We start from the raw sequence: 54931 nt of genomic DNA, 5'->3' as shown, positions 1-54931 counted from the left end.
CGAAGTTCGCCATTAGCAGGAGGACCCTCGCCAAACGTTTCTCGCTGGAATTGAACAGCTGGTCGACCAAGTCTTCCTCGACTCGGGCGTTCCTAGACAACAGGTGAGCCATGAACATCTCAGAAAACTTCGGCTCGTCGCGAAGCGCACGCATGATAGCCGTCTTTTCGAGCCGCATGATGACGCACTCTGTCACCGTCACGACCGTCGCCACCCGCAGCGGATGCCCATTCAGGCAACTCTCACCAAAGAAGTCTCCATTTCCGTGGAGGGCGACTACCGCCTCCTTGCCTTGCGCGGAGACGACGCAAACCTTGACCTTGCCTTCCTGTATGTAGAAGACCGCATCACCGGGGTCTCCCTGAGAGAAGACCTTCCGATTCTTCTGATACTTCGAAACGGTCCTCCCCCCGGCCACGGTGTGGAGGAACACCTGGACGTCGAAGGGCCGCTTCTTCATTGCCTTGGCCATACTTTCCGCCTTTAATTATTCACTAGCATACATTCTAGGACAAATTGAACATCAAGAAAGTTCTTGCCGCGTGTGGGCGCGGTTGAGTTGCACGTGTTCCCCGCCAAGTGAGCACTAAAGCTCAGACTCTCGCTCCAGATGTACGCAGACTCTTCGTTGTAGAAGATGCCGAACCAAGAGGCGTCCAATTAAAGAGGAGTTGAATTATGAGTGTCATCCTTCCGTTCGTATCAGCAGGCGCATTCGAGCCCAACGATATTGAGGCGATGTCCCTAGCTTGTGAGGAAGTCTGCAACTATCTTCATATCAATGGCGACGCGCGGGCTCGTGAGACCATCGCCGTGAGGGTCATCGAGCTAGCCCAGCGCGGCGAGCTTTGGCCCTCGGTGTTGCGCGACCAGGTGCTTGCGGAAGCGAACGCCGGCCCCGGACGATGGCTGATGAGACTCGGCGTCGCCTCACGGACACCCGCTAACGATGACCTCAGGCTGTCCCGTTCTGGTCCTAGGCCGAAGAATGCTTGAGCGCGAGATAATGTCTGCCCTCGCCGGCAGACCGGACGTCGAACCGTATTTGCCTCGACCGCCGCTTATGACCCGAAGGCGACGAACTGTCCTAATCTCGTTCTCACTAACTTTTCGAGGGTGATCAGAATTGACCATATGTCTGGCATCGCACATGACAGATTGCACTGATCACCGCACGGCAATTCTTCGGTGATGAGAACGCCATCACGCGCTCCCGCCTCCATTCCCTCTAGAAAGGAGCTAACCCATGCAGTTGCGCATCAAACAAGCCACATCCCTTGAAGAGCGCCTTACTGCAGAGGCTCTGCGCCTCCGTGAGAAAGCTAAACTGCTTCCACCCGGCATCGAGCGGGAACATGCAATCCGCAAAGCCCGGCAGGCCGAAACAGGCTTGCATATCAACGCGTGGCTGCGATCACCTGGCCTGCGAGCGCCGACATGATGCGTCGAGCGCGCATTGGCGTGAAGAGGATGGTCGACTTCCGAAGGAAATGGTCAAATAAGAGCGACAGGGCCATCAACGCCGTCCTAAGCCACTTCTGGAACAAGCTTCACGCGCCCCCGGCTCAAAGGGACAAGAACAGGCCGTCCAGTTAACTCGGGCGCGTGGCCGACTCACTGGCGGCTTATTATCCTCGTCTTCCAAGACTGTCCCGCCCCTCACAGGAGAGGCAAATGCTCCAACTACAAGAGCGTCAGCAGCTCCCTTAAGGCGAAAGCGGAGGCCGTCGCCTCAATGCTTCACATCGCCTTGGCGAGCGCGAGCAGACGGAAATCCTCGAGCGCCGCGTGGCGATGCGGGGCGACTTCGCGAATGTACTCCTCAGTTTCCACGATCGCGCGGAAGGTGGCGAAATCGCCGTATTCGTTGATCGCGGCTTCGTCCCAATGTTCGCCTGGCGAGCCGACGATGGGCGCCAGGACCGGGACGGAGAATACCCGCACGAGCGGCTTACCGGCCGCCAGACGCCGGAATGCCGGCCTGTAGCGTTCATTGAAGGCTTCGCGGCCTGAGCAGGGCGCGGCGTCGAATCCGTCCTCGTAACGCGCCTGCGCGCGGTAGCGCAGCAGATTGAGCATGTAGATCGGCTGGCCGGACGGGATCGCCCGCTCGGCGGCGTCGAGGGCTTGCAGAGTGATTTCGATGGGGTTCATCGGACTTCCGTGTTTTTGGCGCTGCAGAATGCGCGCTGACACTCCCTAGCTAGCCGTTCGGACTTCGCCCTTGTAGTGACCGTCCAGCCATGACTATGTGGACTCCATGTCCACAACGGCCTTACCTCCCGATCTCTCACGCCTGCTCGCCTTCGTCCGCGTCGTCGAGGCGGGCTCCTTCGCCGAAGCCGCGCGGCGGGCGGGGACGACCACCTCGGCGATGTCCAAGGCGGTCGCCCGCTTCGAACAGGCTCACGGCTTGCGGCTGTTGCACCGCTCGACCCATTCGCTGGCGCTGACCGCGGAGGGCGACAGGCTGATGACGGCGGGGCGCGCGCTTGTTGAAAGTCTCGCCCGTGTCCAATCCGCGCTCGGCGAAGTCGCGCGCGACGATGGCGGACGGGTGCGCGTGACCGCCCCCGCCTCGTTCGCGCGTGCCTGCATCCTGCCGCGGCTGCCAGCGTTCCTGCGGGAACGGCCGGAAATCGAGATCGAGGTCAAATTCCGCAACGAGATTCTCGATCTCGCGGCGGAAGGCGTCGACGTCGCGATCCGCTCAGGCCCCCTCGACCGCGCGCCCGGCCATCAGGCGCGGCGGCTTTGCACGTTCTCCTGGATCGCCTGCGCCTCGCCCGCCTATCTCAAGGCGCGCGGCGCGCCGGCCACGCCCGTTGAGCTTTCCGCGCACGACCATGTCGGCTTCCGCAATCCCGCGACCGGTCAGATCCTGACCTGGCGCTTCGCCGACCCGCGCGGCAAAGCACCCGTTCGCATCACGCCCAAGCCCAAGCACATTTGCGACGACGCGCATGCTTCGCTGGCTTTGGTCGCGAACGGATTCGGGATCGGCTGGGGGCCAGCCTGGCTCCTTGGCGAAGACCTTCGCGCCGGCCGGCTGGTCGAAGTGCTGGCGCCCTGGCGCGCGCCTGCGGAACCCCTATGGATGCTGCGCAACTCGGGCCGCCGCCCGCCCCTGCGCACACAGCGCGTCATGGCGTTTCTCAGCACGCTTCCCGCCGCGTTCAGCGACTAGGCGGCGTGAAGCGTCGGCCGGCACCGAAATTCAGCAGGGTGAATTGCGGGTATCGATTGGATTGCTTCAGTTCACGAACCGGACATGACCGGTATCGGTGGTGTCGTAGCCGCCCAATTCCTTTGCCCGCTCCTGGAAAGAAGTTGAACGAACAAAGCCGAAGAGCTTCTGCGGCTGCGGCAGGAAGTAATCGCGTTGCCTCAGGACGAGATCAAAGCGCTCCCAGGTCAGCGGCACGAAGTCCAGTCCGGTCGCGCGCGCAACGGATCGGGTTGCAATTCCACAATCGGCTTTTCCCGAACGCACGGCGTGGCCGATTTCGTCTCCGGTCGCGCAAACGGGCTGTTGCAGATCGAACTCACCGATTGCGATGCGCTCGCGGGCCGCCAACGTCATCATGAGGAGCTGGGCGCCGGCGCCGCGCGGACGTTGCGCCATGCGCGCTCCCGACTTCGCGACGGAGGCCAGATCCCCGAGCTTCAGTGGATTGCCCGGCGGGACGATCAGGCCTTGCTCTCGCCGGGCAAAGGCTATGACGACGGCGTCGTAGAAGTCATGGGCATCGGCGATCCGGGCGATATTCGTTTGCTCCCCATCCTCATCGAGGGCGTGAAGATGGATTGCGGCCATCATGATCTCGCCACCAGTCAGCCGCCGCAGACCTGCTTCGCTCCCCTCCGGCAGGCTCGCCAGTCCGCAGCCGCTTTCACGAAGCGCCCACTCCAGGAGCGGGTCGTGGCTGCCCCCGACAATGGGTGGAGCAGGCTCGCGCGACATGGCGGTGGGAGAAAGGCCCGACGCCACCCATCGGTTGAGAGCCGTGCGCGGGAATATCCATTTGCCGGTCACCTTGCTGCAGGGGACGGCATTTTTCGCGACCAGTTCGTAGAGCTTGCGCTCGGAGAGCCGGAGGTACTCAGCCGCTTCATCCGTCGTGAGGAGCTGGCGCACGAGAAAATTCCTGCAGATTCATGAAAATATTCCGGATTTGACCATAACGGGATGATCGGCGCAATATTGCATATGCCCGAGAACGTATCCGCGCTCGATCTCGTCCTTGCTGGAGATCCGGCGCTGTTTGCCATTGTGCGGCTCTCGCTCGTCGTCAGCCTGTCTGCCGTGACTCTTGCCGCCATCATTGGTGTGCCGTTCGGGGCGCTTCTTGCGCTCACCGGGTTCCCCGGGCGTCAGGCCGTCATCGTCATCCTCAACGCGCTAATGGGGCTTCCGCCCGTGGTGGTCGGGCTGGGCGTTTTTCTCGTCCTGTCGCGGTCGGGGCCCCTCGGGTCATGGGGGCTGTTGTTCACGCCCGCAGCGATGGTCGTCGCTCAAACCATCTTGGTCGCCCCGATCATCGCCGCGCTGACGCGGCAAACGATCGAGGACCTCTGGACCGAATACCGGGACGAACTGACCGCCATGAATGTCGGCCCGCTGGGCCGGGTGGCAACGCTGGTTTGGGACGCCCGCTTCAGCCTCATCACCGCGCTGCTTGCCGGGTTCGGCCGGGCCGCGGCCGAGGTCGGCGCCATCATGATCGTCGGCGGCAACATCGAGGGCTTCACACGCACCATGACCACGGCGATCGCGCTGGAGACCTCGAAAGGCGATCTGCCTCTGGCCGTCGGCCTCGGCATCGTGCTGATCACGCTCGTGATCGCCGTCAACATTCTCGCGTGGACCGCACGGCGCGCGAGCGAACGATTGGCGGGATGAGCATGCGCGCGCCGTCCAGCGAACTTCCCATCCGCTTCGAGAACGTGAGCTTCTCCGTTGGCCCGGTGACCATCCTGGACGGGATCGACCTGACGCTGACTCCGGGGGCGCCGACCGTGGTCGTCGGCCCGAACGGGTCCGGAAAGACGACGCTGCTGCGCGCCGCAATGGGTTTGGTGTCGCCGTCGCGCGGCCGCGTCACCTGGGGTGGCCGGACCGACGTTGCCCCGCAACGGCGTGCCATCGTGTTCCAGCGTCCGGTCATGCTGAGGCGGAGCGCGAGCGGCAATATCCGTTACGCCTTGCGCGTTGCGGGCACGAAGCGCGCAGAATGGAAGCGTCGCGTCGACGAGGTTCTGGGACTCGTCGGGCTCGAACAGCTTGCCCAACGCCCTGCCCGCCGCCTCTCCGGGGGCGAACAGCAGCGGCTCGCCCTTGCACGCGCGCTCGCTCGTGAGCCTGCCGTCCTCTTCCTCGACGAGCCCACGGCCAGCCTCGATCCGGCTGCAACCAAGGCCGTCGAGGATGTGATCCACGCCGTCAGCGAACGCGGGATCAAGGTGGTCATGTCGACCCATGACATCGGCGGGGCCCGGCGGCTTGCGGGGGACATCGTCATGCTTCACCGGGGCCGCGTGATCGAAACGGCCGCTGCGTCGTCGTTCTTCCATGCGCCCGCAACCGCCGAGGCGAGGAAGTTCGTCGCCGGCGAACTCATCATCTAATCAAGACGGAGAGATCGACATGTTGAGCCGCCGCTATCTGATTGCGATCGCCGCCTGTGCCCTGCTTTGCGCCCCCGCGGTTGCGCAGGACAAGTCGATCGTGGTCGCTTCGACGACATCGACCCAGGACTCCGGCCTGTTCGGCCACCTCCTGCCGCTGTTCAAGGACAAGACCGGAATTGCCGTGAAGGTGGTCGCTCAGGGCACGGGCCAGGCGCTCGATACCGGCCGCCGCGGTGATGCCGATGTGGTCTTCGTCCATGCGAGGCCCGCCGAGGAAAAGTTCGTGGCCGAAGGGGCGGGCGTGAAGCGGCACCCCGTGATGTACAACGATTTCATCCTGATCGGTCCCGCAAGCGATCCCGCCGGTGTCAAAGGCACCAAGGATATCGTCGCCGCCCTCAAGGCGATCAAGGACAAGGGCGCCGCCTTCATCTCGCGGGGCGACAAGTCAGGCACACATCAAGCGGAGCTCAATCTCTGGAATGTCGCCGGCATCGACCTCGCAAAGGACAAGGGCGCCTGGTACAAGGAGATCGGGCAGGGAATGGGCGCTGCGCTCAACACCGCCTCGGCGTCCGACGCCTATGTGCTCGCCGACCGCGGCACGTGGCTTTCGTTCAAGAACCGTGGCCCGCTTGCGATCGTCGTCGAAGGGGACAAGCGCCTGTTCAACCAGTACGGCGTCATCCTGGTCAGCCCGCAGAAACACCCCAGCGTGAAGCAGGACCTCGGCCAGCAATTCATCGACTGGCTGGCTTCGTCCGAAGGACAGAAAGCCATCGCCGGCTACAAGATCAACGGCGAGCAACTCTTCTATCCGAACGCAAGCGATCCGGGCGCGTGATGCGCGGGACGAAAAATCCGACGCGGAGCAGATCGAAACGCCGGCCTGACGAGGCCTGGGTCGATGTCGTGCAGAACGGCGGCTACGCGCGATCGATCGGGAGCACAGGCCGGAGCGACTGCACCGGCTTGAGGAAGTCCGTCCGCTTCGACGTTGCGTCAAATCCGATCGTGCTCCAGATCAGCGGCGCCTCGGTCGATGTCATTTCGATCGTGGTCAGCCCGATTCATTAGAGCCTGATGAGATTAGGTTTCATTTGCCGCGACACGGAAGGGGCGCTCCCTCCCCCGCTTGCGGGGGAGGGCTGGGGAGAGGGTTTCTCCACAACGGGACACTCCCCTAGAGGAGAGAACCCTCACCCGGCGCGTTGCGCCGACCTCTCCCGCAAGCGGGAGAGGTGCACCGAGCCCGCGGCGGCTTGATTCAACCCAATCTCATCCTGCTCCTAGCCGGCCAACGATCTCGTCACCTCATCCCCGGCGTGACAGAAAATCCAGCACGCCGGTCTTGTAGACCTTGTCGCCGACTGCGCGCATGTGGTCGCGATTTGGAATGTCGAGCACTTCCGAGCCGGGGATGATGGCGCCCAGCGCGCTGGCACTCCCTGCGACGTCGTCGGTGGTGCCGACCGCAATCAGCACCGGCACCTCGATGCGCGCAGCTTCCTCCCGAGTCATGAGATCGCGCGTGCCGCGCAGGCATGCGGCGAGCGCTTTGCGGTCGGAGCGGGTCTGATCGGCAAACGCGCGGAAGGTGCGGCCGACCGGATCGGTGACGTCGTCGAGCGAGGGCGCTTCCAGCGCCTTCGCGACGTTCTCGCCGGGACCAGAGCCCTCGATCAGGCCGCCGATGCCGATGCCGCCGAGGATCGCCGAGCGCAGGCGCTGCGGCTCGTTGAGGGAGAGCCAGGCCGTCATCCGCCCGCCCATCGAATAGCCCATGATGTCGGCCTGCGGGATGGCGAGATGATCCATCAGCGCGAGCACGTCGCCGGCCATAGTCGGAATCGAATATTGCGCGGGCTCGTAAAGCTTCGCACTTTCGCCGTGGCCACGATTGTCGAGCGCGATCACGCGGCGGCCGTTCTTGCGCAGCTCCGAGACCCAGGTTGGATAGACCCAGTTCACGTTCTTGCTGGAGGCAAAGCCGTGCACCAGGATGATCGGATCGCCCTCGCCTTCGTCGAGATAGGCAATTTCAACGGCGCCGTTGTGAAAGCTCGGCATCATCAGTTCCGTGAGGTCTTGTTGGGGGACAGCGCGATCTTAGAGCATGATCCGGCACAGAGTGCAGCGGTTTTCCGGCAACATCGTGCTCAAACAATAGCCTGACGCGCGCAGGCGCTCAGGCCGTCGCGGCCGCATTGGCCAAAGCGGCGTCGGCTGCGATCTGCGCGCGGCGGAGCCGGCGCGCCCGCTTGCGATCGCACCAGGCTTGGGTCAAGCGCTCGGTGGTCGCCTTGATGGAGGAGAGAAGACCGAACAAGGTCAGCACCGCGCCGAACAGCCACATCGCCAGATCGAACGCGCCGCCGACCAGCAGCAGCGCACCGCGGCCGAGTAGCTTGATGATCGCGCGCGTCTTGCTGCCTTGCGCTTCGGCGAGCCGCACCGCGCGTGCGACGTCCTTGGGTCCTTCGGCGATGCGTAGCGTATCCATCGCCCCGCGCGTGCCGGTCTTTCCGGCAACGCGCGTGACGTCCTTGCCGAGCCGGACCAGCGCACCGGCCTTCTCGGCCCGGAACGCCGCCTTGATCGCGCTCACGGTCTGGCCGGGCCGCAGCACCGAGCCCGACGCCACCGCGTTCCGCAGCATCGGCGTGTCGACGACCTCGCGCGCGGACCGGCCGGCCCATGCGGCGAGCCCTTCGCCGAGCCGTCCGAGTTTGCGCGCATCCTTCACCAGCGTCAGCCCGGCGCGCACCGGCGCGGCACCGCCGACCGTCACGTAGGTCGCCGCCGTTACCGCGAGGCCGGCGGCCGCAAGGCCGAGCACCAAGCGGTCGGCGTCCTCGCCCATCGCAAGATTCTTGCCTTCGCGCACCACGTCCCTGATGTCGCCGAACACGAAGAGATCGCCTGCGACCGTACCGGAGAGGCTCGCGACGTCGTCGGCATTGCCGGTGACGAGGCCGGTGGCGAACCGCTTGGCAAAATGCGAGGTGGAATTCTCGCCCCTGACCGCATCGCTGACGCGGGCGAGGAGATCGTCCGGCAGCGCGATGTTGCGATCACGCGCGAGCGCGACGAAGCTGTCGGCGAGATCGGCGTCTCCGGCCGCGAGCGCGGCCTCGATGTTGTCCTGAACCAGACGCTCGTTCTGCCGCAGCAAGCCATCGAGCCTGAGTTCGGACAGCGCGGCCGGATCGTCCTGAGCGGCGAGGATCGCGCCGGCCTCACGGGCGTGCGGCGCCACCTGCGCGAGCAAATAGCTGCACGCGGCAATGCCCGCCAACGCCGTACTGATTCGCAGCCACTTCATGTGGAACAGCCCGGATGCCCCTGGGATCGCTCGCGCCGACAATTCGTCTTTCGTCTCGAATGCACGCGCCCACAGAGATAGTATGCCAAAATTGCGACACAACGTCCCCGACGAAAGAAGGGCTTCTCTCAGGCCGCAAGATTGTGTCGAATTTGCATGAGCAAATGAGCATGGGGCGATTGCGGGGCTTTCGGTTCCGCTGGACTAGCAATCATCTGCACCCGCCAGTATGGTCCGCGGCGCCATCATGATGCCGCGTCAGTTAATGATTGTATCTGCCGCCATTGCCACTCCAGGATGAGTTACGATGTCCGACCATGTCGTCCCGCACTTCCATAACGATGCCGGTGTTCCCGTCATCGAAATCGGCTCGCAAGAGTTCATGTGCGTGGGCGCCAATCCTCCGTTCGATCATCCGCACGTCTTCCTCGACCTCGGCAACGACAACGAGATCATCTGCCCCTATTGCTCGACGCTGTACCGCTTCGCGGCCGACCTGAAGCCGGGCGAAGCCCGCCCGCCGGAATGCGTGGTGAAGGACAAGGTGGCCTGACCGCGTCCGTCGGTCAGGGGTGGCGCTCTCCCGCACGATTGTCATCGCCGGTGCCGGCATCGGTGGACTGACGGCCGCGCTTGCGCTCGCGGCCCGCGGCTTCCGCATCGTCGTGCTGGAAAAGGCCGAGCGCCTTGAGGAAGTCGGCGCCGGCCTGCAACTCTCCCCGAATGCCAGCCGCGTGCTGGTCAAGCTCGGCCTCTCCGAGCGTCTCGAGGCGCGCGCGGTCACCCCGGAAGCGCTCTCGATCATGAGCGCGCGGGCCGGCGGCGAAGTGCTGCGGATGCCGCTCGGTGAAGCCGCTTCCGCGCGCGCCGGCGCCCCCTACTGGGTGATCCACCGTGCCGATCTGCAATCCGCCCTCGCCGGTGCCGTCGCCGATCATCCCGACATCGACCTCAAGCTCGGCGCAAGCTTCGAGGACGTCGCGCCCCATGCCAAGGGGCTGACGGTGGCCCATCGCAGCGGCACGATCCGCCGCAGCGATCTCGCCAGCACCCTGATCGGCGCCGACGGGATCTGGTCGGCGGTCCGCCAGCATCTTTTCCCCGACGTGCAGCCGCGCTTTTCCGGGCTGATCGCCTGGCGCGGCACGCTGGACGCCACGCAGCTGCCGAAGGATCACACCGCGCGCCGGGTGCAGCTCTGGATGGGGCCGAACGCCCATCTGGTCGCCTATCCGATCGCGGCCGGACGCCAGATCAACGTCGTCGCAGTGCTGCCCGGCACCTGGAACCGGCCGGGCTGGAGCACGCCGGGCGATCCGCTCGAGGTCATGGAGGTCTTCGCCGCTCGGCGCTGGCCGCCGGCGGCGCGGACGATGCTCGCCGCGGTCGACAGCTGGCGGAAATGGGCGCTGTTCGGCGTGCCCGACGGCTGCCCCTGGAGCAAGGGTCCGGTGGCGCTGCTCGGCGACGCCGTGCACGCGATGCTGCCGTTCGCCGCGCAAGGCGCCGGCATGGCGATCGAGGATGCCTCCGTGCTCGCCCGGCATTTGAGCCCTGAGGCTGCCGAGAGCGCCGCGGACATCTCGGCGGCGCTGACGCAATACGGCCGGGCACGCCAGGCGCGGGTCCGGCGGGTGCAGCGGACCGCGCGGCAGCAGGGCCGCATCTATCATCTCGGCGGGCCGCTCGCGGTCGCGCGCGACCTTGCGATCCGCGCGCTCGGGCCGGAGCGCATGCTGGCGCGGCAGGACTGGATCTACGGCTGGCGGCCGTGATGCGAAGCGCGGCCGGCGCAAGACCTCAATGGGCCGCCCTGCCGGATTTCGCTGCGGGCTTGGCGGGCGCCACGGGCGATGCCGCCGCTTGTGCCGGCTCAGGCGGCGTCTCGCGGCACCTGTTGCGGCGCCAGGCCTCGTCGACCAATTGGGCCTGCCCGCGCACCGCGATATAGTCGTTGCGATAAGCGAGCTCGGCCACGACGGCCCCGCCGGCTCCGGTTTCGGCCTTCTCCATCAACTTCTGCAACTCGTCGGTGCGCTTGGCGAGCAGCCTGCGCTCACCCTCCAGCTGCTTGCAGTCGTACAAATCGTACTTGGCAGGATCGGCAAAGGCCGGCGCGATCGTCTCGCTCATGCCGGCACAGCCGGACAGCGCGAGCCCGGCCGCCAGCAGCGCGAAGAGCGCGCCGAAGCCGCGCAGCGAACAGGACCTCGAAACAGTCATGCCGGATGAATAGCCCCCGTGGATTGAGAATGCCTAAAGCAGGACCAGATGTCGGGATTGAGGCTTTGCCTTGTGCGCCCGGCTCGCTTAAGGAAGAACCGTCCCTCCGGCGCCATAACGCGCCAATTCCAGACGGCCGGAGACGGACTTAAGTGTTTGATCTCGTGGGATCAAGCGGGCATGGCGGAATTGGTAGACGCAAGGGACTTAAAATCCCTCGGTGCGCAAGCGCTGTGCCGGTTCGACCCCGGCTGCCCGCACCACGAACGAGCCCACGGCGCGGGCCAGCTTCACTTGTGGTACAGTGAGTCCATGGCACCCAAAAAATCATCCCCCAAGAAGGGCAAGGCATCCGGCTTTGTGGTCGGCAGTGCGCGCTTCAGAAAGATCAGTTCTGTCGAGGGCATCGTCTATTCGTCCGAGATGAAGGGCAGCAGCGCGGTCGCCAAGAGCAAGGCGCGCACCCCCGAAGAACGGCTGAAGGTGATCATCAAGGCCTACCACAAGGCGTAATCCGGCATGTATGATGCTGTCGCTGACGGCTACTGCTATCCCGGCACGACGGTCCTGAAGAACAAGCTCGATCTCACAGACGGCGACGAGCTCGATGCGTTCGAGGCCGAAGCCAGCGATGTCAGAGCCGACCAGGAACTGCCCGCCGGTGATCTGGATTTCACGCACTTCAAGGCGATTCACGGGCACCTGTTCCAGGACGTCTACGAGCGGGCCGGAAAAATCCGTACGGTCCGCATCTCGAAGGGCGGAAATCCCTTCTGCTTTCCCGAGAACATCGAAGGCCAAGCGAACAAGCCGTTCGCGCAGCTAAAGAAGGACAAGTTTCTGAGCGGCCTCGAGCCTGAGTTGTTCGCACAAAGGGCGGCGCACTTTCTTTCCGAACTCAACGTCATACACGCCTTCCGGGAGGGCAACGGACGCACGCAGCTGTCGTTCTTCCTCCTGCTGGCGGATCACGCCGGGCATCCGCTCGACCTGCAGGACCTGGACCCAAACGCCGTTCTCAATGCGATGATCGCCGCGTTCGACGGCGACGAAGGGCCTCTTGCCGCAGTGATCCATGGCCTCCTCAAGGACGAGGCCGACTAGCGTCGGGCGGCCTCGTCAGGGATATTGGAGCGTGCCAGATATCGGGACTCCGGCTCGTCGTTCGGAGATCATGAGCCGGCCCTCACCAAATCTTGTCCACCGCCGCCCCGCCTGCCAGCCATCCCGAAACATGGGTTGTGCAGCGCAACATTGGCGATAAACAGGTCGCTCGACTGCAGAGGTGAGCTTCCTTGTCCGACGTCAATGCCGACGATTGGGTGTCCGCCGGACACCGCCCGATGGGTTTTCCGGAATTCGTTATCGTGATCGCGTCCATCATGGCGCTCAATCCGCTCGCGATGGACATCATGCTGCCGGCGCTGCCGGATATCGGGGCGGCCTTCAAGATCCCCGTCGCCAACCATCTTCAACTGGTGCTGTCGACCTTCCTGATCGGCTTCGGCGTCGGCCAGTTCGTGATGGGGCCGCTGTCGGACCGCTTCGGACGCCGGCCGGTGCTGCTCGGCGGCATGGCGGTGTATGCCGTGGCGAGCGTCCTGGCGGTCGCAGCGCCATCGTTCGAGACGCTGCTGCTGGCGCGCGCATTGCAAGGGCTCGGCACCGCGGCGACGCGTGTGATCGCGACCTCGATCGTGCGCGACTGCTATGCCGGACGCCGCATGGCGAGCGTGATGTCGCTCGCCATGATGATCTTCATCGCGGTGCCCGTGGTCGCGCCCTCGTTCGGGCAGACGGTGCTGCTGGTCACGGCGTGGCGCGGCATCTTCGTGGTGCTGACGCTCTACGGCCTGCTCGCGCTCGCATGGTGCGTGCTGCGGCTGCCGGAGACGCTTCCCGAGTCGAAGCGCAGGTCGCTGGCGCCCGCCGACGTGCTCTCGGCGTTCCGGCAGACCGTGACCCATCGCCAGACCATCGGCTATGCCACGGCCGCCGGCAGCGTGATGGGCGCACTGTTCGCCTACGTCTTCTGCGCCCAGCAGATCTTCACCGGCATCTACCATCTCGGCCGATACTTCCCGCTCGCTTTCGCGGCGATCGCGGCCGGCGTCGCCATTGCCGGCTTCCTCAATGCAAGGCTGGTCGGGCGGCTCGGCATGCGCGTGATCTCGCACGGGGCGCTGGCGCTCTATGCCGCGGTCGCCGGCGTCATGCTGCTGACGGAAAGCCTCGGCGTGCTGCCGCTCGCGCTGTTCATGCTGCTCTCCGCGCTGATGATGTTCTCGTTCGGCATGATGGTCGCCAATTTCACCGCGCTCGCGATGGAGCCGCAAGGCCACATCGCCGGGACCGCCTCCTCGCTCTACGGGTCTATCACGACGCTGATCGGGATCGCGGTCGGCATGGCGATCGGGCAGAGCTTCGACGGCACGCTGATGCCCTTCTCGGTCGGCTTCTTTCTGTCGACGCTCGCCGCGCTCGCGATCGTGCTGGTCGTGGAGAAAGGGCGGCTGTTCAGGCCGCATCATCGCCCGATCAACTAGCCCGATTCAAGCTCGTGCATGGGCCGCTGATAGGGCGCATGCGTGTCTGCAGTTGAGAACTCAGACCACAAGCTTGGAAACGGCCCACGTCGCGACAAACAGGATGCAGAAAACCCGCGCAGGTCGGGAAACGATGCCGGCATGCCATCGCGCGACGAGGTAGACAATCATCCCCAGCGCCAGGGCATCGGTCAAATTGCCGGATAACAGGGCGGCAACGGCCATGGTGACGCTCACGATGGTCGAAACGATGTCCTTTGCCGCGAGCTCGCCGATGCTGCGCCATGCCATCAGTCCGCCCAGGGTCATCAAAGCAGGCGTGGTCGCAACCGGGGGGATGGACGAAAACAGCGGTGAGAAGAACAGGGTCGCGATGAATCCAACGCTGGCCACGATCGCGGTCAGGCCGGTGCGGCCTCCCGCTTCGACGCCAGCGACGGATTCGATGTATGGACTGACGCTCGCGGTGCCGAGAAGGCCACTAAGCACTGTCGCAGATGCGTCGCTCATATAGGCGGCACGCACGCTGCCGGCGATCTCCAACCCCGCTGTTCGCGTCACGGTGACGGTGGTGGCGATCAGCCCGACGCATTCGTTGAAGGTCACGAAGGCCAGCGCGATCAGTCCCTCCAGCGGCTTTGCTGCAAGAGGACCGAGGTCCAGCGCGAATGCCGTATGCAGAGGCCAATGCGGCCAAACCGGAAGCAAGGCCGCGAACATATTCGCCATGCCACGCCCGCTCACCAATTCACAGATCGTCGCCGTGACCAGGACGGATCCGATCAGGGCTCCCGGAGTCCGGCGTGCGGCCAGTACGAACGTTGCGGGTATTGCGGCAACGAGCAAGAGTATCAATCCCGCGTCGGGGCGGGAATCCGGGCCGGCTGAAAGACCCATCTGGCTGACCGCAATCCGGCATAGGAACACTCCGAAGGCAGCGTTCAGGCCGATCTTCATGTCGTCCGGAATACCTTGCGTAAGGCGCTCGCGTATGCCTGCGATGCCCAGCAGGAGCACGATGACGCCGGACATGAGCATGATCGCCAGGCCCGCCTGCCATGACAGGCCCATCTGACCAACGATGACGAACGCGAAAAACGCGTTGGATCCCATGGACGGCGCGAGACCTAGCGGCAGGTTTGCCAACAAGCCGGTTGCCATGCTGCCGGCAATCGAGACGATGATCGTCGCGATCGCGACGTCGTTGCGGTCCATGCCGGCCTGGGCCATCACCGCGGGATTGACGGCGACGATGTAGACCATGGCCACGAAGGTCGTCAGGCCGGCAAGTATTTCCCTGCCGACGGTGCTCCCACGTTCCGAGATGAGGAAGTGACGCTCCATAAGGCCGCGCTTGGCGCGTCGTCCGCTCCGATCATCGTCGATCGTATCGTCGGAATCGGGCGACGCGTCCATGACCTTCCAAGCCTGCGGCCAATCGTGCTCGGGCCGGAGCTTCGCACGCGGGAGGTCAGGCCGCCAGCGGCGACAAGCTCCTGCGCGACCGCAGTGCGATTCCGATCCCAATGAAGGCAATGATCAGGCCGGGCAATCCTGCCCCGACGATCGGCCCGGGGACCGCCGCGATCGAAAGCTCAAAGTTGTCGGCTCGCAAAATGCCCGACGAGGGCAAATCGATCGGAGCGCCGTTCGAATCGACTGCACCGGCCGCTCGCATGGCGAAGCCGAAAGTGATGGCGTCTCCCGAGAAGTCCAGCCCGGTCGCCGATCCCGCTGCACTGAAGTTGGCGGGATCGAACAGCTTGAAATCGCTTGCCTGAATATTCGTCGCGGCCAGCGTGTACCAGTTGCCGCCGGGCTGATTGAACGGGCCGAACGTAAAGATGCTCTGGTAGATCTTACCGTCCTGCTGCGCCAGGATGCGAAGGGAGTAGCTCCCGACTGCGATCTGCGCCCCATTGACCGTCGGCTCGAAGAACCGGTCGAGAGAGGCTGATAGCGAGCCGATGGCACCACTTACGCCCGGATTGTATACGAAGTTCGTGTTGATGGCCGTGAACAGCACCCCGGGAGCATTTCCGCCCTGTGCGCCGTAGCTGCCTTCCAGTGCAGTGCCGGGATTGCCTGAAGGCGTCTGTCCATAGGACGTCGTTACTGCCGGACCCGAATAAGAGGTAACAATATAGTTGCTCGTACTGAACGTGCCGTCGGTGAAGACCGTGCCGGCGAGCGCGGGAGCTGCCATGAGCACGCTGGAAACGGTCGCCCCCAAAACCAACACTTCCAATCTCTTGGTCAAAATCATTGCTATTCACCTTTTAGATGGGCCGCCCTCGCCGCAACGCGAGCGGCCGCTGGCGCCGGACTTCTCCATAGGGCACAATGGCGGAACTCCGCTTGCAGATTTCGACGCATTTTTTACATCGGCCATCAAAAGCCTCACGCCAATCATTTACGAGCCCGCACAGCCCCGCTGATGAGCGAGGAAGGGAAAAATGAATTTGGGTAGTTTCCGTTTTTCCGACGCCGGCCCCGATCAGGTAAGAGCGACGCTGACAAGCCTTTACGGCAAGAACCGATTTTCATTTTTGGGCGATGACCGCCGGGCCCGGATCACGCTGCATGGACGTTCGGCCGGCGGCGTCGGCGTCATTCGAGCTCGTTTCTCGATGCCCTTCCGGCTGAGCCTCGAGGGGTTGGCTTCAGATGACGGGGGTCTCGCCATCTTCTTGCGCACGAAGGGAAACGCAAGAGTGCAGACACCCGATCGGGTCGTCGATTGCGAGCAAGGCCGCTGGATACCTTTCGCATCCGGAGCGGCTCGTGAGGTCGAGACGTCGCACGACCTCGCCGATACTGCGATCATCATTGCACCGTCCCTGGTGAATGCCGCTTGCCGTTTGTATCTGGGGGCTGCCCCAGCGGAGCCACTCAAACTCGACTCTTCGCCCCTGGCACCGTCCCTTGCCGCCAGATGGGCCGAAATCGTTGGCGCGCTGGACGCACTCACCGCCATTCATGACTGTCCGGCCGACCCAGTTGAGAGCGTTGCGGAGCACGGACTATCGTTGCTGCTCGACCAGCACTCCCACAATTTCTCAAGATATAGGCGTTCTGCACCCGCGCATGGCGCGGCCAATCCCGTTGTTTTGCCGACACCGGGCCATGCCGCCCAACCGACGCTGACAGGGGCCCAGATTGAGGTTCTGCGGAGCTATATCGGCGCGTCGTTGGACGGCCGCATCGACGTCCCCGCGTTGGCCAGTCTGGTGGGCATGGGAACGACTCGCTTCGCCCTCGCATTCCGGCATGCGTTCGGAACGACCCCCGGACACTACGTCCGGGACGAGCGCCTTCGTCGTGCGATGTGGCTGCTTGAACATGAAACGATGTCGATAGCCGCCGTGGCCGCGGAAGCGGGCTTCTCCAGCCAGAGTCATCTCGTTGCCCGGATGCTGGCCTTTGCCGGGCTCACGCCGCGCGAGTATCGTCGTTCCAGGCGCGACAGGCGAAATACCGACGGTCACTCGAAGGAGTGACGGGTAGCAGGCTTTGCGGCAAACCACGAGAATGCAGATCGATTTGTCTCACGGTCTGCAGCGGGCCGGGGCAATCAATTCAAGCGGTTGTTGATCGGCCAAGTCGATAACTCCCCCCGGCCTCGGGCCTCGGCGATGTCGATGGCATTTCGACAGCTGTCGGCCGCAGGCAAGGCGATCGGTTCAGGCGGGAAGCTGAATGCTGCCATCGCCCGAGGTCGCAGGAAAACGTCCAGTGAAGGACGCAATTGTCGGCGCACCTTTCGTGACCATCCGTCAGGAACTTCCCGCCCCTGCCGATGTTGTACCGCAGCAATTCAGAGGATGGTCGAGATGGAACAAGACAACAGATCGGACCAGCTCGCGTCCGAGATCGAACAGCCGATTTCGCGGCCTCGGTCCGATGAACGGATGGGTCCGAGCCTAGCGTTCGCGAGCGAAGGGCTGGAGCAGCTGCGCGACAGTCACTGTTAGACCATAGCGATCCAAAAATCGTTGAAAGAAAACGGCGCCGCAGGAGACTGCGGCGCCGTTCTTTTTCCACACGCGAGGCGTGCTGCGTCTACTCTTTCTTGTCGACGTTCCAGAACACCGGGGTCGCGGGACCGTCGAGCACGCCGGTCAGCGATTTACGCCAGCCGCTCGGGATCAGATACTGCCCCAGCGGAATGTAGATCACCTGCTCATAGGCCTGCTTCTGGATGTCGGCGGCGATCTTCTTCTGATCGTCGACCGAGGCCGCGCGGACGAAAGCGTCCTTGAGCTGCTCGATCTTGGCGTCCTCCGCCCAGCCGAACCAGCCCTTCTTGCCCTGGCCGCCGATCGAGAGATTGGCGATCGGGTTGGACACGTCGGCCGCGACCCAGTTGGTGAAGAACATGTTCCAGCCACCTTCCTTCGGCGGCTTCTGGCTGGCGCGGCGGCTCACAACCGTCTGCCAGTCGGTCGCCTGAAGGTCGACCTTGAAACCCGCCTCGCGCAGCAGCTGGGCCGCGACGATCGGCTGCGCCTTCAGCGTCGTGACGTCGCCGGGGGCCATGATCACGATCGGCGTGCCGTCATAGCCGGACTCGGCGAGAGCCTTCTTGGCTTCCGCCATGCCGTTCCCCTTGACCAGGGTCTCCGAGCCGATATCGGTCGCGAGCGGCGTGTCGCAAATGAAGAACGCACCGCAGATCTTCTGGTATTTGGCGTTGCCGACCAGCGCATCGAGCACGTCCTTCTGGTTGATGGCCAGCAAGGCGGCGCGACGCACCTTCACGTTGTCGAACGGCGGATGCAGGAAGTTCATCCGGCCGAGCGTCTGAAAGCCGAACTTGTTCAGAACCTGGATCGTGAGCTCCTTGTTGCCTTCCAGCACCGGCAACATGTCGAACGGCAGGTTCTCCATGAAATCGATGTCGCCCGACTGCAGCGCGTTCACCGCGGTCTGCGAGTCCGGCATGGTGATCCACTCGACGCGGTCCACCTTCACCACCTTGCCGCCGGAGGTCCAGCTCGCCGGCTCCTTGCGCGGCACGTAGTCGGTGTTCTTGACGTACACCGCCTTCACGCCGGGCTGGAATTCGCCCTGCACGAACTTGAAGGGACCGGATCCGATCTGCTCGGGAATCTGCTTGTCCGGCGGTGTCTCCGCAAGGCGCTTCGGCATCATGAAGGCGACGCGCGAGGACGGCTTGCCGATGGAGTCGAGCACCAGGCCGTAGGGCTCCTTCAGCTTCAGCGTGATGGTCTTCGGATCGGTCGCCTCGATGCTGGCGGTGAAGTCCATGAGCTTCTGGCCCATGCCGTCGACCGCAGCCCAGCGCTTCAGCGAAGCGACGCAGTCCTCCGCCGTCACCGGCGCACCGTCATGCCACTTCAGGCCGTCGCGCAGCGTGAAGGTGTAGGTGAGCTTGTCGTCGGAGACCTTCCAGTCCGCCATCTGCGGCTGGACCTTGAAGTTGGAATCGGTGGCCACCAGCGTGTCGTAAACCATGTAGCCATGGTCACGCGTGATGTAGGCCGTGGTGAAGATCGGATCGATAATGCGCAGATCCGAATGCATCACCGCCGTGAGGGTCTTGCCGGCCGCAAGCACCGGCGAGGCCAGCGCGGTCGAAAGCGCGACGACCGACAGCGCAAGTTTGGAGGCGAACGCGCGAGGCCCCCGGCGCATGAAGTGGAACATAGAAAGTTCTCCTGACGTGAAACTGTTCAAAGGCAGATTATTGGTTGAGCATGAGGTTCGTTCGTTGGGCGATCTAACCTCATGCAATGCCTTTATCTTTTCGAGACTTGCAGACAGTGCGAAGCGCGTCAATCCGGTTTCGGTGCAAGCCCTGGCGGCGCGCGCACGGGCTCCACAAAGACCGGTTTGGCTCTACAACACCCTCCGCTTGTCCCGTCCGCGCCAATGCAATGCGCGTTCCATCTTTCCATGCTTGAGAGACATTGAGATGAATCCTGCCAATCTTCCCTTTGATTCCGAGGCCATGCTCGAGGGCCTGCGCGGCTGGGTCGAATGCGAAAGCCCGACCTGGGACGCCGGCGCCGTGGACCGCATGCTCGATATCGCAGCGCGGGATATGGCAATCATGGGTGCGACGATCGAACGCATCGCCGGCCGCCAGGGCTTCGGCGGGGTCATCCGCGCGCGTTTTCCTCATCCCAAGCAGGGCGAGCCGGGTATCCTGATCGCCGGGCACATGGACACCGTCCACCCCGTCGGTACCATCGAGAAGCTGAAATGGCGGCGCGAGGGCAACAAGTGCTACGGCCCCGGCATCTACGACATGAAGGGCGGCAACTACCTCTCCCTGGAAGCCATCCGGCAGCTGGCGCGCGCCTCTTTCACGACGCCGCTGCCGATCACCGTGCTGTTCACGCCGGACGAGGAAGTCGGCACGCCCTCCACACGCGACATCATCGAGGCGGAAGCCGCGCGCAACAAGTATGTGCTGGTGCCTGAGCCCGGCCGCGCCGACAACGGCGTCACCACCGGGCGCTACGCCATCGCGCGCTTCAATCTCGAGGCGACGGGCCGGCCGAGCCACGCCGGCGCGACGTTGTCGGCGGGACGCTCGGCGATCCGCGAGATGGCGCGCCAGATCCTCGCAATCGACGCGATGACGACCGAGGACTGCACCTTCTCGGTCGGCGTGGTCCATGGCGGCCAATGGGTCAATTGCGTTGCCACCACGGCGACCGGCGAAGCGCTCTCCATGGCCAAGCGCCAGGCCGATCTCGACCGCGGCGTCGAACGGATGCTGGCGCTGTCCGGCACCAGCAACGACGTCACCTTCAAGGTCACGCGCGGCGTGACGCGGCCGGTCTGGGAGCCCGATGCCGGCACCATGGCGCTCTATGAACAGGCCCGCGGCATTGCCAAATCTCTCGGCATGGAATTGCCGCATGCAAGCTCCGGCGGCGGCTCGGACGGCAACTTCACCGGCGCGATGGGAATCCCCACCCTCGACGGCCTCGGTGTGCGCGGCGGCAATGGCCACACGCTCGAAGAGTTCATCGAGGTCGACAGCCTGGTCGAGCGCGGCCGCTTGATGGCGGGATTGCTGGCGACGCTGGAATAAGTTGAATCAACATTGCACTGCACAATACGGCGGCAGTGGCGGTTTAAATTTAGCCTTGTCCAAAAATGAGGCGTGTCGTACTGCTCGGCCGTCCACGCGACGACGCGGGAGAGATCGCAACGAAGGCTGTCAGCCTTCATTGCGGCGCCGACGGAGCAACCGCCCCGGAAACTCTCAGGCAAAAGGACCGTATCGTCAGGACGATCTGGAGAGAGGCGGCGCGATTGCATGCAATCGTGACGTCCACCGAAGGGGATAATCCGCTGCGCAATCCGCGGCGGGTCAAGCTCTCAGGTAACCGTGACAGATGGGGCGCCGCCAACGGCCTTTGGCCGGCGGTTAGCCGACTCTAAACACGGGAGCCCCGAACCACGTCATGACTCATATCGCCATCATCGGCGCCGGCATCACCGGCGTCACGACCGCCTATGCCCTGCTCGAACGCGGCTACAAGGTGACGGTGCTGGACAAGCACCGTTACGCCGCGATGGAGACGTCCTTCGCCAATGGCGGACAGCTCTCCGCATCGAACGCCGAAGTCTGGAACAGCACCGCGACGATCCTGAAGGGCTTGCGCTGGATGTTCCGGCGCGACGCGCCGCTGCTGATGAATCCGCGGCCGAACTGGCACAAATATTCGTGGATGAGCGAGTTCGTCGCCAACATCGGCAACTACCGCGCCAACACGATCGAGACCACACGGCTCGCGATCGAAGCCCGCAAGTATCTGTTCGACCTTGCGACGCGCGAGGGCATCGACTTCGATCTCGAGCGCCGCGGCATCCTTCACATCTATCGCGACAAGGCCGGGTTCGAATCCGGCCTGCGCGTCAACGCGCTGCTGCAGGAAGGCGGTCTCGACCGCCGCCCTGTGACGCCGGAGGAAATCCGCAGCATCGAGCCGACGCTGCGCAAAGACTATTATGGCGGCTTCTACACGCCGTCGGATGCGACCGGCGACATCCACAAGTTCACCCGCGGGCTGGCGGACGCCTGCAAGCGGCGGGGCGCAACCTTCATCCACGAAGCCGGCATCGATTCGATCGCGCCTGCCGGCAGCGGCTTCGTGCTCGGCTGGGCCGATCTTTCCGCGAGCGATGCCGCCGCGCGCGGCATGCTGAAGGCGGACGGTGTCGTGGTCTGCGCCGGGGTTGCCAGCCGTCACTTCGCCGCCCTGCTCGGCGAGCGCGTCAACGTCTATCCGGTGAAGGGCTATTCGATCACCGTGCAGCTCGACACCGCCGAAAGCCGCAATGCCACCCCAACGGTGAGCCTGCTCGACGAGGCCGCCAAGATCGTCACCAGCCGGCTCGGCGCGGATCGCTTCCGCGTGGCCGGCACGGCCGAGTTCAACGACTTCAATCGCGACATCCGCGCCGACCGCGTGCAGCCGCTGATCGACTGGGTGCGCAGCAACTTCCCAGCCGTCGAAACGTCGCGCGTCGTGCCCTGGGCCGGGTTGCGCCCGATGATGCCGAACATGATGCCGGTGGTGCGCGCAGGACGGATGCCGGGCGTGTTCTTCAACACCGGGCACGGTCATCTCGGCTGGACCTTGTCCGCGGCGACCGCGCAGATGATCGCCGGGACCATCGACGGCTGGCGCGGGCTCAACGCACCGCCGACCGTTGCCTCACTTGGGGTTGAGCGCGAGCTGCGGCATGCATCCTGAGTGGCCAACCGGAGACATGCCTGCCTCTTGCGACAGCGCTGGCCTTGGCACACAATTTGCCCCAAGAGGACGGCGTCTCCGGACGGCCTTTTCAGCCCAAGTGACAGGCATGATAGACACGACAGAGTTCACGGGCGCCTCGAGGCCCCCCACGTTACTTAGCCGGAGATAGGTGCATGCTGGGTTATCTTATTCGCCGCGTTCTGGCCGCGGTGCCCGTGATGGGCGTCGTCGCGCTGTTCGTGTTCCTGCTGCTGCGGCTGACGCCGGGCGATCCCGCCGCGATTCTGGCCGGCGACAACGCCACGCCCGAGCGGCTCGAACGCATCCGCGACTCGCTCGGCCTCAACGAGCCCCTGATCGTGCAGTTCATCACCTGGGTGAACAAGCTGCTGCACGGCGACCTCGGGACGTCGCTGATCTCCAACCTGCCGGTCATCAAGATGATCGGCCAGCGCGTCGAGCCGTCGATCTCGATCGCGCTGTGCACCATCGTCCTCGCCGTGATCGTCGCGGTTCCCCTGGGGGTGATCGCCGCCTGGAAGCACGGCACCTGGATCGACCGTTTTGTCATGGGCCTGTCCGTGCTCGGCTTCTCGGTGCCGGTATTCGTGGTCGGCTATGTGCTGATCCAGATCTTCGCGATCGAGTTGCGCTGGGTGCCGGTGCAGGGCTTCCGCAGCATCTTCAACGGCTTCGGTCCGTTCTTCGAGCGCATAATCCTGCCGACCTGCGCGCTCTCCTTCATCTACATCGCACTGATCGCGCGCATGACGCGCGCGGCGATGCTCGACGTGCTCGGTGAAGACTACGTGCGAACGGCGCGCGCGAAGGGCATCAACGAGGTTGCCGTGATGATGCGCCATGCGCTACGCAACGCCGCGGTGCCCGTGATCACCGTGATCGGCACCGGCTTCGCGCTGCTGATCTCCGGCGTCGTTGTCACCGAGAGCGTGTTCAACATCCCCGGCATCGGGCGCCTCACCGTCGATGCGGTGCTGGCGCGCGATTATCCGGTGATCCAGGCGATGATCCTGCTGACCTCGCTGATCTACGTCGTCGTCAATCTCGTCATCGACGTCGCCTACACCCTTCTCGACCCCCGGATCCGGTACTGAGGCAAGGACAACAACAATATGTCGGTCGATACCCTTCCCCAGTCGTCCATTCCGATCACCACGCCGCTGCGGCCGCGGTTCGGATTCCTCACCTCGACCCCGATCATCGCCGCGGCGACGTTCCTGCTCGCCCTGATCGTGTTGATCTCGATCCTGGCGCCGCTGATCGCGCCGCATGACCCGATCCAGCTCGCGCCCTCGCAACGGCTGAAGCCCTCGTCCGGCCAGTTCCTGCTCGGCACCGACGCCTACGGACGCGACGTGTTGTCGCGCGTGATCTATGGCGGCCGCATCTCGCTGCTGATCGGGATCGGCGCCGCGATCCTGTCGATCGTCATCGGGCTCGCGATCGGCCTCGTCTCCGGCTTCTTCAAGCTGGTCGATGCCGTGATGATGCGCATCATGGACGGCCTGATGGCGATGCCGAGCATCCTGCTCGCGATCGCCGTGGTGTCGCTGTCCGGCGCCAGCCTCTGGACCGTGCTGATCGCGATCACGATCCCCGAGATTCCGCGCGTCGCGCGCCTGGTCCGCTCGGTCGTGCTGTCGGCACGCGAGGAGCCTTACGTGGAGGCCGCGATCTCGGTCGGCTCGAGCCTGCCGAAGATCATGTGGCGCCATTTGATGCCGAACACGATTGCGCCGCTGATCGTCCAGGGCACCTATATCTGCGCGTCCGCGATCCTGACCGAGGCCATCCTCTCCTTCCTCGGCGCCGGCATCTCGCCGGAGACGCCGACCTGGGGCAACATCATGGCGGAGGGTCGCCAGTACTTCCAGATCAAGCCGTCGCTGATCTTCTGGCCGGGCCTTCTGCTCTCGATCGCCATCCTCAGCATCAACCTTATCGGCGACGCCGCCCGTGACGCCCTCGATCCCCGCATGAAGCAGCGGGAGGGGAAGTGATGATCCTCGGTTTCGTCATTCCGGGGCGCGACGAAGTCGCGAGCCCGGAATCCATTTCACCCCGACACTGCGGCCCGATGGATTCCGGGTTCGCGCTACGCGCGCCCCGGAATGACGGAGAGAATTGACGTGACCGACACCATCCTCGACATCAACAACCTCGTCGTCTCCGTCGGCAAGAAGCCGAACGGGGCCAACATCCTCGACGGCATCTCGATCCAGGTGCGCGCGCGCGAGACGCTGTGCCTCGTCGGCGAGAGCGGCTCGGGCAAGTCGGTCACCTCGCTCACCACGATGGGCCTGCTGCCGAAGGGCACGCTGGTGCCGACCGGCGGCAGCGTCAAGCTGGTCGGCGAGGAGCTGCTCACCGCGACCGACCGCCGCCTGCGCCAGCTTCGCGCGACGCAGATGGCGATGATCTTCCAGGAGCCGATGACCGCGCTCAATCCGGTGGTACCGGTCGGCCGCCAGATCGACGAGGTGCTGCGCGCGCACACCAAGCTCGACGCGAGGGCCCGCAGGAAGCGCATTCTCGACATGATGGAGCAGGTCCATTTGCCCCAGGTCGAGCGCATCTTTGCCTCCTATCCGCACCGTCTCTCCGGAGGCCAGCGCCAGCGCATCATGATCGCGATGGCGCTGGTGCTGGAGCCGAAGCTCCTGATCGCGGACGAGCCGACCACCGCGCTCGACGTCACCACGCAGAAGCAGATCCTGTCCCTGATCCGCGAGCTCCAGCGCGATCACGGCACCGCCGTGCTGTTCATCACGCATGACATGGGCGTGGTCGCCGAGATCGCCGACCGCGTCGCGGTGATGCGGCAGGGCCGGCTGGTCGAGACCGGTCCGCTCGAAACCGTGCTGCGCAATCCGACCATGGAATACACCCGCAACCTGCTTTCGTCGGTGCCGAGCCTGGTGCCGCGGCCGCCGCGCGAAGACAGCCGCGAGCCCGTCGTCCTGGAGGCCAACGAGCTCAGCAAGGTCTACAAGGAGCGCGCCTTCTTCGGCAAAGGCCGCGAGGTCGTGGCCGCCGACAAGGTCACGCTCACGCTGCGCAAGGGCCGCACCCTCGGCATCGTCGGCGAAAGCGGCTCGGGCAAATCGACGGTGGCACGCTGCATCGTCCGCCTGATCGATCCGACCTCCGGCGGCGTGCGCCTCGCCGGCCGCGAGATCGCCGACATCTCGCGCCGCCTGCTGCAGCCGCACCGGCAGAAGATCCAGATCGTGTTCCAGGACCCCTATCGCTCGCTCAACCCGCGCGTCACAGTCGGCGAGAGCATTGCGGAAGGCCCGGTCAATTACGGCGTGGCGCATGCCGACGCGATGAAGCGCGCGCGCGAATTGCTCGAATTGGTCGGCCTGCCGGCCGATGCCGTCTCGCGCTATCCGCACCAGTTCTCCGGCGGCCAGCGCCAGCGCATCGCCATTGCCCGCGCACTCGCGCTCGATCCAGACGTGCTGGTCGCGGACGAAGCGGTCTCCGCGCTCGACGTCTCGGTGCAGGCGCAGGTGCTGGAACTCCTGGACGAGATCCAGAAGCGGCTCGGCATCGCCATCCTGTTCATCACGCATGACCTTCGCGTCGCCGCGCAGATCTGCGACGAGGTGGTGGTGATGCAGCACGGTCGCGTCGTGGAACAGGGCCCCGCCGGCGAGGTGCTGACGCATCCGAAGGAGGCCTATACCAAGGCGCTGCTGGATGCCGCGCCCGGGCGCGATTGGGATTTTGCGAACTTCCGGCCGGTGGCCGAAAGCGTGGCGGCGAGCGCGTAGCAACACTCTCTGTCGTCATTCCGGGGCATCGCGCAGCGATGAGCCCGGAATCCATTTGGCCGCAGACTCTGTCGCATGATGGATTCCGGGTTCGCGCCAAGTGGCGCGCCCCGGAATGACGGCGGAGTTGGGACGCAGCATTCCCAAATCGTCCTGACCCTATGCACGTCGCGAGTGCTTCCTGCCTTGCCCTCTCCTCCGAGCCAAGGCTAACGTCGCGCACTTTCAATTGGGACTGAACTGAATGACACGTATTGCCGTCGGCGGCTTCCTGCACGAGACAAACACCTTCGCTCCGACCAAGGCGACGTTCGCGGACTTCCAGCATGGCGGCGGCTGGCCGGCGATGACGGAAGGCGCCGACGTGCTGAAGGTGATGCGCCGCATCAATGTCGGCCTCGCCGGCTTCGTCGACAGTGCCGAAGCGAACGGCTGGGAACTCGTTCCGACCATCGCTTGCGGCGCGAGCCCCTCGGCGCATGTCACCAAGGATGCGTTCGAGCGCATCGTGAAGGTGATGGTCGACGGCATCTCAGCCGCCGGCCCGCTCGACGCGGTCTATCTCGATCTGCACGGCGCCATGGTGACCGAGCATCTCGACGACGGCGAAGGCGAGATCCTGGCGCGCGTGCGCCGCGTCATCGGCAAGGATGTTCCGCTGGTCACGAGCCTCGACCTGCATGCCAATGTCACACCCGAAATGATGGAACACGCGGATGCGCTGATCGCCTACCGCACCTATCCCCATGTCGACATGGCCGAGACCGGCCGCGCCTGCGCGCGGCATCTCGCCTTGCTGCTGAACACGAAGCAGCGTTTCGCAAAGGCGTTCCGGCAATTGCCGTTCCTAATCCCGATCAGCTGGCAATGCACCAACGACCAGCCGACCAAGGGCATCTATGAGAAGCTCGCCGCACTGGAAGGCGACGCCGTTCCGACCCTCTCGTTCGCGCCGGGCTTCCCGGCCGCCGATTTCCGGGACTGCGGGCCGAGTGTCTTCGCCTATGGCAAGACGCAAGCCGACGCTGATCGCGCGGCGGACGCGATCGCGAAGCTGATCGAGAGCCACGAGGACGATTTCGACGGCAAGATCTGGTCGCCGGACGAGGGCGTGCGGCACGCCATGGAACTGGCGAAGAACGCCAGCAAGCCGATCATCATCGCTGACACCCAGGACAATCCGGGCGCCGGCGGTGATTCCGACACCACGGGCATGCTGCGCGCGCTGGTGCGCAACAGAGCAAGTGCTGCGACCGGCGCGATCTACGATCCGGAATCGGCCAAGGCCGCGCATGCGGCCGGCGTCGGCGCCACCGTGACGCTGTCGCTCGGCGGCAAGTCGGGCATTCCCGGCGACGAACCCTACCGCGAGACCTTCGTCGTCGAGAAGCTCTCCGATGGCCGCTTCGTCGCGCCCGGTCCCTATTATGGCGGCCGCGAGATGGAGATGGGCCCGTCCGCGGCCTTGCGCATCGGCGATGTCCGCGTCGTCGTCTCCTCGCACAAGGCCCAGCTCGCCGACCAGGCGATGTATCGTTACGTTGGCATCGAGCCCACAAAAGAGAAGATCCTGGTCAACAAGAGCTCCGTACACTTCCGCGCCGATTTCGAGCCGATCGCGGAGAAGCTGATGATCTGCGCCGCGCCCGGCGCGATGCCGGCCGACACCGCCACCCTGCCCTGGACGCGCCTGCGGCCGGGCATCCGCATCAAGCCGAACGGCCCCGTTTTCAATCCTCCTTCACGCTAACCCGGACAGGACCATATGCCCACGATCGACCGCATCGACGGCTACGCCGACGAACTCACCGCCATCAGGCGTGACCTCCACGCCCATCCCGAGATCGGCTTCGAGGAAGTGCGCACCTCCGGCATCGTCGCCGACAAGCTGAAGAGCTGGGGCATCGAGGTGCATCGCGGCCTCGGCGGCACCGGCGTGATCGGCGTCATCAAGGGCAAGGGCTCGGGCGGCAAGCGCATTGGTCTCCGCGCGGACATGGACGCGCTGCCGATGGAGGAGAACACCAACCTGAAATGGAGCTCGAAAATCCCGGGCCGCTTCCACGGCTGCGGCCATGACGGCCACACCACCATGCTGCTCGGCACCGCGCGCTACCTCGCCGAGACCCGGAATTTCGACGGCACCGTGCATTTGATCTTCCAGCCGGCCGAGGAAGGCCTCGGCGGCGCCCGCGCCATGATCAAGCACGGCCTGTTCGAGAAGTTTCCCTGCGACGAACTCTATGGCCTGCACAACGCGCCCGACCTCAACCATGGCGAGATCGCGATCCTGCCGGGCCCGGCGATGGCCAGCGCCGACTTCTTCGACCTGCGCATCACCGGCTACGGCGCGCATGGCGCGATGCCCGAGCGCTCCAAGGACGCCGTGATCATCGCAACGACGCTGGCGCAGGCGATCCAGACCATCGTCAGCCGCAACGTCGAGCCGCTGCAGGCCGCAGTGGTGTCGATCACCCAGATCCATGCGGGGTCCGCCTACAACGTCATTCCGGGCGATGCGCATCTGTGCGGCACCATCCGCACCTTCTCGAAGGAAGTTCGCGCCCTGGTCTCTGAACGCATCCGCACCATCTGCGCCGGCATCGCAAGCGCCTATAGTTGCGTGATCGAGGTCGACATCCGCGACACATTCAACGTTCTGGTCAACCAGGCCGAGCAGTCCAAGGTGGTCGAGGAGGTCGCCCGCACGATCGTCGATCCCGCCAACGTGATCACCCGCCTCCAGCCGAAGATGGGCAGCGAGGATTTCGCGGACATGCTGGAGACCATCCCCGGGGCCTATTTCTGGGTCGGGCATGACGGCTCGGTGCCGGTGCACAATCCCGGCTTCGTGCTCGACGACAAGATCCTGCCGATCGGCGCCAGCGTGTTCGCCCGCATCGTCGAGACGCGCATGCCGGTGGGCGGAAATGCCTAGAAAGAGCGTCGAGGACGCGGTCACCTCGCTGCACGATCTGTCCGCGGTCGACCTGATCGCGGGCTATCGCGCCAAGCAATTCTCGCCGAGCGAGGTGCTGGAGGATTTGCTTGCGCATGTCGCAGCGTGGGAACCGCATCTCAACGCTCTCTATGCCTTCGATCCCGACGGCGCACGCGAGGCCGCCAAGGCCTCGACTGCGCGCTGGAGCGGCGGCGAGCCGTCGGGCGCGCTCGACGGCGTCCCCGTCACGGTCAAGGACAACATCGCGACCAAGGGCGTGCCGGTGCCGCTGGGTGCCGCCAGCGTCAAGCTGGTGCCGGCCGAGAAGGACGCCCCGCCCGCCGCGCGCCTGCGCGAGGCCGGTGCGATCATCTTCGCCAAGACCACGATGCCCGATTACGGCATGCTGTCCTCCGGGCTCTCCAGCTTCCACGCGCTGGCGCGCAACCCCTGGGACCTCTCCAAGAATCCCGGCGGCTCCAGTGCGGGTGCGGGCGCAGCAGCCGCGGCCGGCTATGGCCCGCTGCATCTCGGCACCGATATCGGCGGCTCGGTGCGCCTGCCTGCGGGTTGGTGCGGCCTCGTCGGCCTGAAGCCGAGCTTCGGCCGCGTGCCGATCGATCCCACCTATGTCGGCCGCGTCGCCGGTCCCATGACCCGCACGGTCGATGATTGCGCGCTGATGATGAGCGTCATCGCAAAGCCCGACCGGCGCGACGGCATGAGCCTGCCCGCCGAGCCGCTCAACTGGAAGGGCCTGGAGAAATCCCCGCGCAAATTGCGCATCGGCCTGATGCTCGATGCAGGCTGCGGCCTGTCGCCGGACAAGCCGGTGCGCGAGGTCGCGGTGGAGGCCGCCAAAGCGTTCGAGTCCGCAGGCAGCGTGGTCACCGAAGTCGACGGCATCCTGACGCGCGAGATGCTCGACGGCCTCGACAATTTCTGGCGCGCGCGGATGTGGGACGATCTGTCCAGGCTGACGCCGGCCGAGCAGGCCAAGGTGCTGCCCTATATCTTCGCCTGGGGCGAGTCCGGCGCGAAGCTCTCGGGCGTCGAGGTCATCCGCGGCGTCAACCAGACGATGGCAATCCGTGCGGCGGCGGCAAAGCTGTTCTGTGAGCTCGACTACGTGATCTCGCCGACCGCACCGAACGTGAACTATCCGGCCGACTGGGCCTCGCCGACCAACGATCCGATGAAGCCGTTCGAGCACATCGCCTATACCGTGCCGTGGAATATGTCGGAGAACCCGGCCATCTCCGTCAACGGCGGCTTCGACGCCAAGGGCTTTCCGATCGGCGTGCAGATCGTCGGCCGCCGCTTCGACGACATCGGTGTGCTCGGCATGGCCAAGGCGTTCGAGGGCCTGCGCGGCCCGCAGCGGCCCTGGCCGCAGCCGCCGGCGAAGTGAGACGCTTTCGTTATCCGGGACAGCGCGCCCTTTAGGCGCAAGCCCGAATGATTTGGGACAGGCAACATACGAAGACTCTTGCTTACCCTCCCCTGGAGGGGGAGGGTCGGCTCACATTGAGCGAAGCGAAGTGTGAGACGGGGTGGGGTGACGGTCTCTCGGCGTCCAACACTGCCCGAGAGGAGAGATCACCCCACCCCGCTCGCGCTGCGCGCGATCGACCCTCCCCCTCCAGGGGAGGGTAAAAAACTCAAGCCCTGCCATCTGCGCAGCGAAGAACAAAGGAAGGAAACCACCATGGCGTATGAGACGATCAAATACGAGGTCGCCGAGCAGATCCTCACCATCACGCTGAACCGGCCCGACAAGCTCAACGCCTTCAACGCGCAGATGCAAGCCGAGCTGATCGACGCGTTCGACGCCGCCGACAAGGACGACAATGTCCGCGCCATCATCGTCACCGGCGCCGGCCGCGGCTTTTGTGCGGGTGCCGACCTCTCCTCCGGCGCCGATACGTTCGACCGCGACGCGCGGCGCGGCCCGGTGAAGCGCCTCGCCGACGGCAAGGTCGATTACAGCGATCCGCAGGTGCGCGACGGCGGCGGCCAGGTGACGCTCCGTATCTTCAAGTGCCTCAAGCCCGTCATCGCGGCGGTGAACGGTCCCGCGGTCGGCATCGGCGTCACCATGCAGCTCGCGATGGATATTCGCATTGCCTCGGACGCCGCACGTTTCGGCTTCGTGTTCTCCCAGCGCGGCATCGTGCCTGAGGCGGCCTCGAGCTGGTTCCTGCCGCGCATCGTCGGTATCTCGCAGGCGCTGGAATGGTGCTATTCGGGCCGCGTCTTCCCGGCCCAGGAAGCGCTTGCGGGCCGTCTCGTCAGCAAGGTCGTCGCTCCGGATGACCTGCTGCCGACCGCCCGCGCGCTCGCCAAGGAGTTTGCCGCCAAGACCGCGCCGGTGTCGGTCGCGCTGATCCGGCAGATGATGTGGCGCATGATGGGCGCCGACGATCCCATGGAGGCGCACAAGGTCGACAGCCGCGGCATCTATGCCCGCGGCCGCTCCGACGACGTCAAGGAAGGCGTGGTGTCCTTCCTGGAGAAGCGCCCGGCGCAGTTCAAGAACAAGGTGTCCAGCGACATGCCGGACTATTTCCCGTGGTGGACGGAGCGGGAGTATAAGTGAGGCGAAGGGCTCGTCCCTCGTTCACCGCTGTCATCACCCGCGAAGGCGGGTGATCCAGTATTCCACCAGCGTCAATTATCACGACCGCTGGTGATTACTGGATGCCCCGCCTCCGCGGGGCATGACATCTCATTCCATCATCAGCGCGACGCGCCCGATCGCCTTGCGGTCGATCAACAGCCGCATCGCCTTCGCGTAGTCCTCCAGCGGCAGGCGGTGCGAGACGTTCGGACGCAGCTTGCCCTCCTCCGCCCACCGCAAGAGCGCCTTCAGGCGCACCTCACCCAGCGCGGGATCTTTCCGCACAGCTTCGCCGGCGCGCACGCCGAGCACGCTGGCCCCCTTGATCAGCAACAGGTTGGTCTTGGCCGAACCGATCCCGCCGGTGAAGCCGATCACCAGAAGCCGCGCGCCCCACGCGATGCAGCGCATCGAGTCCTCGAACACCTGGCCGCCGACTGGATCGAACACGACGTCGGCGCCGCGGCCGTCGGTGATGCGCTTGACGGCATCGCGAAACGGTTCGCGGTCGTAGCGCACAAGATGATCGGCGCCGCGCGATTGCGCGATGGCGAGCTTCTCGTCGCTGGAGGCGGTCGCGATCACGGTCGCGCCCAGCATCTTGCCGATCTCGACGGCGGCAAGGCCTACGCCGCCGCCGGCGCCGTGCACCAGCAGCACCTCGCCCGGCGCGACCCGGCCGCGATCGATCAGCGCATGATAGGCCGTGCCGTGGCCCGCGAGGTAAGTCGCAGCCTCCGCATAGTCGAAGGTGGACGGCATCGGCGTGAGCTGCGACGGCGAGACCACAGCTTCGTCGGTGAATGCGCCATGGCGCATCTTGACGATGACCTTGTCGCCGACGGCAACGCCGCTTGCCTCCGATCCCACCTCGATGACGTCGCCGGCGGCTTCCATGCCCGGCGTGAATGGCAGCTCCGGCTTGAGCTGGTATTCGCCGGCGGCCATCAGCACGTCGGGAAAATTCAGCCCGGCTGCACGGATCGCGACCCGCACCTCGCCGGGCTTCACGGCCCGGGGCGGAAACTCTTCCAGCCGCAACGTCTCGGGCGGGCCGAGCTCACGGCAGACGACGGCGCGCACCATCAGGCCGCGCTCGCCTTGGTGCGCATGAGCGCCTCGCGGATCAACGGCAGCCGGTCGTTGCCGAAGTACATGTCGGTCTTGTTCACGAAGATCGTCGGCGAGCCAAAGCCGCCGCGGGCGACCACCTCTTCGGTATTGGCCTTGAGCTGGTCCTTGATGCTCTGCTCGGTAATGCCGGCGAAGAATTTCGCTTCGTCGATGCCGACCTTGCTGCAAATCCCGGCAAGCACCGCGTCCTGCGAAATATCCTTGTCCTCACCCCAGTAGCTTTCAAACACGGCGGTCGCGAACGGCACCATGTCCTTGCCGAGCCAGATGCAGCCGCGCATCGCCTTGACGCTGTTCACGGGAAACACCGTCGGCGGCATCTTGATCGCAAGGCCGGCCGAGCGAGCCCAGTCCTGCAGATCCTTCTTCATATAGCGCGCCTTCAGCGGTACCGGCTTCTCGCGCTGCGCGTAGACGCTGGGGTTGACCGTGTTGAAGATGCCGCCGACCAGGATCGGCCGCCACACGATCTCGGCGCCCACCTCCTTCGCCAGCGGCTGGATGTTGTGGAAAGCGAGATAGGTCCAGGGGCTGGAACAGTCGAAGAAGAATTCGATCATGGGGGTTTCCTTTGTCGCGTCTTGTCTCGTCGTCGTCATTCCGGGACGCGCCTTCTTGGCGCGAACTATGGTGCGCAATTGCGCACCTGAGAATCCATTCTGCCTCTCGTTCCGCGGCCCGATGGATTCCGGGTTCGCGCTTCGCGCGCCCCGGAATGACGGCGCGGCCATCACTTCCTTCCCAGCACTTCCTTAGCCCGTTGCCCGAACATGATCTTGCGTGATTCCTCGTCGAACGGCTCCTTCACGAACTTGCCGATCGCAAGCCCCGCCTGCACCTGCGGCCTGGCGCGGACCTCGGCATACCAGCGTTTCACGTTCGGATAGTCGTCGAGCGTAAAGCCCTGCGCCTTGTGGGTCATGGTCCAGGGGAAGCAGGCGATGTCGGCGATGGAATAATCGCCAGCAACGAAAGCTCCGGTCTTCCCCAGCTGTCGGTCGAGCACGCCGTAGAGCCGGGCCGCCTCGTCGCGATAGCGCGCGATCGCGTAAGGAATCTTCTCGGCCGCGTACAGCGCGAAATGACCGTGCTGGCCGAGCATCGGACCGAGCCCGGCCATCTGCCACATCACCCATTGGATCGTGGTGGAACGGTCGCGCAAGTCCGCCGGCAGAAAGCGGCCGGTCTTTTCCGCCAGATAGATCAGGATCGCGCCGGTCTCGAAAGCCGCGAACGGCGCGCCGCCGTCGGCGGGCTCGTGATCGACGATCGCGGGAATACGGTTGTTCGGGGAGATCGCAAGAAACTCAGGGCTGAACTGCTCGCCGGCGCGGATGTCCACGGGCTTCACGGTGTAAGGCAGCCCGAGTTCCTCCAGCATGATCGAGATTTTCCAGCCGTTCGGCGTCGGCGCGTAATAGAGGTCGATCATGACCTTTTCCCTTGGTATTCCCCATCGCCGCCGCTGGTTCAGAGAGCGACTTTCGTTGTCCTGTACCTCGACGTTAGGACATGGCAGGAAGGGGCGCAACACAACCTGCCGGGAGAGCCGCCATGCTGTTTCCAACCACGATCGCCGGCTCCTTGCCCAAGCCTGAATGGCTGGCCGAGCCCAACATGCTGTGGGCGCCCTGGAGGTCAGAGGGTGACGAGCTGCTCCGGGCCAAGCGAGATGCGACGCTGATCTGGCTGAAGATCCAGGAGGACGCCGGCATCGACATCGTCACCGAGGGCGAGCAGGCCCGGCAGCATTTCGTCCACGGTTTCCTGGAGAAGATCGAGGGCATCGATTTCGCCCACAAGGTCGAGATGGGCATCCGCAATGACCGATACAAGGCGATGGTGCCGCAGGTGGTCGCCCCGCTCCGCCTGAAGGATCGCGTCCATGCGTTCGAGGCGCGCGTGGCGCGCACGCACACGAAGAAGAAGCTGAAATTCACCCTGCCCGGCCCGATGACCATCATCGACACCATTGCCGACCGCTATTACGGCGATCGCGTCAAGATGGCGTTCGCCTTCGCCGAGCTGCTCAACGAGGAGGCCAAGGCCTTGCAGGCCGACGGCGTCGATCTCGTGCAGTTCGACGAGCCCGCCTTCAACGTCTACATGGACGAGGTCAACGATTGGGGCATCAAGGCGCTGGAGCGCGCCGCGCAGGGGCTGACCTGCACCACCGCCGTGCACATCTGTTACGGCTACGGCATCAAGGCCAACACCGACTGGAAGGAGACGCTGGGCAGCCAGTGGCGGCAATACGAGCAGATCTTCCCGGCGATCGACGCCAGCCCGATCCAGCAGGTCGCGATCGAGTGCCGGAATTCGAAGGTGCCGCTCGACCTGCTCGCACTGCTCAAGACCAAGATCGTGCAGGCCGGCGTGATCGACGTCGCCAGCGACACGGTGGAGAGCGCCGAGGACGTCGTGAAAGTGATCGACGCGGTGGCGCGATTCGTGCCCAAGAGCAACATCATCGCCACCACCAATTGCGGCATGGCACCGATGCGGCGCGAGATCGCCGAGGCCAAGCTGATGGCGCTCGGCGCCGGCGCGGCGCTGGCGCGCGAGAAGCTGGGGTGAGGCACTAATTGCGCGGCAGCGACGTTCCGGTCCCGGGCGCTGACTCGCGCGTTCTGACGGCGACTTGCTGGTCATCGCCCTTGCAGGCATGGCCGTCGAGCGACTTCAGCCCGAGCAGATATTGGCCGTGCTCGTGCAAGTTGCTCGTCATGTACCTGTCGATGCGGGTCAGAAAGTTCAGCATTTGACTCTCTCCTCGATGTTGCACGAGAAGGTAAGCTGCCGGGCATAGCCGATCGATGGGACCGACGGGACGATGTTATAAAAGCGGTATAGCCGCCATCGGAACGACCATAGGATACGTCTAGCTGAGTGCCGTCGGATGCAGCCTGGGTTGATAACCCGCGCTCAGCGCACGCAGCGTCGAGGGCGGCGTCAAGAGCCTGGCGTCGTCGAGCCGCCCCTGAGCATCGGCATAGCCCGCCGGCGACCACCGCAGCACCCGTCCCTGCATCACCAAAAAGCTGTCTTCGCCCTGCTGCACCATCGCGCCGTCGGGTAGGCCCGACAGCGGCATCGGGAGCGGGTGCAATCGCTTGCGGCCGCGATCGAGACGCTCGCGATGCAGAACGGCATCCATCTCCTTCGCGCTGATGCCGCTCGCACCATTGCCCTTCTCCCACGCCGCGCGAAACCGTTTGGCGTCGTCCCGTCTGCAAAAGAAGCAGGGCCGGTGTCCGGCGGCAAAGGCCGTCGGCTCGTCGAGGAAGAACAGCTCGGTCCAACTCCGCCGCGCCATCACAGGCCGCCGCCAGCCGCGGAATTCGCACAGGCATGTGATCCAGGCCGGCGACGACCAGCGCTTGTTCAGCAGCGTCTTCGTTGCGGGGTCGTGTATGATGCCGCGATTGCCGGTGAAGAGGCCGCGATGCGGGGTGGCGATGATGTCGCCGGTGGGTTTGACGCGGTTTTGGAGGGGCATTTTTTCGGTACCGTCATTCCGGGGCGATGCGCAGCATCGAACCCGGAATCTCGAGATTCCGGGTTCGCTTCGCGCCCCGGAATGACGAACATCTCACGCCGCCCCGTCGCGCAGCGGCGGGTGGTAGGACAACGCGGTGTCCCAGGGGAAGAAGATCCAGGTATCCTGCGAGACTTCCGTGATGAAGGTGTCGACCAGCGGGCGTCCCATCGGCTTGGCATAGACGGTGGCGAAATGCGCATCCGGCAGCATCTCGCGCACCATTCTGCCGGTCTTGCCGGTGTCGACGAGGTCGTCAACGATCAACAGTCCCTTGCCGGTACCGCCGCCGAGCGTCATGGTCGCCTCGGAAATGCCCTTGAGCACCTGGAGTTCGCCCTGCTTGTTGTGGTCGTAGCTGGCGATGCAGACCGTGTCGATCACGCGCACCCCTAACTCGCGCGCCACGATCGCGGCCGGCACCAGGCCGCCACGGGTGATCGCGATCACCGCGTGGAACGGACCGACCTCGTTGAGGCGCCAGGTCAGCGCCCGGCAGTCCCGGTGGAACTGGTCCCACGAGACCGGAAAGGCCCTGCCCGCGCGCTCCTGCGCACTCAGTTCCGGTGCTTCACCAGCCATTGTCGTCTCCTGCTGCGTCAGGGCGGTGCTAGCGTGTGACGTTCAATCCCGCCAGCATTTCCTTCACCGCCGTCATCGCAGCCGCCAGCTTCTCCGGATCTCGCGAGCGCACCACCAGATTGGTGTTGGGCTTCTGCTCCTCGTCCATGAAGGGATAGCTGCCGATGATGGTGTCGGGATGGGCGGCGGCGATCTCCCGCAGCGGGCCGCCGATGTCGCCCTCACGCGCATTGGCGCGAACCTGCTCGGAGAGCATGCGCACGCCCGATTTCAGCTTGGGCGCGACGATGTCCATCATTGCCTGCATGATCGACGGCACGCCGGCCATGACGATGACGTTGCCGATCTTGAAGCCGGGCGCGAGGATGGTCGCGCTCTGGATCAGCTCGGCACCATCGGGAATGCGGGCCATGCGCAGGCGGGCCTCGTTGAGGTCCTGCTCGCTCCAGCGCTCGCGGAAGCGGGCGACCACTTCCGGATGATGGTCGATGCCGACGCCGAACGCCTTGGCGACGGCATCGGCGGTGATGTCGTCATGGGTCGGTCCGATCCCGCCCGTTGTGAAGACGTAGGTGTAGCGATGCCGCAGTGCGTCCAGGGCGGCGATGATGTCGGCCTCGTCGTCGGAGACGACCCTGACCTCCTTCAGGTCGATGCCGATATTGGTCAGGTATTCGGCGATGAAGCCGATATTCTTGTCCTTTGTCCGGCCCGACAGGATTTCGTCCCCAATGACCAGAATGCCCGCCGTGACGATGTCGCTCATGCCTTAAGTCCCTCACCTGTGACGCCGACTTTGCCGAGGTAACGCGTTGAAGTCACGTGGTTTTGCTTCCGAAATAAGCAGTCCTCAGCCATTTTTTCAGGCAGGCCGCCGGCCCTCGCCGGCAAATGCCCCTCCTCCATGCTTATCGCGCTGGCCCGGCCCTTGCTACCACATCAAAGTCATGCACTCTTGCCGCATGGCTACAGGTCGTTGCGGTCTTCAACAAGGCCGCACGACCTGACCGGTGCCGCTACGCCTGGGGGAGAGCAGTCGGGATCTATGGCAGTCGCGTTTGACGAAATGAATATTCCCGGCGGGGATCTTCGTCCCGCCTATCAGGAGCTGGCCCGCTGGCTCAAGGAGACGCCTCCAGAGGCGCTCGAATATCGCCGCCAGGAAGCCGAACTCCTATTCCGCCGCATCGGCATCACCTTCGCGGTGTACGGGGATTCGGAATCGACCGAACGCCTGATCCCCTTCGACGTGATCCCGCGGATTATGTCCGGCAACGAATGGGCGCGGCTGGAGAAGGGCCTGAAGCAGCGCGTGCGTGCGCTCAACATGTTCCTGCGCGACATCTATCATGGACGCGACATCCTCCGCGCCGAAATCGTGCCCGACGATCTGATCTTCCAGAACCCGGTATTCCGGCCCGAGATGAACGGCCAGCAGGTGCCGCACGACGTCTACGTGCACATCGCCGGCATCGACATCGTCCGCGTCGACGCCGAGGACTTCATCGTGCTCGAGGACAACGCCCGCACCCCGTCGGGCGTGTCCTACATGCTGGAAAACCGCGAGATCATGATGCGGCTGTTTCCGGATCTGTTCGCCCGCCACAAGGTGGCGCCGGTCGAGCGCTACCCGGACGAGCTGCTCTCGGCGCTCCGCTCGGTCGCGCCGCAAAGCGCGTCCGGCGAGCCGACCGTGGCCCTGCTTACGCCCGGCGTCTACAACTCCGCCTATTACGAGCACTCGTTCCTGGCCGACAAGCTCGGCATCGAGCTGGTCGAAGGCCGCGACCTCGTGGTCAAGAACAACGAAGTATTCATGCGGACGACGGAAGGGCTGAAGCGGGTCGACGTGATCTATCGCCGTGTCGACGACGATTTCCTCGATCCCCTCACCTTCCGTCCCGACTCCGTGCTCGGCGTGCCCGGCCTGATGTCGGCCTACGCTGCCGGCAACATCACGCTCGCCAACGCCGTCGGCACCGGCATCGCCGACGACAAGGCGATCTACTCCTACATGCCCGACATCGTGAAGTTCTATCTCGGCGAGGAGCCGATCCTGAAGAACGTGCCGACCTGGCGCTGCCGCGAGCCGAAGGACCTCGCCTATGTGCTGGACAATTTGAGCGAACTCGTCGTCAAGGAAGTGCACGGCTCCGGCGGCTACGGCATGCTGATCGGCCCTGCCGCGACCAAAGCGACGATCGAAGCGTTCCGCGACAAGCTCAAGCGCGAGCCGGAAGGCTTCATCGCGCAGCCGACGCTGGCGCTCTCGACCTGCCCGACCTGCACCGCATCGGGCCTTGCCCCGCGCCATGTCGATCTCAGACCCTTCGTGCTCACGGGCAGCAAGAGCACCACCATCGTGCCCGGCGGTCTCACCCGCGTCGCGCTCAAGGAAGGCTCGCTGGTGGTCAATTCGAGCCAGGGCGGCGGCACCAAAGACACCTGGATCCTGGACGAGTAGAGAGATGCTGTCGCGCACCGCCGAAAACCTCTACTGGCTTGCCCGCTACGTTGAACGGGCCGAATATCTCGCGCGCACCATCGATGCGACGCTGCGCGTCACCGCGCTTCCCGCCGCCTATATCGGCAAGACCAATGAATGGGATTCGGCGCTGCTCACCGCCGGCGTCGCCGCCAGCTTCTATCAAGCCTATGAGGAAGCCAACGAGCACAATGTCGTCGAATATCTCTCGTTCTCGCCGAACAATCCGTCCTCGATCCGGAACTGCATCGAGGCGGCCCGGCTGAACTCCCGCTCGGTGCGCACCGCGCTCACCAGCGAGATGTGGGACACCATCAACTCGGCCTGGATCGAGCTGCAGGCGGTATGGAGCAAGGGCACCTCTACGCGCGAGGACCTCGCCAAGTTCCTCCGCTTCGTGCAGGAGACCTCGCTGCGCTTCGACGGCTCGGCCTACCGGACCATGCTGCGCAACGACGCCTATTGGTTCTCGCGCATGGGCGTGCACCTCGAGCGCGCCGACAACACCGCCCGCATCCTCGACGTGAAGTACCACGTGCTGCTGCCCGAGGAGGAGCATGTCGGCGGCCCGCTCGACTTCTACCAGTGGAGCTCGATCCTGCGCTCGGTCTCGGCGCTGACCGCCTATCACTGGGTCTATCGCGAGACGCTGAAGCCGTGGCTGATCGCGGATCTACTCATCCTCAACGACACGCTGCCGCGCTCGCTCGCCAGCTGCTACGGCAACCTTGTGCGCAACCTCGACCAGATCGGCGTCGCCTATGGCCGCCAGGGCCCGGCCCAGCGCCACGCCCGCGGCATCCGCAACAGGCTGGAACACAGCAACATGAACGACATTTTCCAGCATGGCGTGCATGAATTCATTCAGGAATTCATCTCCGACAATTCCAGGCTGGGCGAAATCATCACGAAGCAGTATTTGATCTAGTCAGACTGAAACTTTCACCCTTCGTCATTCCGGGGCGATGCGAAGCATCGAACCCGGAATCTCGAGATTCCGAGTCTGGCGCTTCGCGCCATCCCGGAATGACCGTCTAGAAACGCCATGCGCCTGCGAATCCTGCACACCACGACCTATCGCTACGAGCCGCCGGCCTCCGGCGTGATCCAGATTCTGCGCATGACGCCGGGCAGCCATGATGGGCAATACGTCGCGGAATGGCAGATCGACGTCTCCACCGACACCAAGCTCGAGATGCACGAGGACGCGTTCGGCAACGTCACCCATGTGCTGTCCTGCGGGCCCGTCGGCGACATCCAGATCACCGCCGAAGGGCTGATCGAGACCAACGACACCGGCGGCGTGCTGCGCGGCGCCGACGAGCGTTTCCCGGCCGGCATGTTCCTGCGATCCACCGACCTTACCGCCGTCAATCCGGCGATGACGGCGGTCGCGCGCCAGCTGCGCAGCGAGGCCGAGAGCGACACGCTCGGCTTCCTGCACGCGCTGATGACCGAGATCGGCGATCACATGACGTTCGATGAGGACCCCACCAACAGCGGAACGTCAGCGGCGGAGGCGTTCACGCTCAAGCGCGGCGTCTGCCAGGATTACGCGCACATCTTCATCGCCTGCGCCCGGGCCGGCGGCGTGCCGGCGCGCTTCGTCTCCGGCCACTTCCTGCGGGCAGACGACACGGTGCATCAGGACGCCGGCCATGCCTGGGCGGAGGCTTACGTGCCCGATCTCGGCTGGGTCGGCTTCGATCCCGCCAACAGCATCTGCGCCACCGACGCCCATGTCCGCGTCGCGATCGGGCTCGACTATCTCGGCGCGGCGCCGGTGCGCGGCACGCGCTATGGCGGCGGCACGGAAACGCTGACCGTGGCGGTCAAGGTCGAGCAGGCCGGCCGCGGCGGCCAGTCGCAATCGCAGTCCCAGCGGCAGAGCTAGGAGCCGCCGGCCGAACACATTCGGCGTGCTACACTTGCGGGATCGGATCAGACCCGCGAGGTAGCCATGGCGACAGTGAAACTGCTTTCGGATGATGAACTCTCGGCCGAGGCACGCGCCGTCTTCGACGATATCCGAAAGGTGCGGAAGTCGGACTTCGTCAACAATTTCTGGCGTGCGCTGGCGCATGATCCGAAGACGCTGCGGCGGACCTGGGAGAGCATCAAGCAGGTGATGGCTCCCGGCGCGCTCGATCCCAAGGTCAAGGAAATGCTCTATGTCGCGGTGTCGGTCGCGCATGGCTGCAGCTATTGCATTCACTCCCACACCGCCGCCGCACGGGCCAAGGGCATGACCGAGGCCGAATATGCCGAACTGCTCGCCATCGTCGGCATGGCCGCGGAGACGAACCGGCTGGTCACCGCGCTCGGCGTGCCGGTCGACGAGGCGTTTCTGGTGGGTGCCGCGGATTGAGCGACGCGCGCCCGGAATGACAGACTTCCCCCGCGGGAATCGGGGGTTTCATGGCTCCCTGAAATTGGCTAGTAATTCCGCGCAAACGCGTTCGGGGACTGGAAATGACCTATTGCTGCGGAATCCTGGTTCGGGACGGTCTGGTGATGATCGCCGACACCCGCACCAATGCCGGCCTCGACAACGTCTCGACCTTCCGCAAGCTGCACATCTTCTCCAAGCCGGGCGAGCGCATCATGGCGATCGCCAGCGCCGGCAACCTCGCCATCAGCCAGTCCGTGCTGTCGACGCTGACCGAAGGTCTCGAAGATCCCAACACGGGCGAGATCGAGACGCTGATGAACGCGCCGACCATGTTCCAGGCCGCTCAGCGCATCGGCCGGGCCATCCGCGCCGTGCACGCGACCGAAGGCCCGGCGCTGAAATCGGAGGACGTGTCCTTCGACGTCTCCTTCCTGTTCGGCGGACAGATCAAGGGCGCGCGCATGCGCCTGTTCATGGTCTACACCGCCGGCAATTTCATCGAGTGCACCACCGACACGCCCTACTTGCAGATCGGCGAGCACAAATACGGCAAGCCGGTGCTCGACCGTGCCATGCATTACGACGTCGAGCTCTACGAGGCACTCAAGACCGGCCTGATCTCGATGGACTCGACGATGCGATCCAATCTCGGCGTCGGCCTCCCGATCGACGTGCTGGTGGTGCGCACGGACGCCTGCGAAGCCGATCTGAACCACCGCATCGAGGCGGGCGAGCCATATTTCCACGATTTGCGCTCGCGCTGGTCGGCGGCCTTGCGCGCCGCTCACCAGAACATTCCGCGTCCGCCCTACAAGAACGACAAAGAACCCAAAACCTGACAGCAGAAGAGAAAAGGCAGGAAACGATGAGTGAAGCAAAGAAGATCGCCCTGGTGACGGGCGCCGGCACCGGCGTCGGCCGCGCGGCGTCGCTGGCGCTGATGAACACCGGCTTCACCGTGGTGCTTGCGGGGCGCCGGCTCGACATGCTCGAGGAGACCGCAAAGCTCGGCCCTGCGGGAAAAAGCCTCTGCGTCACCGCCGACATGACCAAGCCGGACTCCATCGCCGCCCTGTTCGACAAGGTGAAGATGACCTATGGCCGGCTCGACGTGCTGTTCAACAATGCCGGCATGGGCGCCCCTGCCGTGAACTTCGAGGACCTCAGCCTCGAGCAATGGCAGGCGGTGGTGAACACCAACCTCACCGGCCCGTTCCTGTGCACCCAGCACGCCTTCCGCATCATGAAGGACCAGACCCCGCGCGGGGGCCGCATCATCAACAACGGCTCGATCTCGGCGCATGCGCCGCGGCCGTTCTCTGCGGCCTATACCTCGACCAAGCACGCCATCACCGGCCTGACCAAGGCCAGCAATCTCGACGGCCGCATGTACGACATCGCGGTCGGCCAGGTCGACATCGGTAACGCGGCGACGCCGATGACCGATCGCATGGTCAACGGCCCCGGCGTGCTGCAGCCCGACGGCACCACCAAGCACGAGCCGCGCATGGATTCGAAAGCGGTCGGCGACGCCGTGGCCTACATGGCCAGCCTGCCGCTCGACGCCAACGTGCTGACGATGACGGTGATGGCGACCAAGATGCCGTTCGTCGGACGGGGCTAGTTCCGCGCTCGTGCCCCGGACGCAGCGCGGCATGCAATGACGCGCTGCCGAGCCGGGGCCCATCCCTCGTTCCGGGCTTCTGGGTCCCGGCTCTGCGCCGCAACGCTGACGCGTTGCCGCTTGTCCGGGACACGAGACCTTCACCTTACTCCAGACTCTCCACCTTGCGCAGGCTCGGAAACAGCTTCATCCAGAGCAGCGCCACTGCAACGGTGGCGACGCCACCGAGCACGGCGGCGGGCATGGCGCCGAGCAGCGCGGCTGCTACCCCGCTCTCGAACTGGCCGAGCTGGTTCGAGGCGTTGATGAACAGGAAATTCACTGCGCCGACCCGGCCGCGCATCTCGTCTGGCGTCGACAGCTGCACCAGCGAAAAGCGGATCACGACGCTGATCGTGTCGGCGGCCCCCAAAACGGCGAGCGACAGCACCGATAGCCACATCCAGGACGACAGCGCGAATACGATGGTGGCGAGGCCGAACACGATCACGGCCTGGAACATGCGCAGGCCGACATGGCGGGAGATGGCGTGCCGCGCCAGCACCATCGTCATCAGCAGCGCGCCGACGGCCGGCGCGGCACGCAGCACGCCGAGCCCGACCGGGCCGGTCTGGAGGATGTCGCGGGCATAGATCGGCAGCAGCGCCGTGACGCCGCCGAACAACACGGCGAACAAATCCAGCGAGATGGTCCCGAGGATTGCCGGGTTGCTGCGAATGAAGCGGACACCGGCGAAGATGTTGTCTGAGTCCATCCCTTCCGTTGCGATCGCCTGCGGGCGCGGGCGGATGAAGCCGGTCAAGATCATCCCCAAGACCCAGAACAGGACCATCGCGGCATAGGCAAGGTACGGGGCGATCGCATAGGCGAGGCCGCCGAGCGCAGGCCCCGTGATGGTCGCGACCTGCGCCGCCCCACTGGAGACGGCGGTGGCGCGCTGGAGCGAGCCCTGCGGCGCGATCAGCGGCAGCAGCGCCGCCGTGGTCGGGCTCTCGAACGCGCCGGCGATCCCGAGCAGGAAGGTCGCGATGAAGAGCTGCACCTCGCTGACCGCGCCGAGATAGGTGATGGTCGCGAGATAGAGCGCGGTCGCGGCTTCCACCAGCTGGCAGAGCTGGACGACGCGCTTGCGCTGGTAGCGGTCGGCGGCGTGACCGGCGACGAACACCAGAAGCGCTGTCGGCAGGAATTGGACGAGGCCGACCATGCCGAGGTCGAAGGCCGAGCCGGTGAGATCGTAGATCTGCCAGCCGATCGCGACGGCCGCGATCTGGCTGGAAAAGCGCGACAGGCTGCGCGAAAGCAAGAAGAACAGGAAGGCGCGGTGGCCGAGAAGCGCGCGGGCGCTGACCGGCCGATGTCCGGATATTGGCTGTTCTGGCATCACCTGTTGGGTCACCCTCGGACCGCTCTTTCCCTCGATGTCGAGGTCCCCGGGTGGCTGAGGTGGAGCTGCTTGTCAACACCAGGGCGTTTCAACTGCTCGCGGCATTGCCTTTGCAGCGCAGGCGCGACCATAATCATTGAGGGTTCGGGGACATCATGCTGCGCTTGCAATCGGCACTCGGCATTTTCGCATTGCTGTTGATCGCCTGGGTGCTGAGCGAGAGGCGCCGTGCGGTCTCGCTGCGCCAGGCGGCGATCGGCCTCGCCGCGACATTCGCCACCGCGATCCTGCTGCTGAAGCTGCCGGTGGTCGCCCATGCCTTCGGTGCCATCAACGACGCGGTCGGCGCGATCTCTGCGGCCTCGCGCGCCGGCTCCGCCTTCGTGTTCGGCTATATCGGCGGCGGCGCCCTGCCGTTCGACCTGAAAGTGCCGGGCGCCGATTTCATCCTGGCTTTCCAGGCGCTGCCGATCGTGCTGGTGATGAGCGTGCTCACGACGCTGCTGTTCTACTGGCGGATACTGCCGCCCGTCGTCCGCGGCATGGCCTGGCTGCTGGAGCGGACGCTCGGGGTCGGCGGCGCGGTGGGCCTGTCCACCGCTGCCAACGTCTTCCTCGGCATGGTCGAGGCGCCGTTGTTTGTGCGGCCTTATCTGGCGCAGATGACCCGCAGCGAGTTGTTCCTGGTCATGACCGGCGGCATGGCCGGCATCGCCGGCACCGTGCTGGTGCTCTACGCAACGCTGCTGGCGCCCCTCATCCCCGATGCCGCCGCGCATTTCGTCATCGCCTCGGTGCTCGGCGCGCCGGCCGCGATCCTTGTCAGCCTGATCATGGTGCCTGAAACCTCCGACAAGCGCACCGGCGGCGCGCTGGAGGATCCGGAGATGGAGGTCGCCAGCACGATGGACGCCATCGTGAAGGGCACCAGCGCGGGCATCGAGCTGCTGATCAACATCGTCGCGATGCTGCTGGTGCTGGTGGCGCTGGTCTATCTCGTCAACGCCGTGCTCGGCCTTCTGCCGAACATTGGCGGTGCCGCGATCTCGCTGCAGCGCCTGCTCGGTCTCGTCATGGCGCCGGTGTGCTGGCTGATGGGATTGCCGTGGGATCAGGCGATCACCGCCGGCAGCCTGATGGGCACCAAGACCGTGCTCAACGAATTGATCGCCTATGTCGACTTCTCGAAGCTGCCACCCGGCGCGCTCGACCCGCGCTCGCGCCTGATTATGCTCTACGCGATGTGCGGCTTCGCCAATTTCGCCAGCCTCGGCATCATGATCGGCGGCTTAGGGGTGATGGCGCCGGAACGGCGCGAGGAGATCAACGCGCTGGGATTGAAGTCGATCGTGTCGGGGACGCTGACGACGTGTCTGATGGGAGCGGTGGTGGGGGTGTTGGCTTGATTCTCGCCGCTCGTCATTCCGGGGCGCCGCGAAGCGGCGAACCCGGAATCCATTTCACTGCACGCACTGCCGCCCGATGGATTCTCAGGTGTGCAATTGCGCACCATAGCTCGATGCTGCGCATCGCCCCGGAATGACGGCGGAGAGCTACGGCGCGCGACTGCACGTAAACCCTACGCCTTCAGCTCCACCGTCTTGAACTCGGCCGGCAGGATCACCTCCAGCAACTCGACGTCATCGGAGTAATCCAAGATCATGTGCCTGATCTTCGGCGGCTGGGTCCAGGCGCTGCCTTGCTTCATCAAGGTCTCGCCCTGCCCGTCCATATAGGTCTTCACCCAGCCCTTGAGCACGTAGACCATCTGGAATTCGACGTCGTGATAGTGGAGCTTGGACACCTCGGCCGGATTGCAGGGGCCTTGCAAGCGGATCACATGCGCCTGTGCCAGGCCATGGGTCGCCTCGGCGATGCCGAGATCGCGGTAGCTGGCATAGGCACGCAGGCCGTCGGCCTTGAAATCTTCCTCGCGGTGATGGCTGACCGCGATGCGCTGCTTCGGCCGTGCGGGCTTGTTCGCAGCGACGCTGCGCGGCTTCGCCTTCACCGCCTTGCGAGCCGCGGATAGCGCCACAGCCTTGGCGGCACTGCGCTTCTTCACTGCGGTCTTCATCGCGGGTCTTGATGCCTTTTGCCTGGCCATTGTCTTCCTCCCTGATCTCCGCCGCGCCCGTCGCACGGGTCCGATCCGAGGGGCAGATTATCCAGCCCTGGGCGAGGCAGCAATGCGGAGCCTAGTCCAACCACGCGATGGCCCGATCGACCGTAGCTTGTCCCAAGCTGGCGTGGCAAGCGGCCGTCGTCTCGTCTTCGTTCTCGCGCTGAACTAGTTTCGCCGACAGATCCGGAGGACTTGATTCATGGGCAACGGCGTCGGTCAGCGTGCGTTTCAGAATGCGCGGCTTCAGAAGCGGCAAAAGGCCGACGTGCTGCCCTTGCTCGGGCAAGCGCTCGAATTGCACAAGAAGGGGCGCCTCGCCGAGGCCAAGGCTGCCTATCGCCAGCTCCTGCAGATCGCGCCCGATCAATTCATCGCGCTGCATATGCTCGGCGTCCTGGAGTCGGATGCCGGGAACTATCAGCAGGCCGAAATCCTGCTGAGCCGCGCGGTCGCCATGGATGCGCGATCTGCCGAAGCCCATATGAGCCTCGGCGTCGCGCTGAACGGGCTGAAGCGTCACGATGCGGCCCGCGAGAGTTATCGAACCGCGCTCGCCTTGCGGCCCAACTACGCTCTCGCCCTCTCCAACTTCGGGAACGCGAGCGCAGCCCTTGGTCGCTACCAGGAAGCACGCGAGAGTTACGACCGGGCGCTCGCCATCGACAGAAACCTTGCCGAAGCCCATAACGGCCGCGGCTCGGCGCTCTGCCGCCTGCGCAACTACGACGAGGCTCTCGCAAGCCTGAACCGCGCGCTCGCGATCAGGCCTGATGATGCCGCCGCGCTCGCGAACCGCGCCGTCGCATTGCGGGAGCTGCAGCGATCCGACGAGGCGATGGCAGATTGCAACCGGGCCATCGCCCTGGCTCCCGACGACGCGAATGGCTGGCTCTGCCGCGCAAATATCCTGCTCCAGACCCAGAAAATCGCCCAGGCATTGCCCGATTGCGAGAGGGCGCTCGCAATCGCGCCGGACTCCGATCAAGCTCACCTGGTGCTGGGCCTTTGTCTTGCCGGACTCGGCCGGGTCGACGAGGCCCTCGCCAGCTTCGACCGAGCCCTCGATATCCGGCCCGACCTCGAGAGCGCGATCTCCAGCAGGATATTCACGCTCGATTTCGTGGCGGACGCCGGCGTCGCGCAGCATCAGCAGGCGCGACACCTGTGGTGGGAGCGGATCGGAACGAAAATCGCTTCAGATGCGGCGGCACCGCATGACAACAGCCGCGATCCCGATCGCCGCCTCGTGCTTGGCTACGTGTCATCGGACTTCAACGCGCATTCGGCCGCGTTCATTTTCAAGCCAGTCCTGCAGCACCATGACCGGGCGCAGTTCGAGATCGTGTGCTACGCGTGCTCGTCGAAGATCGATGCGACGACGCGCGAATTTCAGGGGATCGCCGACCGTTGGCGCGACGCATCGCAATGGACCGACGATCGCCTCGCCGCTCAGATCCGCGCCGACGGCGTCGATATCCTGATCGACCTGTCCGGCCACACCAGGGGAAACCGCCTCGGCGTGTTCGCACGCAAGCCGGCGCCGATCCAGGTTCATGGCTGGGGCCACGGCACCGGCACCGGGCTGCCGACGATCGATTATCTTTGCTCCGACCCGGTCGCGATTCCTCACGAGGTCCGGCATCTGTTTGCGGAGACCGTCGTCGACCTGCCGTGCTTCGTGACGCTGGCGCCGCTGCCGGGCGGCGTGGTGCGGGCACCGGCGCCGGCGGTCGCGAACGGCTTCGTCACCTTCGGCGTCTTCAACCGCATCAGCAAGATTTCGGACGCGGCGGTGGAAGCCTGGTCCAGAATTCTCGAGCGAGCGCCGGGTTCGCGGCTACTGATCAAGGATTTCGCGCTGGACGATGGGCTGGTGCGCGACAACCTGCTGGCGCGGCTTGCCGCGTGCCGCCTGACCGCCGATCGGGTCGAGCTGCTCGGCGCCACCTCCCGGGACGACCATCTGACGTCGTTCAATCGCGTCGACATTTGCCTCGACACGTTCCCGCAGAATGGCGGCGTCAGCACCTGGGAAGCCTTGCAGATGGGCGTGCCTGTTGTGGCGAAGCTCGGCAACAGCCTGCCCGGCCGCGCGGCCGGCTCCATCCTGACGGCGCTTGGCCTGCCGGACTGGGTCGCAGATAGCGCGGAGGCATATGTCGAGATCGCAACGCGCCGTGGCTCGGAGATCGCCGAGCTCAACACGCTGCGCCTTGAACTGCCCGACAAGATCCGGGCCGCAGCCGCCGGAAACCCCGTCGCGTACGGGCGAGCGGTGGACCAGACCTATCGCGCGATGTGGAGACGTTATTGCAGCGGCACATCGTAGGGGCGGCAAAGCGGAGGCGTGCCCACCCTCGCCATCGCGGAGAGTTGGTGGGCACGGCGCGCGCAGTGCGCGCCTTTGTCCGCACTAAGAGACCGGCGCTCTGTTCAATGCAGCCGGAACACGCCGTCGACGGCGCGGAGCTCGGCGGGCTTGATCAGCTTGGAATGCGCGACGGTGACCGAATGGAGCGGGCCGTCGAGCTTTTCCTGCCAGAAGGCCAGGAAATCCTTCAGCGCGGGGAATTTCGGAAACATGTCGTAGTTCTGCCAGACGTAGGTCTGGAGCAGCGAGGGATGATCCGGCATTCGATAAAGAATTTGTGCCGTCGTCAGCCCGTAGCCCAGCATCTGTTTCCGGAAATCGTCGGAAACACCCCCAACGCGCAGTCCCATGCCAAACCTCCTTTGCAGGAGCGCATTCGGCGGGTGGCTTGATCCGTGCCCCGGGGAGCCACCCGGCTGCTGATGCGCTCACACCAGAAATGTGACGCAAACCGACAATTCATCTCAAGCCCAAAAGTTTAACAAGCTGTTGAAATTCAATGCGTTAGCAGCAGATACGCCACCGTGCTAATACGGGCTCCGGCATCGGTTAACGATAGTGAACGCCTTCTGGCAGTCCACGCTTTTGGCTGCTAATTTTTCTGCTACAAGCCCTTGCCCCCACAAAATTCCTGGCCTATTTCAGGCTCGCTCGTGCTAGCACTCACGGGCAACGATTGCTAACAATCTCAAAACCTCAACCCGAGCAATTGCTTAGGAGGACTGCATGAAATTCCGTCCGCTTCACGACCGCGTCGTGGTCAAGCGCATCGACGCCGAAGAGAAGACCGCTGGCGGCATCATCATTCCCGACACTGCCAAGGAAAAGCCCTCCCAGGGCGAAATCGTCGCCGTTGGCCCCGGTGGCCGCGACGAAGCTGGCAAGCTGATCCCGATCGACCTGAAGGTCGGCGACCGCGTGCTGTTCGGCAAGTGGTCCGGCACCGAGGTCAAGATCGACGGCCAGGACCTGCTGATCATGAAGGAGAGCGACGTGATGGGCGTTCTCGAGGTCAGCGAGTCCAAGAAGAAGGCGGCTTAAGAGCCCTTCTCTCCCTCCAGTCAAACATCTCAAGGAAAAACCCACATGGCAGCCAAAGAAGTCAAATTCTCGGTTGATGCGCGCGACAAGATGCTGCGCGGCGTCGACATCCTTGCCAACGCAGTGAAGGTCACGCTCGGCCCGAAGGGCCGCAACGTCGTGCTCGACAAGTCGTTCGGCGCTCCCCGCATCACCAAGGACGGCGTCACCGTCGCCAAGGAGATCGAGCTCGAGGACAAGTTCGAGAACATGGGCGCCCAGATGGTGCGCGAAGTCGCCTCCAAGTCCGCTGACGCGGCCGGCGACGGCACCACCACCGCCACCGTGCTGGCCCAGGCGATCGTGCGTGAAGGCGCCAAGTCGGTCGCCGCCGGCATGAACCCGATGGACCTCAAGCGCGGTATCGACCTGGCCGTGGAAGCCGTGGTCGCCGACCTCGTGAAGAACTCCAAGAAGGTCACCTCGAACGACGAGATCGCCCAGGTCGGCACCATCTCGGCCAACGGCGACGCGGAGATTGGCAAGTTCCTCGCCGACGCCATGAAGAAGGTCGGCAACGAGGGCGTCATCACCGTCGAGGAAGCGAAGTCGCTCGAGACCGAACTCGACGTCGTCGAGGGCATGCAGTTCGACCGCGGCTACATCTCGCCCTACTTCGTCACCAACGCCGACAAGATGCGCGTCGAGATGGACGACGCCTACATCCTGATCAACGAGAAGAAGCTCTCCTCGCTGAACGAGCTGCTGCCGCTGCTCGAGGCCGTGGTGCAGACCGGCAAGCCGCTGGTCATCGTCGCCGAGGACGTTGAAGGCGAAGCGCTCGCGACCCTCGTCGTGAACCGCCTGCGCGGCGGCCTGAAGGTCGCGGCCGTCAAGGCTCCGGGCTTCGGCGATCGCCGCAAGGCCATGCTGCAGGACATCGCGATCCTGACCGGCGGCCAGGCGATCTCGGAAGATCTCGGCATCAAGCTCGAGAACGTCACGCTCAACATGCTCGGTCGCGCCAAGAAGGTGATGATCGACAAGGAGAACACCACGATCGTCAACGGCGCCGGCAAGAAGGCCGACATCGAGGCGCGCGTGGCCCAGATCAAGGCGCAGATCGAGGAGACCACCTCGGACTACGACCGTGAGAAGCTCCAGGAGCGTCTTGCCAAGCTCGCGGGCGGCGTCGCGGTGATCCGCGTCGGCGGCGCGACCGAGGTCGAGGTGAAGGAGCGCAAGGATCGCGTTGATGACGCGATGCATGCGACCCGCGCGGCCGTGGAAGAAGGCATCGTTCCGGGCGGCGGCGTCGCCCTGCTCCGTGCCTCCGAGCAGCTCAAGGGCCTTCGCACCAAGAACGACGACCAGAAGACCGGCGTCGAGATCGTGCGCAAGGCGCTGTCGGCCCCCGCCCGCCAGATCGCGATCAACGCCGGTGAAGACGGCTCGGTGATCGTCGGCAAGGTGCTGGAGAACAAGGCCTATGCCTACGGCTTCGACTCCCAGACCGGCGAATACGGTGACCTCGTCAAGAAGGGCATCATCGACCCGACCAAGGTGGTCCGCACCGCGATCCAGAACGCTGCCTCCGTGGCCGCGCTCCTGATCACCACGGAAGCCATGGTCGCCGAGCTGCCCAAGAAGGGCGGCGCCGGCCCGGCAATGCCCCCCGGCGGCGGCATGGGCGGCATGGACTTCTAAGATCCAACCACATCAAGAACGACGAAACCCCGGCAGCGATGCCGGGGTTTTTGTTTGTGAGCGGCACCGTCCTCTCCACCCGTCATTCCGGGGCGCGCCCCCCTGGGCGCGAGCCCGGAATCCATAACCACGAAACTCACGGGCGACAGGCATAGGCGGGCCATTCGATCTGCCTGTGATTATGGATTCCGGGCTCGGCGCTGCGCGCCGCCCCGGAATGACAAGGAGTGCAGGATGAACCTTATGTGGCGATCCCCGGATAGAGGTCATCCCAGTTCGGATTCTGCTCTTCGATCAGGCGCGTTTTCCAGTCGCGCCGCCATTTCTTGAGCTCCTTCTCGCGGGCAATGGCTGTCGCAGGATCATCATAGATTTCGAACAGCACGAGCTTGTTGACGCCGTACTTGCTGGTGAAGCCGGGGACGGCTTTCGTTCTGTGCTGATACACGCGGCGCACCAAGTCGTTGGTCACGCCGATGTAGAGCGTGCCGTGTTTCTTGCTCGCGAGGATGTAGATGTAGTAGGTCACAACATCCGCCTGTGGATATGGATTCCGGGCTCGCGCCCAAGAGGGCGCGCCCCGGAATGACGGGAGGAGAGACCCCCTACCTCACTCCACCTTTCCCATCCGCTCGAAGCGGGGCTCGCCGTCTTCGTCGAGCGACCAGATGATGCGCGTGACCTTGCCGATGAGATTGTCCATCGGCACGAAGCCGAAGGTCGACAGCATGCGGCTGTCGGTGGAATTGTCGCGGTTGTCGCCGAGAACGAAGAGGTGGCCGGGCGGCACAGCGAAGACGTCGGTGTTGTCGAGATAGCCGTTTTCGACGCAATCATACGTCACGTAGCTTGCGCCGCTCGGCAGCGTCTCGCGCCAACGCTTGACGGCCTTGCCGTCGTCCACGCCGCAGGCCTCGCCGGCAAGCGCTGCCTCCAGGGCGACGCGCGTCACCGGGCGGTCGTTCAGGATGAGCCGGCCCTGCCGCATCTGGATGCGGTCCCCTGGCAGCCCGACGACGCGCTTGACGTAGTCGGTCGAATTGTCCTTCGGCGACCGAAACACGACGATATCCCCGTATTCGGGATCCGCGGCGAGGATACGGCCCGAAATAACGGACGAGGCGAAAGGAAGGGAATAGCGGCCATACCCATAGGCATATTTCGCGGCGAAGACGTAATCGCCGGCCATGAGCGTCGGCGTCATCGAGCCGGATGGAATGTTGAACGGCTGATAGAGGACGAAACGAAACAGGATCAGCGGCGACCACAGCACCGGGATCATGAGAATCAGGACGACGATCGCCTTCCATTCCCGCGATTGTGCCCGCGAGGGCCGGATCGTTTCGGAAAGAGTCGCCATAGGCTTGCCCCGTCAAGTCTCGTCATGAGATTACGCAACCCTGGCGCGCGCGCAATCCCCGCTCGTGGTCTTGGTCGCACGTCGTGCAAACTGCGTTCATTGCGGCGGCCTCGGCCGTCGCCGACGGTCAGGCTTTCGGGACGTCCTGGAAGCAAGCCCTCACCCAGTCGATGGTCACGCGGGTCGCCGGATCGCGCTTGAGGTGGTTCTGCACCAGAAGCCAGACGTCGCGGCGCTTCGGCAGCAGGGTGGCGCGCAGGCTGCGGTCGGCGAGCAGGGCTGCGCAGCTGTGCTCGGGCAGCACGCCGACGGCCTGATGCGACCGGATCATGGTGCTGATGATGCGGGTATTGTCGGTGACGCAGCGCGTGTTGGTCAGGCGCCTGGAACGCAGAAACTGCGCTTCCGGAATCGCGTCGAGCTCGTCCGGATAGACGCAGGCGACGGGCTCGCCACTGCTGCGGTCCGCCGGCTCGAAGAAGTAGAGGCTGACGTCGCCGAGCTTGGAGATCGTGAAGTCGCCCTTCTCCGGCTTGCGCAGGCGGATGGCGAGGTCGGCCTGCCAGCGCGAGAATTTCACGTTGTCGCTGGAGGTTAGGAATTGCAGGGTCAGGCCGGGATGATCGCGCAGGAAGCTGCTCGCATGCGGGGCCAGCAGCTCTTCGGCGACCGCATTGGTCGAGGCGATGCGCAGGCGCCCGACCGGGCCCGCCTGGCTCTCCTTGATGCGATCGATCGCCGCGGCATGCGCCGCCATCGCGCCGACATGTTCGAGCACCGCCTCGCAATGGCGCGTCGGCCGCCGCAAGCCGTCCACGGCATCGAACAGCGGCACGCCGAGATCGCGCTGGATGCGCGCCAGCCGGCGGCCGACGGTGGTCTCGTCGATGCGCAGCCGCGCGCTGGCGCCGGCATAGGTGCCCTCGTCCCTCACCGCGGCGATGATGCGCAGATCGTCCCAGTTCATGGGGGAAAGCCTAGCAGCCGGTGCAGATACCTGCAAATTCGCAGCCGTAAGCTGCAATAGTCCTGCACAATGGCAGGCCTCGGCTGCGCTAGTGTCGCGCCATCCCACAGCCCTGGAAGGCCTGACCAGCATGACCGCTCCAAAGACCCTGCTCGAACTCGCCGGCGCCAATCTCGATCCGCCGAAGCTCAACGAGGCCTGCCTCGTGTTGATCGACATCCAGAACGAGTATTGCGCCGGCCCGCTGGCCCTGCCCGATGCGCAGGCGGCGATCGCGGCGGCTGCTCGCCTGCTGGCGCGGGCACGGGAGAGCGGCGCCGCAGTCTTCCATGTCGCACACAAGGGCCGCGCCGGCGGCCTGTTCGACCGCGAGGCGCCGCGCGGGGCCATCGTCGAACGCCTGACGCCG

57 protein-coding genes, 1 tRNA gene and 2 riboswitches (2 of these 60 running past the window's edge) are annotated in these 54931 nt (G+C 64.8%); of the genes, 36 read left to right on the top strand and 22 right to left on the bottom strand.

Annotated elements, in window-relative coordinates:
- Positions 1 to 472, bottom strand: partial view of a Crp/Fnr family transcriptional regulator gene (locus tag AC3WLX_RS21425; protein ID WP_492337480.1) — the 5' portion only. It extends 221 nt beyond the left edge of the window; the window shows 472 of its 693 coding nt (coding positions 1–472); the start codon lies at positions 470 to 472; its stop codon lies beyond the left edge, outside the window.
- A gap of 206 nt (positions 473 to 678) precedes the next feature.
- Between AC3WLX_RS21425 and AC3WLX_RS21420 the strand changes: the two genes are divergently transcribed.
- A complete protein-coding gene (locus tag AC3WLX_RS21420) occupies positions 679 to 996 on the top strand; it encodes a hypothetical protein (protein ID WP_492337479.1) in 318 nt (105 codons plus the stop codon).
- Positions 997 to 1246: 250 nt separating this feature from the next.
- Complete coding sequence (locus tag AC3WLX_RS21415; protein WP_291624154.1) at positions 1247 to 1441, top strand: hypothetical protein; 195 nt, start codon at positions 1247 to 1249, stop codon at positions 1439 to 1441.
- A 299-nt stretch (positions 1442 to 1740) separates the two neighbouring features.
- On the opposite strand, the gene AC3WLX_RS21410 is transcribed toward AC3WLX_RS21415, so the two are convergent.
- Positions 1741 to 2196 carry a hypothetical protein gene (locus AC3WLX_RS21410; protein WP_291624156.1) on the bottom strand — a complete coding sequence of 152 codons (456 nt, stop codon included), beginning with the start codon at positions 2194 to 2196 and terminating at the stop codon, positions 1741 to 1743.
- 64 nt (positions 2197 to 2260) lie between these two features.
- Between AC3WLX_RS21410 and AC3WLX_RS21405 the strand changes: the two genes are divergently transcribed.
- Positions 2261 to 3187, top strand: coding sequence for a LysR family transcriptional regulator (locus AC3WLX_RS21405; protein ID WP_291624158.1), 927 nt, complete (start codon positions 2261 to 2263; stop codon positions 3185 to 3187).
- Positions 3188 to 3253: 66 nt separating this feature from the next.
- Here AC3WLX_RS21405 and AC3WLX_RS21400 read toward each other — a convergent pair whose 3' ends face one another.
- The gene (locus tag AC3WLX_RS21400; protein WP_492337478.1) at positions 3254 to 4138 is read right to left on the bottom strand and encodes a substrate-binding domain-containing protein; all 885 of its coding nucleotides are present in this window, start codon (positions 4136 to 4138) and stop codon (positions 3254 to 3256) included.
- Between the two features lie 72 nt (positions 4139 to 4210).
- Between AC3WLX_RS21400 and AC3WLX_RS21395 the strand changes: the two genes are divergently transcribed.
- Genes AC3WLX_RS21395 through AC3WLX_RS21380 form a run of 4 tightly spaced genes read left to right on the top strand, consistent with a single transcriptional unit; the run spans position 4211 to position 6708 of the window.
- Complete coding sequence (locus tag AC3WLX_RS21395; protein ID WP_492337477.1) at positions 4211 to 4903, top strand: ABC transporter permease; 693 nt, start codon at positions 4211 to 4213, stop codon at positions 4901 to 4903.
- Positions 4904 to 4905: 2 nt separating this feature from the next.
- Entirely contained in the window at positions 4906 to 5628 is a 723-nt protein-coding gene (locus tag AC3WLX_RS21390; RefSeq protein WP_291624165.1) for an ATP-binding cassette domain-containing protein, read from the top strand.
- Positions 5629 to 5647: 19 nt separating this feature from the next.
- A complete protein-coding gene (locus tag AC3WLX_RS21385) occupies positions 5648 to 6475 on the top strand; it encodes an ABC transporter substrate-binding protein (protein WP_492337476.1) in 828 nt (275 codons plus the stop codon).
- Complete coding sequence (locus AC3WLX_RS21380; RefSeq protein WP_492337475.1) at positions 6475 to 6708, top strand: hypothetical protein; 234 nt, start codon at positions 6475 to 6477, stop codon at positions 6706 to 6708. The genes AC3WLX_RS21385 and AC3WLX_RS21380 overlap by 1 nt, the downstream gene beginning before the upstream one ends.
- Positions 6709 to 6945: 237 nt before the next feature.
- Here the strand turns inward: AC3WLX_RS21380 and AC3WLX_RS21375 are convergent, their stop codons facing one another.
- Positions 6946 to 7701 carry an alpha/beta fold hydrolase gene (locus AC3WLX_RS21375; protein ID WP_291631162.1) on the bottom strand — a complete coding sequence of 252 codons (756 nt, stop codon included), beginning with the start codon at positions 7699 to 7701 and terminating at the stop codon, positions 6946 to 6948.
- 118 nt (positions 7702 to 7819) lie between these two features.
- Positions 7820 to 8956: a hypothetical protein gene (locus AC3WLX_RS21370; protein ID WP_492337474.1), complete on the bottom strand. Its 1137-nt coding sequence runs from the start codon at positions 8954 to 8956 to the stop codon at positions 7820 to 7822.
- Between the two features lie 307 nt (positions 8957 to 9263).
- On the opposite strand from AC3WLX_RS21370, the gene AC3WLX_RS21365 reads away from it, so the two are divergent.
- Both AC3WLX_RS21365 and AC3WLX_RS21360 read left to right on the top strand, forming a co-directional pair.
- Positions 9264 to 9509, top strand: a complete 246-nt coding sequence (locus AC3WLX_RS21365; protein ID WP_291631158.1) for a zinc-finger domain-containing protein — start codon at positions 9264 to 9266, stop codon at positions 9507 to 9509.
- A gap of 19 nt (positions 9510 to 9528) precedes the next feature.
- Positions 9529 to 10731: an FAD-dependent monooxygenase gene (locus AC3WLX_RS21360; protein ID WP_492337473.1), complete on the top strand. Its 1203-nt coding sequence runs from the start codon at positions 9529 to 9531 to the stop codon at positions 10729 to 10731.
- A 25-nt stretch (positions 10732 to 10756) separates the two neighbouring features.
- On the opposite strand, the gene AC3WLX_RS21355 is transcribed toward AC3WLX_RS21360, so the two are convergent.
- A complete protein-coding gene (locus tag AC3WLX_RS21355; RefSeq protein WP_291621508.1) occupies positions 10757 to 11179 on the bottom strand; it encodes a twin-arginine translocation pathway signal in 423 nt (140 codons plus the stop codon).
- 174 nt (positions 11180 to 11353) lie between these two features.
- Between AC3WLX_RS21355 and AC3WLX_RS21350 the strand changes: the two genes are divergently transcribed.
- The 4 genes from AC3WLX_RS21350 to AC3WLX_RS21335 all read left to right on the top strand — a co-directional run bounded on the left by AC3WLX_RS21350 (position 11354) and on the right by AC3WLX_RS21335 (position 13725).
- Positions 11354 to 11442: transfer RNA gene (locus AC3WLX_RS21350), tRNA-Leu, on the top strand.
- Between the two features lie 49 nt (positions 11443 to 11491).
- Entirely contained in the window at positions 11492 to 11692 is a 201-nt protein-coding gene (locus tag AC3WLX_RS21345; RefSeq protein ID WP_291621510.1) for a hypothetical protein, read from the top strand.
- Positions 11693 to 11698: 6 nt separating this feature from the next.
- A complete protein-coding gene (locus AC3WLX_RS21340) occupies positions 11699 to 12283 on the top strand; it encodes a Fic/DOC family protein (protein ID WP_492337472.1) in 585 nt (194 codons plus the stop codon).
- Between the two features lie 191 nt (positions 12284 to 12474).
- Entirely contained in the window at positions 12475 to 13725 is a 1251-nt protein-coding gene (locus AC3WLX_RS21335) for a multidrug effflux MFS transporter (RefSeq protein ID WP_492337471.1), read from the top strand.
- Positions 13726 to 13785: 60 nt separating this feature from the next.
- Here AC3WLX_RS21335 and AC3WLX_RS21330 read toward each other — a convergent pair whose 3' ends face one another.
- Both AC3WLX_RS21330 and AC3WLX_RS21325 read right to left on the bottom strand, forming a co-directional pair.
- The gene (locus AC3WLX_RS21330) at positions 13786 to 15141 is read right to left on the bottom strand and encodes a solute carrier family 23 protein (protein ID WP_492337470.1); all 1356 of its coding nucleotides are present in this window, start codon (positions 15139 to 15141) and stop codon (positions 13786 to 13788) included.
- A 55-nt stretch (positions 15142 to 15196) separates the two neighbouring features.
- On the bottom strand, positions 15197 to 15931 hold the full coding sequence (locus tag AC3WLX_RS21325) for a hypothetical protein (protein ID WP_492337469.1): 735 nt from the start codon (positions 15929 to 15931) through the stop codon (positions 15197 to 15199).
- Between AC3WLX_RS21325 and AC3WLX_RS21320 the strand changes: the two genes are divergently transcribed.
- Both AC3WLX_RS21320 and AC3WLX_RS21315 read left to right on the top strand, forming a co-directional pair.
- Positions 15930 to 16163, top strand: a complete 234-nt coding sequence (locus tag AC3WLX_RS21320) for a hypothetical protein (protein WP_492337468.1) — start codon at positions 15930 to 15932, stop codon at positions 16161 to 16163. The two genes, AC3WLX_RS21325 and AC3WLX_RS21320, sit on opposite strands and share 2 nt — an antisense overlap.
- Before the next feature lie 18 nt (positions 16164 to 16181).
- Entirely contained in the window at positions 16182 to 17225 is a 1044-nt protein-coding gene (locus tag AC3WLX_RS21315; protein ID WP_492337467.1) for an AraC family transcriptional regulator, read from the top strand.
- A gap of 562 nt (positions 17226 to 17787) precedes the next feature.
- Here AC3WLX_RS21315 and AC3WLX_RS21310 read toward each other — a convergent pair.
- Positions 17788 to 19395, bottom strand: coding sequence for an ABC transporter substrate-binding protein (locus AC3WLX_RS21310; RefSeq protein ID WP_291621522.1), 1608 nt, complete (start codon positions 19393 to 19395; stop codon positions 17788 to 17790).
- A gap of 268 nt (positions 19396 to 19663) precedes the next feature.
- Between AC3WLX_RS21310 and AC3WLX_RS21305 the strand changes: the two genes are divergently transcribed.
- The 9 genes from AC3WLX_RS21305 (at position 19664) to AC3WLX_RS21265 (ending at position 31809) form a co-directional block, all read left to right on the top strand.
- The gene (locus AC3WLX_RS21305; RefSeq protein ID WP_291621524.1) at positions 19664 to 20794 is read left to right on the top strand and encodes a M20/M25/M40 family metallo-hydrolase; all 1131 of its coding nucleotides are present in this window, start codon (positions 19664 to 19666) and stop codon (positions 20792 to 20794) included.
- 95 nt (positions 20795 to 20889) lie between these two features.
- A riboswitch (glycine riboswitch) is annotated at positions 20890 to 20994 on the top strand.
- A 3-nt stretch (positions 20995 to 20997) separates the two neighbouring features.
- A riboswitch (glycine riboswitch) is annotated at positions 20998 to 21103 on the top strand.
- A gap of 67 nt (positions 21104 to 21170) precedes the next feature.
- Entirely contained in the window at positions 21171 to 22466 is a 1296-nt protein-coding gene (locus tag AC3WLX_RS21300) for a D-amino acid dehydrogenase (RefSeq protein ID WP_492337466.1), read from the top strand.
- A gap of 176 nt (positions 22467 to 22642) precedes the next feature.
- Positions 22643 to 23584, top strand: coding sequence for an ABC transporter permease (locus tag AC3WLX_RS21295; protein ID WP_492337465.1), 942 nt, complete (start codon positions 22643 to 22645; stop codon positions 23582 to 23584).
- Positions 23585 to 23602: 18 nt separating this feature from the next.
- Positions 23603 to 24490 carry an ABC transporter permease gene (locus AC3WLX_RS21290; RefSeq protein WP_291621530.1) on the top strand — a complete coding sequence of 296 codons (888 nt, stop codon included), beginning with the start codon at positions 23603 to 23605 and terminating at the stop codon, positions 24488 to 24490.
- Positions 24491 to 24619: 129 nt separating this feature from the next.
- Positions 24620 to 26269: an ABC transporter ATP-binding protein gene (locus AC3WLX_RS21285; protein ID WP_492337464.1), complete on the top strand. Its 1650-nt coding sequence runs from the start codon at positions 24620 to 24622 to the stop codon at positions 26267 to 26269.
- A gap of 244 nt (positions 26270 to 26513) precedes the next feature.
- Positions 26514 to 28019, top strand: coding sequence for a M81 family metallopeptidase (locus AC3WLX_RS21280; protein WP_492337463.1), 1506 nt, complete (start codon positions 26514 to 26516; stop codon positions 28017 to 28019).
- A 15-nt stretch (positions 28020 to 28034) separates the two neighbouring features.
- Positions 28035 to 29207: a M20 aminoacylase family protein gene (locus AC3WLX_RS21275; RefSeq protein ID WP_492337462.1), complete on the top strand. Its 1173-nt coding sequence runs from the start codon at positions 28035 to 28037 to the stop codon at positions 29205 to 29207.
- A complete protein-coding gene (locus AC3WLX_RS21270; RefSeq protein WP_492337461.1) occupies positions 29200 to 30621 on the top strand; it encodes an amidase in 1422 nt (473 codons plus the stop codon). Before AC3WLX_RS21275 ends, AC3WLX_RS21270 begins: the two co-directional genes overlap by 8 nt.
- A gap of 297 nt (positions 30622 to 30918) precedes the next feature.
- Entirely contained in the window at positions 30919 to 31809 is an 891-nt protein-coding gene (locus tag AC3WLX_RS21265; protein ID WP_492337460.1) for a crotonase/enoyl-CoA hydratase family protein, read from the top strand.
- Positions 31810 to 31938: 129 nt separating this feature from the next.
- On the opposite strand, the gene AC3WLX_RS21260 is transcribed toward AC3WLX_RS21265, so the two are convergent.
- The 3 genes from AC3WLX_RS21260 to AC3WLX_RS21250 form a co-directional block, all read right to left on the bottom strand.
- The gene (locus AC3WLX_RS21260; RefSeq protein WP_492337459.1) at positions 31939 to 32916 is read right to left on the bottom strand and encodes an NADPH:quinone oxidoreductase family protein; all 978 of its coding nucleotides are present in this window, start codon (positions 32914 to 32916) and stop codon (positions 31939 to 31941) included.
- Positions 32916 to 33524: a 2-hydroxychromene-2-carboxylate isomerase gene (locus AC3WLX_RS21255; RefSeq protein WP_492337458.1), complete on the bottom strand. Its 609-nt coding sequence runs from the start codon at positions 33522 to 33524 to the stop codon at positions 32916 to 32918. Before AC3WLX_RS21255 ends, AC3WLX_RS21260 begins: the two co-directional genes overlap by 1 nt.
- A 170-nt stretch (positions 33525 to 33694) precedes the next feature.
- Entirely contained in the window at positions 33695 to 34396 is a 702-nt protein-coding gene (locus AC3WLX_RS21250; RefSeq protein ID WP_492337457.1) for a glutathione S-transferase N-terminal domain-containing protein, read from the bottom strand.
- A 122-nt stretch (positions 34397 to 34518) separates the two neighbouring features.
- Here AC3WLX_RS21250 and AC3WLX_RS21245 point away from each other — a divergent pair, with 122 nt between their 5' ends.
- Positions 34519 to 35541, top strand: a complete 1023-nt coding sequence (locus AC3WLX_RS21245; RefSeq protein ID WP_492337456.1) for a methionine synthase — start codon at positions 34519 to 34521, stop codon at positions 35539 to 35541.
- A gap of 4 nt (positions 35542 to 35545) precedes the next feature.
- Here AC3WLX_RS21245 and AC3WLX_RS21240 read toward each other — a convergent pair whose 3' ends face one another.
- The 4 genes from AC3WLX_RS21240 to AC3WLX_RS21225 form a co-directional block, all read right to left on the bottom strand.
- Positions 35546 to 35725 (bottom strand): hypothetical protein, encoded by a 180-nt coding sequence (locus AC3WLX_RS21240; protein WP_291627207.1) that lies wholly within the window; start codon positions 35723 to 35725, stop codon positions 35546 to 35548.
- Between the two features lie 120 nt (positions 35726 to 35845).
- Entirely contained in the window at positions 35846 to 36463 is a 618-nt protein-coding gene (locus AC3WLX_RS21235; protein WP_492337455.1) for a hypothetical protein, read from the bottom strand.
- A 93-nt stretch (positions 36464 to 36556) separates the two neighbouring features.
- Positions 36557 to 37084 carry a xanthine phosphoribosyltransferase gene (gene gpt / locus AC3WLX_RS21230; RefSeq protein WP_492337454.1) on the bottom strand — a complete coding sequence of 176 codons (528 nt, stop codon included), beginning with the start codon at positions 37082 to 37084 and terminating at the stop codon, positions 36557 to 36559.
- 28 nt (positions 37085 to 37112) lie between these two features.
- Complete coding sequence (locus tag AC3WLX_RS21225) at positions 37113 to 37850, bottom strand: competence/damage-inducible protein A (protein ID WP_492337453.1); 738 nt, start codon at positions 37848 to 37850, stop codon at positions 37113 to 37115.
- Between the two features lie 279 nt (positions 37851 to 38129).
- Here AC3WLX_RS21225 and AC3WLX_RS21220 point away from each other — a divergent pair, with 279 nt between their 5' ends.
- The 6 genes from AC3WLX_RS21220 (at position 38130) to AC3WLX_RS21195 (ending at position 43585) form a co-directional block, all read left to right on the top strand.
- Complete coding sequence (locus AC3WLX_RS21220; RefSeq protein ID WP_291626681.1) at positions 38130 to 39548, top strand: circularly permuted type 2 ATP-grasp protein; 1419 nt, start codon at positions 38130 to 38132, stop codon at positions 39546 to 39548.
- A gap of 4 nt (positions 39549 to 39552) precedes the next feature.
- Positions 39553 to 40497, top strand: a complete 945-nt coding sequence (locus AC3WLX_RS21215; protein WP_291626682.1) for an alpha-E domain-containing protein — start codon at positions 39553 to 39555, stop codon at positions 40495 to 40497.
- Between the two features lie 117 nt (positions 40498 to 40614).
- Complete coding sequence (locus AC3WLX_RS21210) at positions 40615 to 41463, top strand: transglutaminase family protein (protein WP_492337452.1); 849 nt, start codon at positions 40615 to 40617, stop codon at positions 41461 to 41463.
- Between the two features lie 66 nt (positions 41464 to 41529).
- Positions 41530 to 41937: a carboxymuconolactone decarboxylase family protein gene (locus AC3WLX_RS21205; RefSeq protein ID WP_492337451.1), complete on the top strand. Its 408-nt coding sequence runs from the start codon at positions 41530 to 41532 to the stop codon at positions 41935 to 41937.
- 104 nt (positions 41938 to 42041) lie between these two features.
- Positions 42042 to 42800 carry a proteasome-type protease gene (locus tag AC3WLX_RS21200; protein ID WP_025037198.1) on the top strand — a complete coding sequence of 253 codons (759 nt, stop codon included), beginning with the start codon at positions 42042 to 42044 and terminating at the stop codon, positions 42798 to 42800.
- A 26-nt stretch (positions 42801 to 42826) separates the two neighbouring features.
- Entirely contained in the window at positions 42827 to 43585 is a 759-nt protein-coding gene (locus AC3WLX_RS21195) for an SDR family oxidoreductase (RefSeq protein ID WP_492337450.1), read from the top strand.
- 145 nt (positions 43586 to 43730) lie between these two features.
- On the opposite strand, the gene AC3WLX_RS21190 is transcribed toward AC3WLX_RS21195, so the two are convergent.
- A complete protein-coding gene (locus tag AC3WLX_RS21190) occupies positions 43731 to 44969 on the bottom strand; it encodes an MFS transporter (RefSeq protein ID WP_492337449.1) in 1239 nt (412 codons plus the stop codon).
- Between the two features lie 158 nt (positions 44970 to 45127).
- On the opposite strand from AC3WLX_RS21190, the gene AC3WLX_RS21185 reads away from it, so the two are divergent.
- Positions 45128 to 46378, top strand: coding sequence for a NupC/NupG family nucleoside CNT transporter (locus AC3WLX_RS21185; protein WP_492337448.1), 1251 nt, complete (start codon positions 45128 to 45130; stop codon positions 46376 to 46378).
- Between the two features lie 173 nt (positions 46379 to 46551).
- Here the strand turns inward: AC3WLX_RS21185 and AC3WLX_RS21180 are convergent, their stop codons facing one another.
- Complete coding sequence (locus tag AC3WLX_RS21180) at positions 46552 to 47079, bottom strand: cupin domain-containing protein (protein WP_492337447.1); 528 nt, start codon at positions 47077 to 47079, stop codon at positions 46552 to 46554.
- Between the two features lie 217 nt (positions 47080 to 47296).
- On the opposite strand from AC3WLX_RS21180, the gene AC3WLX_RS21175 reads away from it, so the two are divergent.
- On the top strand, positions 47297 to 49426 hold the full coding sequence (locus AC3WLX_RS21175; RefSeq protein WP_492337446.1) for an O-linked N-acetylglucosamine transferase, SPINDLY family protein: 2130 nt from the start codon (positions 47297 to 47299) through the stop codon (positions 49424 to 49426).
- Between the two features lie 104 nt (positions 49427 to 49530).
- Here the strand turns inward: AC3WLX_RS21175 and AC3WLX_RS21170 are convergent, their stop codons facing one another.
- On the bottom strand, positions 49531 to 49818 hold the full coding sequence (locus tag AC3WLX_RS21170; protein ID WP_024340798.1) for an usg protein: 288 nt from the start codon (positions 49816 to 49818) through the stop codon (positions 49531 to 49533).
- 376 nt (positions 49819 to 50194) lie between these two features.
- Between AC3WLX_RS21170 and AC3WLX_RS21165 the strand changes: the two genes are divergently transcribed.
- Together AC3WLX_RS21165 and groL are read left to right on the top strand one after the other, a co-directional pair.
- Positions 50195 to 50509 carry a co-chaperone GroES gene (locus AC3WLX_RS21165; protein WP_148741152.1) on the top strand — a complete coding sequence of 105 codons (315 nt, stop codon included), beginning with the start codon at positions 50195 to 50197 and terminating at the stop codon, positions 50507 to 50509.
- Positions 50510 to 50554: 45 nt separating this feature from the next.
- Positions 50555 to 52195: a chaperonin GroEL gene (gene groL / locus AC3WLX_RS21160; protein ID WP_291620573.1), complete on the top strand. Its 1641-nt coding sequence runs from the start codon at positions 50555 to 50557 to the stop codon at positions 52193 to 52195.
- A gap of 241 nt (positions 52196 to 52436) precedes the next feature.
- On the opposite strand, the gene AC3WLX_RS21155 is transcribed toward groL, so the two are convergent.
- The 3 genes from AC3WLX_RS21155 to AC3WLX_RS21145 form a co-directional block, all read right to left on the bottom strand.
- Positions 52437 to 52724: a GIY-YIG nuclease family protein gene (locus tag AC3WLX_RS21155; RefSeq protein WP_492337445.1), complete on the bottom strand. Its 288-nt coding sequence runs from the start codon at positions 52722 to 52724 to the stop codon at positions 52437 to 52439.
- A gap of 81 nt (positions 52725 to 52805) precedes the next feature.
- Positions 52806 to 53555 (bottom strand): signal peptidase I, encoded by a 750-nt coding sequence (lepB, locus tag AC3WLX_RS21150; RefSeq protein ID WP_492337444.1) that lies wholly within the window; start codon positions 53553 to 53555, stop codon positions 52806 to 52808.
- 127 nt (positions 53556 to 53682) lie between these two features.
- Positions 53683 to 54522, bottom strand: coding sequence for a LysR family transcriptional regulator (locus tag AC3WLX_RS21145; protein ID WP_492337443.1), 840 nt, complete (start codon positions 54520 to 54522; stop codon positions 53683 to 53685).
- Between the two features lie 130 nt (positions 54523 to 54652).
- Between AC3WLX_RS21145 and AC3WLX_RS21140 the strand changes: the two genes are divergently transcribed.
- Positions 54653 to 54931 carry the beginning of a cysteine hydrolase family protein gene (locus AC3WLX_RS21140; RefSeq protein ID WP_492337442.1) on the top strand. It continues 315 nt past the right edge of the window, so 279 of the gene's 594 nt are visible here — the first part of the coding sequence; the start codon lies at positions 54653 to 54655; the stop codon falls past the right edge of the window.

Source organism: Bradyrhizobium sp. FW305-F6, assembly GCF_058782905.1.
The sequence above is the reverse complement of the archived record's forward strand: the minus strand, read 5'-3'. Positions and strand labels throughout refer to the sequence as shown.

Coding starts and splice junctions, on each gene's coding strand:
- AC3WLX_RS21370 (WP_492337474.1), bottom strand. CDS start 8,956: ATGAAGTGGCTGCGAATCAGTACGGCGTTGGCGGGCATTGCCGCGTGC.
- AC3WLX_RS21280 (WP_492337463.1), top strand. CDS start 26,514: ATGACACGTATTGCCGTCGGCGGCTTCCTGCACGAGACAAACACCTTC.
- AC3WLX_RS21295 (WP_492337465.1), top strand. CDS start 22,643: ATGCTGGGTTATCTTATTCGCCGCGTTCTGGCCGCGGTGCCCGTGATG.
- AC3WLX_RS21205 (WP_492337451.1), top strand. CDS start 41,530: ATGGCGACAGTGAAACTGCTTTCGGATGATGAACTCTCGGCCGAGGCA.
- AC3WLX_RS21420 (WP_492337479.1), top strand. CDS start 679: ATGAGTGTCATCCTTCCGTTCGTATCAGCAGGCGCATTCGAGCCCAAC.
- AC3WLX_RS21165 (WP_148741152.1), top strand. CDS start 50,195: ATGAAATTCCGTCCGCTTCACGACCGCGTCGTGGTCAAGCGCATCGAC.
- AC3WLX_RS21340 (WP_492337472.1), top strand. CDS start 11,699: ATGTATGATGCTGTCGCTGACGGCTACTGCTATCCCGGCACGACGGTC.
- AC3WLX_RS21330 (WP_492337470.1), bottom strand. CDS start 15,141: ATGGACGCGTCGCCCGATTCCGACGATACGATCGACGATGATCGGAGC.
- AC3WLX_RS21345 (WP_291621510.1), top strand. CDS start 11,492: ATGGCACCCAAAAAATCATCCCCCAAGAAGGGCAAGGCATCCGGCTTT.
- AC3WLX_RS21290 (WP_291621530.1), top strand. CDS start 23,603: ATGTCGGTCGATACCCTTCCCCAGTCGTCCATTCCGATCACCACGCCG.
- AC3WLX_RS21220 (WP_291626681.1), top strand. CDS start 38,130: ATGGCAGTCGCGTTTGACGAAATGAATATTCCCGGCGGGGATCTTCGT.
- AC3WLX_RS21300 (WP_492337466.1), top strand. CDS start 21,171: ATGACTCATATCGCCATCATCGGCGCCGGCATCACCGGCGTCACGACC.
- AC3WLX_RS21255 (WP_492337458.1), bottom strand. CDS start 33,524: ATGATCGAATTCTTCTTCGACTGTTCCAGCCCCTGGACCTATCTCGCT.
- AC3WLX_RS21375 (WP_291631162.1), bottom strand. CDS start 7,701: ATGCCGAGCTTTCACAACGGCGCCGTTGAAATTGCCTATCTCGACGAA.
- AC3WLX_RS21385 (WP_492337476.1), top strand. CDS start 5,648: ATGTTGAGCCGCCGCTATCTGATTGCGATCGCCGCCTGTGCCCTGCTT.
- AC3WLX_RS21395 (WP_492337477.1), top strand. CDS start 4,211: ATGCCCGAGAACGTATCCGCGCTCGATCTCGTCCTTGCTGGAGATCCG.
- AC3WLX_RS21185 (WP_492337448.1), top strand. CDS start 45,128: ATGCTGCGCTTGCAATCGGCACTCGGCATTTTCGCATTGCTGTTGATC.
- AC3WLX_RS21305 (WP_291621524.1), top strand. CDS start 19,664: ATGAATCCTGCCAATCTTCCCTTTGATTCCGAGGCCATGCTCGAGGGC.
- AC3WLX_RS21415 (WP_291624154.1), top strand. CDS start 1,247: ATGCAGTTGCGCATCAAACAAGCCACATCCCTTGAAGAGCGCCTTACT.
- AC3WLX_RS21190 (WP_492337449.1), bottom strand. CDS start 44,969: ATGCCAGAACAGCCAATATCCGGACATCGGCCGGTCAGCGCCCGCGCG.
- AC3WLX_RS21235 (WP_492337455.1), bottom strand. CDS start 36,463: ATGCCCCTCCAAAACCGCGTCAAACCCACCGGCGACATCATCGCCACC.
- AC3WLX_RS21225 (WP_492337453.1), bottom strand. CDS start 37,850: ATGAGCGACATCGTCACGGCGGGCATTCTGGTCATTGGGGACGAAATC.
- AC3WLX_RS21355 (WP_291621508.1), bottom strand. CDS start 11,179: ATGACTGTTTCGAGGTCCTGTTCGCTGCGCGGCTTCGGCGCGCTCTTC.
- AC3WLX_RS21265 (WP_492337460.1), top strand. CDS start 30,919: ATGGCGTATGAGACGATCAAATACGAGGTCGCCGAGCAGATCCTCACC.
- AC3WLX_RS21170 (WP_024340798.1), bottom strand. CDS start 49,818: ATGGGACTGCGCGTTGGGGGTGTTTCCGACGATTTCCGGAAACAGATG.
- AC3WLX_RS21390 (WP_291624165.1), top strand. CDS start 4,906: ATGCGCGCGCCGTCCAGCGAACTTCCCATCCGCTTCGAGAACGTGAGC.
- AC3WLX_RS21175 (WP_492337446.1), top strand. CDS start 47,297: ATGGGCAACGGCGTCGGTCAGCGTGCGTTTCAGAATGCGCGGCTTCAG.
- AC3WLX_RS21275 (WP_492337462.1), top strand. CDS start 28,035: ATGCCCACGATCGACCGCATCGACGGCTACGCCGACGAACTCACCGCC.
- AC3WLX_RS21245 (WP_492337456.1), top strand. CDS start 34,519: ATGCTGTTTCCAACCACGATCGCCGGCTCCTTGCCCAAGCCTGAATGG.
- AC3WLX_RS21195 (WP_492337450.1), top strand. CDS start 42,827: ATGAGTGAAGCAAAGAAGATCGCCCTGGTGACGGGCGCCGGCACCGGC.
- AC3WLX_RS21260 (WP_492337459.1), bottom strand. CDS start 32,916: ATGGTGCGCGCCGTCGTCTGCCGTGAGCTCGGCCCGCCCGAGACGTTG.
- AC3WLX_RS21200 (WP_025037198.1), top strand. CDS start 42,042: ATGACCTATTGCTGCGGAATCCTGGTTCGGGACGGTCTGGTGATGATC.
- AC3WLX_RS21210 (WP_492337452.1), top strand. CDS start 40,615: ATGCGCCTGCGAATCCTGCACACCACGACCTATCGCTACGAGCCGCCG.
- gpt (WP_492337454.1), bottom strand. CDS start 37,084: ATGGCTGGTGAAGCACCGGAACTGAGTGCGCAGGAGCGCGCGGGCAGG.
- AC3WLX_RS21250 (WP_492337457.1), bottom strand. CDS start 34,396: ATGATCGACCTCTATTACGCGCCGACGCCGAACGGCTGGAAAATCTCG.
- AC3WLX_RS21270 (WP_492337461.1), top strand. CDS start 29,200: ATGCCTAGAAAGAGCGTCGAGGACGCGGTCACCTCGCTGCACGATCTG.
- AC3WLX_RS21405 (WP_291624158.1), top strand. CDS start 2,261: ATGTCCACAACGGCCTTACCTCCCGATCTCTCACGCCTGCTCGCCTTC.
- AC3WLX_RS21240 (WP_291627207.1), bottom strand. CDS start 35,725: ATGCTGAACTTTCTGACCCGCATCGACAGGTACATGACGAGCAACTTG.
- AC3WLX_RS21315 (WP_492337467.1), top strand. CDS start 16,182: ATGAATTTGGGTAGTTTCCGTTTTTCCGACGCCGGCCCCGATCAGGTA.
- AC3WLX_RS21310 (WP_291621522.1), bottom strand. CDS start 19,395: ATGTTCCACTTCATGCGCCGGGGGCCTCGCGCGTTCGCCTCCAAACTT.
- AC3WLX_RS21320 (WP_492337468.1), top strand. CDS start 15,930: ATGAGCACGCTGGAAACGGTCGCCCCCAAAACCAACACTTCCAATCTC.
- lepB (WP_492337444.1), bottom strand. CDS start 53,555: ATGGCGACTCTTTCCGAAACGATCCGGCCCTCGCGGGCACAATCGCGG.
- AC3WLX_RS21380 (WP_492337475.1), top strand. CDS start 6,475: ATGCGCGGGACGAAAAATCCGACGCGGAGCAGATCGAAACGCCGGCCT.
- AC3WLX_RS21145 (WP_492337443.1), bottom strand. CDS start 54,522: ATGAACTGGGACGATCTGCGCATCATCGCCGCGGTGAGGGACGAGGGC.
- AC3WLX_RS21365 (WP_291631158.1), top strand. CDS start 9,264: ATGTCCGACCATGTCGTCCCGCACTTCCATAACGATGCCGGTGTTCCC.
- AC3WLX_RS21180 (WP_492337447.1), bottom strand. CDS start 47,079: ATGGCCAGGCAAAAGGCATCAAGACCCGCGATGAAGACCGCAGTGAAG.
- groL (WP_291620573.1), top strand. CDS start 50,555: ATGGCAGCCAAAGAAGTCAAATTCTCGGTTGATGCGCGCGACAAGATG.
- AC3WLX_RS21215 (WP_291626682.1), top strand. CDS start 39,553: ATGCTGTCGCGCACCGCCGAAAACCTCTACTGGCTTGCCCGCTACGTT.
- AC3WLX_RS21325 (WP_492337469.1), bottom strand. CDS start 15,931: ATGGCAGCTCCCGCGCTCGCCGGCACGGTCTTCACCGACGGCACGTTC.